A 55,223-nucleotide genomic window follows, 5' to 3' on the forward strand; every position below is an offset into this window, starting at 1 on the left:
CGCTGCTCCAACAACTACGGGCCCCGCCAGTTCCCGGAGAAGCTGATCCCCCGGTTCATCACCCTGCTGATGGACGGGCACCGGGTGCCGCTGTACGGGGACGGGCTGAACGTGCGGGAATGGCTGCACGTCGACGACCACGTGAGGGGGATCGAGGCGGTCCGCACCCGCGGCCGGGCGGGCCGGGTGTACAACATCGGCGGCGGCGCCACGCTGAGCAACAAGGAGTTGGTGGGGCTGCTGCTCGAAGCCGCCGGCGCCGACTGGGGCAGCGTGGAGTACGTCGAGGACCGCAAGGGACACGACCGGCGCTACGCCGTGGACTCCACGCGCATCCAGCGGGAGCTCGGCTTCGCTCCGGCCGTCGACCTGGCCGACGGGCTGGCCGCCACCGTCGCCTGGTACCACAAGCACCGTTCCTGGTGGGAGCCGCTGGTCCCGGCCGGCTCGCTACCCGCCTGAACCGGGCGCCCCCGCCCCGCCCGCCGTCCGGCACGCACCCCCCGGAGACCCACATCATGTCCCCGTACCCTCGCCCGCGTTGGCTCGTCACCGGTGCGTCCGGCATGCTGGGGCGCGAGCTCACCCCCCTGCTGGACCGCCGGGGTGCCGCCGTGACCGCGCTCGGTCGCGGCCACCTGGACATCACGGACGGCGCCGCCGTGCGTTCCGCCGTGGCGGAGCACCGGCCGGCGGTGGTGGTCAACTGCGCGGCGTGGACCGCGGTCGACGAGGCCGAGTCGGAGCCGGCCCTGGCCATGGCGGTGAACGGGGAGGGCCCGCGCCATCTCGCGCAGGCGTGCCGCGCCGTGGGGGCCGTGCTGCTCCAGCTGTCCACCGACTACGTGTTCCCCGGCTCGGGCGGACGGCCCTACCGGGAGGACCACCCGACCGGTCCGCGCACGGTGTACGGCTGCACCAAGCGGGCCGGGGAGCGCGCGGTGCTGGAGGTCCTCCCGGACACCGGCTACATCGTCCGTACGGCTTGGCTGTACGGAGCGGGCGGCCCCAACTTCGTGGCGAAGATGATCCGGCTGGAGGCGGAGCAGGACACCGTGCTGGTCGTGGACGACCAGCACGGCCAGCCGACCTGGACCGCCGACCTCGCGGACCGGCTGGCGGCCCTGGGGGCGGCGGCGCTGGCGGGAACGGCCCCGGCCGGGATCTACCACGCGACCAACACGGGCGGGACCACCTGGAACGCGCTGGCGCGGGAGACCTTCCGCCTGCTCGGCGCCGACCCGGCACGGGTCCGGCCCACCACCAGTCTGGCGCTGGCCCGGCCTGCCGTACGGCCCCGGTACAGCGTGCTGGACCAGTCCCGCTGGAAGGCGGCCGGACTCGAACCGCTGCGGCACTGGCGGGCCGCGCTGACGGAGTCGTTCCCCGCACTCTGCGGAGCGGCCGGCCGGCCGGTGCCCGGGCCGCGCTGAGCGCGCCCGGCCGCTCCGCGCCCCCGCGCGCTCAGCCCGTGCCCCGCTCGCACAGCGAGCGGCGGAAGGCCAGGCACTCCTCGTAGTCCGGCAGCAGGCCGCGCCGCTCCATCTCCGCGATGCCCGGCGCCTGCCGGTCCTTCTCGGAGAGCACCGGTTCGATGCCGTCGGGCCAGGCGATGCCGAGGTCCGGGTCGAGGGGGTGCACCCCGTGCTCCCGGCCGGCGGCATACCCCTGCGAGGTGAGGTAGACGACGACGGCGTCGTCGGTGAGGGCCATGAAGGAGTGACCGAGCCCGGCCTCGACGTAGAGACTGCGGTGCGGGTCGTCCAGCCGGACGGCCTCCCAGGCCCGGTAGGTGGGCGAGCCCGTCCGGATGTCCACCACCACGTCCAGCACCGCCCCGCTGAGGCACGTGACGTACTTGGCCTGGCTGGGCGGGAGCTGCGCGAAGTGCACCCCGCGCAGCACCCCGCGCCGCGAGACGGACCGGTTGACCTGGGCGACCCCGGGGTCGTAGCCGAGCGCACCGCGCAGCGACCGGGCGCTGTACAGCTCCTGGAACTCGCCTCGGTCGTCGGCGAACGCACGGGTTTCCGACAGCCAGGCCCCTTGCACACTGAGCGGGCGCACGGACGCCCCCTTTCTTCTCCGGGAATCGTGCGTACGGACGGATCAGAACCGGTACGTCTCCAGGGCCCCGGTTCTCCGGATGTCGAGCGTGACGCCGTGGAAACCGCCGCCGAGCATCCGGGCATGGGTGAGCTTCAGCGGCAGCACGTCCACGCCGTGCCGCTCCAGTACCCGCATCAGCTCCCGGTGGCGGCTGTCCACGACGACCAGCCCCGGCCTGACCACCAGCAGGCTCATCCCGATCCAGGTCGAGCAGTGCGGCACGTCCCCCGCGTAGCCGAGGCCGGCCAGGGCGGGGCACTCGATCCGCTGCCAGGTGCGCAGCACGCCGGGAAGGTTGTCGTCGGTCACCCTGGCCGGGTTCACCAGGACCAGGCCGGGCCGCAGCGGGACGAGGGTGGAGTCGATGTGGGTGGAGGAGTACAGACCGCGGCACGGGTGGACGGTATAGGCCGCCCCCAGGGCCGATTGGAGCCACCGGGCCCCGAGTTCATTGCCGCTGTCGGACACCAGATACAGGAGATCGGTGCCCAGCCGCAGCACGTTGGCCGCGTCGAACACCGGCTCCAGGTCGCGCAGTCGCTCGCCGGACGGCGCGGACGGATCGTACATCCCCTCCGCCAGCCGGGGTTTGGGCGCCGAGATCCACCGGCTGCCGGCGGCGAGGTACTCCACCAGCAGTTCCTTGTACGCCAGCGACTCCAGGAACCGTGCGCGCAGGGCCATGGGGGCCTCGATGACGGTGTCGCCCACGACGAGCAGTCCGTCCCGGGGGCAGAGGTCGCCGTAGCCGTCGCTCTCCCAGTCGGGGGTGCGCACCGGGGCGGCGCTGTCGCGGGCCCCGGGTCTGCGGACCGTCACCCCCAGGCCGCGCAACTCCTCGCACAGCTCCTCCAGTTCGTCCTCGGTCTCCTTGAGCGCCCGGTCGGGGTAGGGGCCCGTGGGAACCTCCTGCCAACGCCCCGGCCCGGCGTACTCGGCGTACTCGACCGCCAGCAGGCTCCGGTCGGGGACCGGCACACGGGCGCCGAGCGCGGTGCCGACGACGACCTCCTCCAACGGGTCCCACTCGTTGTGGACCCCGACGAGGCTCATGACGCGCCTCTCGGCTCCGGCAGATACCGCGTCAGTCGCTCCCACATGGCGTCGTCGTCGGCGTCCCCCGTGTGGGGTCCGGTGAACCGCGTCGCGTACTCGGCGATCTCGGCCAGGTGCCAGCGGAGTTCGTAGAACCGCAGGAACTCGGGGCGGCTCCTCGGGGCAGTGCCGAAGACGCGCTGGAGGGCGGCCCAGTCCCGCTCCGGCGGAGCCCACATCGCCCCGCCCCAGTCGATGATGTCGACGCCCTTCGTGAACAGGACGTTGGCGAGGCTGGGGTCGCCGTGCGTCAGCGCCGGACGTTCACCGCGCCAGCGGGCAGCGCACTCGCCGGCGACACGGGTGGCCTCCTCCCGCAGCTCGGCCAGGAACCCCTGGCAGCGGTCCACCCGCTCGGCCAGCAGGCCGGCGTAGGGTCCGCCCGCCGCGGCATCGCCGTTCAGTGCGGCCTGCACCGCCTTGTCGAGATCGTTCTCGAAGGGGAACCGGAAGTCCTCGGTGGGCACGTCGACGGGCCGGGAGGCGGGCGGCTCGAACGCGTGCACCTCGCCCAACCGGGCGATGAGCAGGTCGATTTGTTCCTGGGTCGGAGGGGCGGGCGGGGTGGTGGCGCTCTCCACGTAGGGGAAGACGACGACGGGGAAGTCCGCTATCCGGTGCACCACCCGGCCGTTCCGCCCGGGGAGGGGGGCGAGCACGTAGCCCTTCCCGCTCTCGCTCAGCAGCAGCGACACTTCGTAGGCCCCGGGAAAGTGGCCGTCCAGATCGCGCCGGACGCTGATCCACAGCGGTCCGCAACGGTACGACCAACTGTCCTCGCCGAGCGGGAAGAACTCCAGACCAGGTAATTCCTGGTCGCTCGGAAAATGATCCCGGAAGTTTTCTTCAACGAGCCGGATGATGCTCCGGCGTTCCACGAGCCTATTCTCCAAGAGCATGCCAGAGGCTAACACCTTGAGCCTTCGAAGGGATTATCCGGAAGTCGCTCGGTTCCCGGCCGGACACGCGTGGAGAACCCTCGGACAACAGCCCGCGGATATGGTGGAGCGATGACGGACAATGACAGTGATGTGCGCCTTGCGCACCGACTGGCGGAAATAGCCGACACGTTGGCGTGGGAGTTCTTCGGAGGCGCTCCGGCCGTACGGCACAAGAGCGACGGCAGCCCGGTCAGCGAAGCCGACCTCGCCGTGGAGAAGGCCCTGTTGGCCGTGCTGGCGGCGGAGCGCCCCGGCGACGCGGTGCTGACCGAGGAGAGCGGCTCGCTCGGGACGCGGTCCTCCCGGCGCCGTTGGATCCTGGACCCCATCGACGGCACGATCCCCTTTCTGGCCGGGGAGCGCGGCTGGGGCACCCATGTGGCGCTGGAGGTCGACGAGGAGCTGCGTACGGCCGTGCTGAGCCGGCCCACCGAGCGGTCCAGGTGGTGGGCGGTGCGGGGGCGGGGCGCGTTCACCTCCGTGCGGGGCGAGCCGCTGTCGGCGGCCCGCCCGCTCCGCATCCCGTCGGCCCCCCTGCCGTTGGAGGCGGCGCGGGTGGGCGGGTTCCTGATGCCGGACTCCCCCGTCGAGCCGGTGCGCGACCGGATGCGCTGGGTCGAGTCGTCGGTGTGTCTGGTCGGGGATCTGCTGGAGGGCCGGGTCGATGCGGTGATCGACGAGGGCGGCCATGTGTGGGACCGGGCTCCGGCCGCCCTGCTGGTGCACGAGGCCGGCGGGCGCGTCGACGACCTGCGCGGGGGCGGCAGGCTGGACGAGCGCTGGCTGGTGTACGCGGCGGACGGTGTCGCGGACGGACTGGCCGGGTTGCTGCGCGACGTGGGTGCCTGACGCCCTCCGGAGCCGTGGCCGCGGAGGCCCGGGGTCGGCTCTCAGGACACCGCCTCGCCCTTGACCGCCCGGCGGAAGGCGTCGGCCGCGCGGTCGATCTCGGCGGCGGAGGAGTCGGCGTGCACGCCGAACCCGGGGCCGAGGTAGTCGTCGGACACCCCGGTGGCGAGGGCGATGGAACGGCCGAGGACATCGTCGGTGCGAGGCAGCGTTCCGGGTTCGAAGGAAGCGGAGGGACGGCCGCCGGGGGCCCGGAACGGCACCGTGGAGCGGTCGCCCCGGCCGAACGCGGCCAGTGCCGGAAGCCCCCCGTAGTAGTGCGTCGGCGAGTCCAGGAGTACGCGTGTCCCGAGCCGGCGGGCGACGTCGAGGGCGTGGGCGGCGTCCTCGAAGACGTACACCGCGACCGTGCCGCACTCCCCCTCGGCGTCGTGCAGGGTCCTGCGGCGCACGCCGGGCAGTTCGCCGATCGCTGCGACCAGCCGGTGTTTGACGCCGCGGATGCGGTCGAGGATCAGGTCGAGCTTGCCGAGCTGCGCGAGCGCCACGGCGGCGTTCAGTTCGCCGAGCCCCAGGTTCATGCCGAGCAGCGGGTCGCCCTCGCCCCGGTCCTGGCGGTAGGGGAACCAGCCCTGGTCGTGGAAGGAGTAGGCCCGCTGGAAGACCAGCGGGTCGTCGCAGAGCACGAACCCGCCCTGCAGCGAGGTGATCATCTTGTAGTGGTTGAGGGAGAAGGTCCCCGCGCTGCCCAGGGTGCCCAGGGGCCGGCCCCGGTAGCTGCCGCCGGCGCTCTGCGCGCAGTCCTCCAGCAGATGGAGCCCGTGCTCGTCGGCGACGGCGCGCAGCGCGGTCATGTCGGCGGGCGCGCCCAGCATGTGCACGGGCATGACCGCCCGGGTCCGGGGGGTGATCCTGGCCCGTACGTCGGCCGGGTCCAGGGTGAGGGAGTCGTCGACCTCCGCGAGGACCACGTCCGCCCCGCAGTGCAGGACCGCCGCGATGGAGGCGACGAACATGTATCCGGGCACGATGACCTCGTCACCGGGTCCTATGCCGAGGCCCACGAGCGCCGCGACCAGGGCCGACGTCCCGCTGTTGACGCCGAGGCAGTGGGCGGCGCCGAAGCGGTCGGCCGCGGCCTGCTCGAAGCGGCGCACCCACTCCCCCTCGCCGGGGTCGTCGAACGCCTCGCGGCTCTCGGCCCAGCGGTCGAGCACGGCCATGACGTTGGCGCGCTCCTCGTCACCGAAGAAGCGGTATCCCGGTCCCGGCACGGTGGTTCCTCCATAGGTCGTGGGGCGGCCCGCGAGGGCCGGGGCGCCGGCCGCCGTCAGGCGCCGGGAAGCAGTCCGGCCAGGCGGCGGGAGAGCGCGATGGTGGTCAGGGAGGGGTTGGCCGCGCCGAGGCGGGGGAAGACAGCCGGGCCCGCGGCGTGAAGACCGGGCAGCGCGGTGAAGGCGTGCCGGGTGTCGAGCAGCCGCCCGAGCGGCAGGCTGCCCCCTTCGTGGTCCTCGGTCCCCAGCAGGCTCGACCAGGTCTCGGGCCGGCCGGCGGACTGGCTCCGGGTGCGGTCGGGCAGCACCCGGGTGTTGTCGCGTTCGGTGTCGCCGTATCCGGTGAACTCCAGCGGCGCGGAGGGCTCCCCCAGCTCACGGGCGGTCGCGGCCCAGAAGTCCCGCAGCAGATCGCGCTGCCCGCTGATCATCTTGTGGTCCTCGGGCAGCAGTCCGGTACGGACGGAGGCCCGCGGGAACGGCTCGTCGGACGGCTCGCACTCCACCACGCTCCCCTCGTTGGGGAGCTGCTCGCCGGTGACCCTGACGTCCAGCAGCGCCCGGCCCGGACCGTCGTCGTGCACGTCCACGCGCAGGTAGGAACGGAGCACCGGATCGGTCGGCAGGTGGTAGGAGCCGGGCGGGGGCAAGCGGTCCGCCGGCAGCCGGACCACGAAGCCCTGCACGATGTGGTCGGCGAGGCCGCCGAGCCGGGGGCTGGGCAGGGCGCCGGCGTCGGTGAGGGCGAGCGCGGCCAGCCGGGTGCTCTCCACGGTGCCCGCGCTCAGCACGACCGTGTGGGCCGCGATCCTGGACACGTCGCCGTCGCCGAGGCGCACCAGGACGCCGCGGGCCCGGCCGCCGCGTACGTCGACGGCGAGCACCTCGGTGTCGCAGTGGACCCGGACCCCGGCGGGCGGGGTGACGTCGCCGTCGGGGCCGCGCCAGGCGTCCAGCGCGGTGTACGCCTCCCAGCGGTCGGTGCCGGGCCGCCGCCGGCAGGCACGGGGCAGCGCGCGGAACTCCTGGCCCCCGATGGAGGTCCGGGCCGGCTGCGCCGGGTCCCAGAGCCCGCCGCCGCTCCAGTCGGTCAACTGCTCGGTGACCCGGTCGTACCACGAGGGCGCGCCGCCGACGCCGGTCGTGAGCTCGGCGACGATCTCGGCGGGCCACCCGGGGGGATGCAGCGCCCAGTCCTCCAACGGCAGCACCACCCCGTGCCAGTACAGGGAGCGGCCGCCCAGTCTGCGTCGCAGCCCGGAGATTCCGGTGTAGTGCGGGGGCGCCCCGGACCGCCAGGGCCGGTGGAAGTACGGGTCCCGCTCCGGCGCGAACACGATCTCGGTCGCGGCCGCCTGCGGGTGCGCCAGGTGAATGTGCGCCAGGTCGCCGCCGGGACCCGCCTCCAGCAGCACCACGTCCTCGGCTCCCTGTTCGGCCAGCGCGGTGGCGAGTTCCACGCCCGCGAGCCCACCGCCGACGATCACGGTCCCGGCCTCCCTCGGGAGGGGTCCGGAAGGCCCGGAGGCGGCTGCCCGGGACCGTGCCGTGCCGTGCTGCGCTTGGGGACTGCCGGGCATCGCTGACTCCCTCGCCTGACGCCATCATCCGCTGCCGGCCGCGAGGAGACGGCCGACAGAACCCGGTCGGCTGGTTTTTCGCAGCGTACTCATCCGTTCGACTGTGTGTGTTCCTCGGTCGAACACCTTCGGCATCCCGGCAGCCGTGCGCGACGGCCGTGCGCGACTGTGGCGTACGGCTGGCGAAAGCGCGTAAATTCCGCTCCCATCCGTCGCATTCTCGAAATCGAGGGAAATCATGGATAGTTCACTGGCAATCTCTGGTGGGCCACGTCTGTCCAACCGCGAGTGGCCACGTTGGCCACAGCCGGGTGACCGCGCGCTGAAAAGCCTCGAAGACGTCCTGACAAGCGGGCGTTGGACCATTAGCTGCGCCTATCAGGGCCGGGATTCGTATGAGCGTCAATTCGCGTCCGCATTCGCGGACTACTGCGGCTCGGCGATGTGCGTGCCGATATCGACGGGAACCGCTTCGCTGGCCATCGCCCTGGAGGCCTGCGGGGTCGGCGCCGGCGACGAGGTGATCGTCCCCGGACTGAGCTGGGTGGCCTCCGCCTCGGCCGTTCTCGGCATCAACGCCGTCCCCGTGCTGGTGGACGTCGACCCGGCCACGTACTGCCTGGACCCGGCGGCCACCGAGGCGGCGATCACGGAGCGGACCCGGGCCATCACCGTGGTGCACGCCTACTCGGCCGTCGCGGACCTGGACGCGCTCCTGGACATCGCCCGGCGGCACGGCCTGCCGCTGATCGAGGACTGCGCACACGCGCACGGCGCCGGGTTCCGCGGCCGTCCGGTGGGGGCGCACGGTGCCGCGGGAGTCTTCAGCATGCAGGGCAGCAAGCTGCTGACCTGCGGCGAGGGCGGTGCGCTGGTGACCGACGACGCGGACGTCGCGCTCCGTGCGGAGCACCTGCGCGCGGACGGACGGGTGGTGCGGCGCGAGCCGGTGGGCGTGGGCGAGATGGAGCTGGAGGAGACCGGCCGGATGATGGGCAGCAACGCCTGCCTGTCGGAGTTCCACGCGGCGGTACTGCTGGACCAGCTCGAACTGCTCGACGGGCAGAACGCCCGCCGGACCCGGGCGGCCGACCACCTCACCGACCGGTTGAGCGAGCTGGGGATGACGGCCCAGGCGACGGCCCCGGGGACGACCGCCCGCGCCTACTACCGCTATCTGGTGAGGCTGCCCGACGAAGTGCTGGCCGTGGCGCCGGTGGAACGGTTCGCGCACGCGCTCACGGCCGAACTGGGCTTCGCGGTGACCCAGACCCACCGTCCGCTGAACGACAACCCGCTGAACCGCCCCTCGTCGCGCAGGCGGTTCGCCACCGACGCCCGCTACCTGGAGCGGGTGGACCCGTCCCGGTTCGACCTTCCGGCCGCCAAGCGCGCCCACGAGAGCGTTGTGAGCTTCAGCCACGAAGTGCTCCTGGCTCCGCTCGACGCCATCGACGACATCGCCCGGGCGTTCCGGAAGGTCCTGGACAACGTCCGGGAGGTTTCCCGCTGAGGTGGGTCACCGCACGTAGGGCAGCGCGTAGTCGCGCAGCGTCCGCGCGAGCCGGTCGCCGAGGACCTCCGGGGCCGGCACGTGCAGGGTGAGCATCCCCAGCCCGGCCCCCACCCGCAGGACCGGAACACGGTCGTCGATGAGCAGGGTCTCGGCGGCCGTCGCACGGCACCGGCGCAGGGCCTCGGTGAAGAACGACAGCGCCGGTTTCACCCGGCCCGTGCGCCAGGACGAGCACACCGTGTCGAACAGCGCGAAGTGGCCGTGCGCCTCGTCCTTCAGCCGGTCCCACTGCTCGGCCTCGTTGTTGGTGAGCACCAGCTCCATCTCCGGTCGCTCCGCGCGCAGTTCGCGCAGGACGCGGAAGCTCTCCCCGTACGCTCGGACGCTGTCCAGGTAGGCGCCGTCCAGCCAGCGCGCCTCCGCCGGGGTGAGGACGGGCGGTCTCCGCCCGTTCGCACCGAGCCCGGCGAGCACCTGGTGCACATGGCGCTCGCCGCTCTCGTAGCCGGGCGCCGCCGCCTGGACGCTCCGGGCGAACGCCGCCCGGTCCACGCCGTAGCGGTCGGCGACCCGGTCGAGGAAGTCCGTCTCCTCGTTGATGTTGTTGTAGAGCACCCCGCCGGCGTCCACGAACAGCGTTCGGATCACGGCACGTCCCTCTTCCCGCGCGACTCGGTGGCGATTCATCTGAACCGGTGTTCCAGGAGCGGCGCGTAGCAACCGCCGTCCGTGTGCGCCCAGGAGACGAGCATCCGGTACGGCTCCCAGTCCGGGTACGCCTCCCGGCCCGGCTTGGCCAGCTCGCGTTCCAGGCCCCAGGTCTCCAGCTGGATCGAGTAGCCGGTCAGCAGGTCCACCTCGGCGTCGGTCCGCAGGTGCGGACGGGCCAGTTCGTCCACCGCCTCCCGCAGCCGTTCCCGGTCCTCCCGTTCCCGGGTGGCGGGTTCCCCGTCCAGCGGTGCGTAGGCCGTCTTGACCAGTTCGTTGACGTCCAGTTGTACGGGCGCGAGCACCGCGAACTCGAAGTCCAGCAGGGCCACCACGTCCGTGCCGTCCCACAGGGCGTTGACCGGGGAGAGGTCACCGTGGTTGAGCACCCGGGGGGCGTCGGGCAGCGCCTCCCAGAACCGGTCGAGCGCCGCGCTCAGCCGGGTGTGTTCGGCTGCCGTGAGCACGCCCGAGGCCCGCAGCCGTCGCAGGCCGCCTTCGGCCTCGGCCGGTTCCCGCGCGTAGAAGGGGTTACGGGGGCGGGCGACGGCCTCGACCGCGGCCGGGGCCACGCGGTGCGCCGCCTCGGCCCGGTCCCACAGCCGGCGGATCGCGGCGACGCGTTGCGCTCCGTCGAGGTCGGGCCACGCCTCGTCCAGGCTGACCGCGGCGATCTCCCGGGTGACCACCCACTCGAAGCCGTTGGTCTCGCCCGAGTCCAGGACCGCCGGATAGCCCACTTCGGCGGGCAGCAGCCGCGCCAGCCGGGTCTCCCGCACCAGGTCCTGGGCGGCGGCGGAACCAGCGACCCGGACGGCCAGCCCGCCGCCCAGCCAGGTGGCGTTGGTCCATCCGGCCGCGCGGCGGGCGATCGCGAAGTCCACGTCGTGCCGGCGGAAGACCTCGGCGGCCACGGCGGTCCGCGCGGCCCGGGCCGCGCGGGCCGTACCGGTGGTGGCGCCGGTCATCCGTGTGCCATCAGCCGCAGCGAGACGACCAGGCGCAGCGGGTCGGGCGCGCCGGGCAGGCGCAACAGCGGCGGCACCTCGTGCCACATGCGGGGTCCGAGCAGCCGGGCGTCACCGTCACGGTCGTACAGCGGCTCCAGGTATCCCTGGCGCAGGATGCGCATGGAGCCGACGGAGTTGTAACAGAGCGGGAACTGGAGGTTGAAGCGGTCGAGGTCGGTGTCCTCCTCGGCGCCGTGCGGCCCGATGTAGTCGCCCTCGCGGTAGGCGAGCAGGAAGACCCGCTCGTAGTGGAGCTTCCGGCCGGTGATCTCGTCGACCACGGGCACCAGTTGGGAGGCGGCGTGTTCGGCCCAGTCGAGCAGGCCGTGGTCGCGGAAGACGGTGGTGACGCGCTCCGTGTGGGCCGGCGAGTCGGACTTGGCGTCGATGCGCAGCATGCGGAAGCCGTAACCGAGCGACCCGCCGCCGGAGTCGTGCTCCTGGGCGTCGAGCACGGGCTCCTCGCTCAGCTGCCGGTAGGCGGACAGGGCCGCGGCGCGGAGCGCGGTGACGTCGACCACCTGCGGAATCTGGGCACACCGGTGGGCGGCGTAGTGGGCGCGGAGGCCGTCGATGCCGAGTTCGGCGCCGGAGGTGCGGAACTCGTCGGTGGAGAGCTTGGGGCGGACTGCGTCGGTTTCCACGGGGACCCTCTCTTTCACAGATGGTGGTCGCGATGGGGTACGGGTGCGGCCGGGCCGGGCTGCTCAGGCGGTGCCGAGCACCATGAGGCGGCGACTGCTGACGGTGAAGGTGCCGCCGGTCTCGTCCATGACCCGAGCGTGGGAGAAACCTGCGCTCCTGAACCACTCGAGGATCTCGGGGGCCGTGAACATGCGGACGCTGTAGCGGGCCCGCACCACCTTGTCGTCCCGGATGGTGAGCTTCTCGGCGTAGTAGCGGCTGGCCTCGGCGTCCAGTTCCTGGATGTCGACGGCCATGTCCTGCCCCCGGCGCAGGATGTCGACGTGCATCTCGTGATTGGCCAGCACGCTCGGGATGTGCCGGTACGGGGAATGCATATCGAGCAGGAAACGGCCGCCGGGGCGCAGTGCGCGACGATAGCGCCGCAGAATATCCCGGTCGGTTTCGTCGTCGAAGTATCCGAAGGAACTGTACCAGGAGACGGCCGCGTCGAATTCGGCGGAGAAGGACATCTCACGCAGGTCGACGTGGCGGTAATCGACCTGGACCCCCATGCTTTCGGCTTCTTTCCGGGCCATCGAGAGGAATCTCTCATCGCGGTCGACGCCGACGACCCGATAGCCCCGCGAGGCAAGCACGTTGGCGTGCCGGCCGTGCCCGCAGGGAGCATCCAGCAGATCCATTCCCGCGTCGAATCCGCCGAGCTCGACCATGTTCGACGCTTCCTTCTCACTCAGCTCAGGGGTGAGGTCGGGAAGGTCGAAGTAATCGTAGTCGTCACCGAAAAGGTGATCCCAATCCACATGCGGCTTCCTTGGATTCATATGGCTCAGGCTAGGACCGCAGCCGCGTCGGCCGCAATGGCTTCATGAGCCGTCCCGGGTACGCCTTATTTCATTCGCCGTGCCAGGCCCGCCACAATGCGGCGTAGGCGCCGTTCGCTGCCAGGAGTTCGTGGTGGCTGCCCAGTTCGGTGACATGGCCCTTTTCGACGACCGCGATCCGGTCGGCGTCCTCGGCGGTGTGCAGCCGGTGCGCGATGGCGATGACCGTGCGGTCCCCCAGGACGGCGGCCATGGCCCGCTCGGCGTGCCGAGCCGTGGCGGGGTCGAGCAGCGCGGTGGCCTCGTCGAGTACGAGGGTGTGCGGATTGGCGAGCACGAGCCGGGCCAGCGCCACCTGTTGGGCCTGGGCGGCCGTGAGATCGTGCCCGGTGGAGCCGACGAGGGTCTCCAGGCCGTCCGGCAGCGCCGCCGCCCAGCCGGCCGCGCCGACCACCTCCAGGGCCCGGCCCGCCTCCGCGCTGTCGGCTTCCGGCCGGGCGAGGGTGAGGTTCTCGCGGAGGGTGCCGCGGAAGATGTGGTGCTCCTGGGTGACCAGGGCGATGCGGCTGCGGAGCCCTCCCGTGCTCAACTCGACCAGCGGGACCCCGCCGACGCGGACCGCGCCGGACCCCGGGTGGTAGATGCCCGCGAGCAGCTTGCCGAGCGTGGACTTGCCGGAGCCCGAGGGGCCGACGACCGCCAGCCGTTCGCCCGGCGCGAGGTCCAGGTCGATGCCGTGCAGGACGTCGAGTCCGGGCTCGTAGGAGTAGGTGACGGCGCTGGCGGTGAGGTCCTGGCCCGTGGGCCGGGCGCCGGTGGGCTCGCGGTCGGCGGGCAGCTTGCTCACGCCGAGCACGCGGGCCAGGGAGGCCGAGCCGATCTGCAGTTCGTCCGTCCAGCTCAGTATGTCGTCCAGCGGGAAGATCAGCTGGCGGACGTAGAGCGTCGCGGCGACCACCTGGCCGAGCGAGGCCAGGCCGTGGGTGTGGAGGAGTCCGCCGATCGCCAGGGTGGCCACCAGCGGCACGGCGTAGCTGAGCTCCACCGTCAGGTACCAGGAGCTGCGCAGCCACATGGTGTGGCGCTCGGCCCGGTAGGCCTCCGCGAGGTCGCGGTCGAGCGCCTGCCGGCGCCGGCGCTGGAGTCCGAACGCTTCCGCGGTGCGGGCCCCGGGCACCGTCTCGGCCAGGCTGTCGCCGAGCGCCACGTAGCTCGCTCCCCGACGGCGGTAGGCGGCCCCGGAGCGGCGCAGGTACCAGCGCGTGCCGACCCACAGCAGCGGGACGACGAGCAGGCTCGGGAGGGCGGTGAGGGGGCCGACCAGGAGCAGGGCTCCGAAGGTGAAGAGGCAGGTCAGCGCCGCGATCAGGGTTTCCGGCGCGGCGTAGCGGACGGTGTTGGTGAGGGCCTCGGTGTCGCGTGAGGCCCGGGTGAGCAGATCGCCGGGTTCGGCGTCCTCCACGGTGGACAGGGGCAGGGCCACCACCCGGTCGACGAAGTCCTCACGCACCTCGGCGGTGACCTTCTCGCCGAAGCGGCAGGAGCGCTGGACGGCCCAGAAGGTGAGCGCGGCCTGGGAGACCAGGGCGATCAGGAGGCCGAGGCCGAGCAGGTTGACGGTGGCGACGGTGGTGCCCCCGGTCACGGCGTCGATGAGCCGCCCGATCAGCCAGGGGGCGAGCAGCGCGCACACCGCGGCGAGTCCGTGCAGCGTCAGCATCCAGCCGAGGTCGCCGCGGTGACGGCGGGCCAGCTCGCGCGCGTGGGAACGTACTTCCGCCGCGTCGGCGACGGGAAGCGCCGCTCTGCTCATGTCGCGGGCTCCTGGGTGCCGGTGTGGAGTGTGGGGGCGGCGGGCTCCTCGCCCGTCTCCCGCTGGATGACCGCGCGGTACGGCGCGCTGGCGCGCAGCAGTTCACGGTGGCCGCCGGTGGCGGCCACCAGGCCCTCGTGGACGAAGGCGACCTCTCGGGCGTGGTCGAGCAGCAGCGGGCTGGCGCTGACCAGGACGGTGGTGCGGCCCTCGCGGGCGGCGCGCAGGCTGCGGCCGATCCGGTCCTCGGTGTGGGCGTCGACGGCCGATGTGGGATCGACCACGACGAGGACGTCGGGGTCGGCGAGCACGGCGCGGGCGAGCACCAGCCGTTGGCGCTGGCCGCCGGAGAAGCGGCTCCCGACCGCGGTGATCTCGGTGTCCAGCCCCTCGGGCAGCACATCGACGATGTCCTCGGCCGCCGCCACCCGCAGTGCGGCGTGCACCTCGTCGTCGGATCTGGTGCCGTGCGGGTCGAGGCTGTCGCGCAGGGAGCCCCGCAGCAGCCGGTAGCGGTTGTCGACGACGAGGATGCGTTCGCGCAGCTCCGCGGTGCGCAGCTCGGCCAGCGGCAGCCCGGCGTAGCTGACGGGCCCCGCGGTGTAGCCGCCGAGCCGGTCGGCGAGGTGTACGCCTTCGCCCGACGGCGCGACCACGGCGAGGAAGGAGCCGGGCGTGACCACCAGCCCGGTGCGCTCGTCGATCAGGTCGTGCTCACCGGGCGGGACCGGGGTGCGCCCCAGGGCGGGGTCCTCGGGGCCGACGGGCAGGGCGAGCACGGTGACCACGCGGCGGGCGGAGACATGGGCGCGGGCGAACCGGTCGGCGGTGTCGACGAAGATGGCGAGCGGCTCGATGAGGAAGGCCGCGTAGGCGTAGAAGGCCACGAGTTCACCCGGTGAGACCGAGCCGCTCAGTGCCGCGCGGGCGCCGATCCAGGTCACGGTGGCGACCAGGAGTCCGGGCAACAGCACCTGGGCGGCCCGGATCAGGGCCTCGGCCCCGGCGACCTGGACGCCCGCGGCGCGTACCCGCTGGGAGCGTTCACGGTAGGAGCGGGCGAAGGAGGTCTCGCCCCCGACTCCGCGCAGCACCCTGAGTCCGGCCACCACATCCGTGAGCCGGGAGGTCAACTCGCCCTGGAGTTCCCGGTAGGCGCCCTGTCTTTGGTGCAGTGGGCGCAGGGTGTAGCCCATGGTGAGGATGATCGCGGGCAGGGCGACGATCAGGAGGAAGCCGAGCGAGGGTGACTGGTTCATCAGGACGACGGCGACCAGCAGGGTGGAGACGAGGGCTCCGAAGGCCCGGCCGACGATGTCGAAGGCGTTGCCGATGGTCGTCATGTCCGAGGTGCCGACGCTGACGATCTCGCCGTCGTTCACCCGGCGTTCCAGCCCGGCGCCGAGGCTGCCGGCGTGACCGACCACCAGTTGCACCGTGCGGAAACCGGCGGCCAGTGCGTTGTGCATGCTCAGCCGGCGGCGGATCGTACCGGACACCGCCTGGACCACGCCGAGGCCGAGGAGCACGGCGGACCACCGCAGGACGGTGTCCATGTCCCCGGGGACGAGCCCGTCGTCGATGGCCTCGCGGATCACCACCGGGATGAGCGCCTGCGAGCCGAGCCAGAGCACGCCGAGGAGGGATGCCGCGATGAGCGGCCAGGCGATGCGGCCCGCAAGCCACAGCAAGTACCGGGAGGCGGAGCGAATTTCTGGCTTTCCTGCATCTGCGACGGGGAGCGGGCGCATTGCGCGAAGGTACCCGGGTGCCGGCGAAGCGGCCAACCCGGCCGTCCGCCACTCAGCGCATTTTCTGTTCGACTGCGTCCGGTAAGCAGTCGAAAGGCCTTCCCGATGAGGTCCGCGCGTGCTCACCCGAGGGCGTTACGGCGTACGGCGCCGGGTCAGCTCGACGGCCGGCCGCCGTGCGCCTTCCTCGCGCCCTCGGCCGCCCAGGACTTGTTGCCCACCTTCGTGTGACCGACCTAGCCTCGCGCTTCCATGAGATACTTCGACAGGTATCGGAGATTCGCCATGCAGTTTCACGCCACCCCGCCGAGGGACGTGCCGTTCCTCGAGCGGCAAGGGCCGGATATCGACCAGGGCCCGGATATCTGCCGCGGATCGCCCGGCCTCTCCTTACGCTCGTTCGGGTTCTCGAAGTGCCGGGCCCCGCTGCGACGGGTCGCATTCGGGCCCCGGCCGACCGGACTGGCGGGCCGCCGATGATGATCGTCGACACCGCGCTGCGCAGGCGGGCGGAGGAAGGCCGGCCGATCAGGGTCGGCATGGTGGGCGCGGGCTACATGGGCCGGGGCCTGGTGCGGCACATTTCCACCTCGGTCGCCGGAATGCGCGTGGCCGCGATATCCAACCGGAATCCGGCCCATGCGGAACGGGCCTACACGGAAGCCGGTTTGAGCCCGACGCGGGCCGATACCGCGGACGGGATCTCCGCGGCGGTGGCCCTGGGCAGGCCGGTGGTCACCGAGGACGCCTTCGCGCTGATCGCCGCGGAGGGCATCGACTGCCTGGTGGACGTCACCGGCGCGGTGGAGTTCGGTGCGCAGATCACGGTCGCCGCCATCGACCGCGGCCTGACCGTGGTGACCATGAACGCGGAACTGGACTGCACGGTGGGCCCGTTGCTCGCCCATCGCGCCCGGTCGGCCGGGGTGATCCTCACCGGGGCGGACGGCGACCAGCCCGCGGTGCAGGCCAATCTGCTGCGCTTCGTGCGCGGTCTGGGCGTGACTCCCCTGGTGGCCGGAAACGTCAAGGGTTTCCAGGACGAGTACCGCACCCCCACCACCCAGCAGCCGTTCGCCGAGCGGTGGGGCCAGAACGTCCACATGATCACCAGCTTCACCGACGGGACGAAGGTCTCCTTCGAGCAGGCGATCGTGGCGAACGCCTTCGGCTTCACCGTGCCCCGGCGGGGCATGTACGGCCGCGATCACAGCGGCCACATCGACGAGTTGACGCAGATGTACGACATCGACGAGCTTCGCGCGTACGGCGGCATCGTGGACTACGTCGTGGGCGCCAAACCCGCGCCCGGCGTCTACGTCCTCGGCACCCACGACGACCCGGCCCAGCACCCCTATCTGGAGCTGTACAAGCTCGGCCCCGGTCCGCTGTACAGCTTCTACACGCCCTACCATCTGTGCCACTTCGAAGTGCCCAACACGGTGGTGCGCGCCGTGGACTTCGGCGACGCGGCGCTGACCCCGCCCGCCGGTCCGCACGTCGACGTGGTGGCCACGGCCAAGCGCGACCTCCCCGCCGGTACGACCCTGGACGGAATCGGCGGCTACGACAGCTACGGGGTGGCCGAGTCGCACGCCGTGACGCGCGCCGACAACCTGCTGCCGATGGGCATCTCCGAGGGCTGCGTGCTGCGCCGTGCCGTCGCGAAGGACTCGGTGCTCGGTTACGCGGACGTGACCCTGCCACCGGGCAGGCTCGTCGACGTCCTCCGCGCCGAGCAGGACAAACAGTTCCCCGTCTGACCGGGTGGCCGGAGCACCACCGGGCGCGGTGCTCCGGCCGCCCGTTCGGCGCCGCCAGGAGCCGGTCCCGGTCGCCCGGGGGCCGGCTCCTGGCGCGTGCGGGGCGCTCGGAGGCGGCCGGGTCAGCCCAGCCGCAGGTGGTGCAGCATCAGCAGGGCAGCCGCCATGTTCGCGGCGGGGACCTCGCCCCGGGCGATCATGTCCGGGACCACCTTGAGCGGTATCCACTCGCGGCGTGAGGATTCGAAGGCGTCCTGCGGGGGCCCGGTCCAGTGCGCCTCGTCGGACCAGTAGAGGTGGTGGCGGGCGTCGGTGAGGCCGTTCGCGGGCTCGACGGTGAGCAGCGGACGCAGTTCGCCGGGGCGCCAGCCGGTCTCCTCCTCCATCTCACGTGCCGCGGCCCGCGCGATGTCCTCGCCGTCCTCGACGACGCCCGCGGCCAGTTCCCATCCCCAGCTGTCGGTGATGAAGCGGTGCCGCCAGAGCAGCAGCACCTCGTTCGCCTCGTTGACGACGGTGGCGGCCGCGACGGGGCGCAGCCGGATGACGAAGTGGTCGAGGTGGCTGCCGTCGGGGAGCCGGACGTCCGCCAGATTCACCCGGAACCAGGGATTCCGATACACATTCTGTTCGCTTAAGTTCGTCCACTGCACGGTTCTGCCGCCTTTCGACATGTTGGGGTCAACATGTCAGCAGGCTCGGCTGTCAGCGGGAGCGGACGACGGGGCGTCGGCAGAGCTCACAGAGGCACACGGAGCGCCTCGTCGATGAGGTCGGTGGTCCTCACGGCGTCGGAGCAGCCGCTCGCGGCCAGTTCGCCCCGGACCTGCCGGAGCCGGTCGCGCAGCCGCTGGGACTCCATTCCCCGGGCCCTCATCGCCATTTCGGCAGCCGTACCGGCCGCGCGATCGGCCTCGCCCTGGAGCAGCTCGATATGGCTGAGCATCGCGAGCCGGTGTACGCGCCCCCGATCGTGCGCCGGGGCGCGCACGGCGGAGGCCGCGTGCTCCCGGGCGGCGGGCAGGTCCCCGAGACCGAGCAGCGCCTCCGCCACCTGGACGTCGACCAGGCCCGGCTGGACGTACCCGGTCTCGTCCGGCTCCCGCCCGGTGTGGATCCGGCCCGCCTGCGCCTCGGCCCGCCCGATGCAGGCCCGGGCGCTCGCCGCGTCGCCGAGCCGGGCGTACGCCTTGGCCTGCATGGCGTGCAGATCGGCGGCGAGCGCGGGGGTGATGTGATCACCGGCGGCCCGCAGCGCCGCCTCGGCGAAGGCGATGGAACGGCGGTAGTCGCCGAGGAACAGTGACTGGGTCACCAGCAGGGCGATCACATAGCCGCCGAGCCCCCGGTCCCCGCTGGACTTGGCGAGCCGCAGCGCCTGGTGGAAGTAGCGCTGGGCGAGGCCGTGGGCGTCGGAGTCGTAGGCGCAGATGCCCGCCACCGCCACGAGTCCCGCCGTCGCCCGGTGCAGGCTCCGGCCCAGGGCGTCGCTGTGGCCGCCGCGCAGCAGCGGCGCGGCCTCGGCGTTGAGGAAGCGGACGATCCGGGACCTGGTCGCGATCCCGCCCGTCTTGCGGTACATCTGCTCGTAGTGGTCGCGGGCCGCCTTGAGCATCGCTATGTCGGCCGCGCTGACCCGGCCCGGCCCCGGCCGCGACACATCGGTGTCCTCCGGGGGGTTCTCCCACTCCCAGACCGGCATCACCGCCGATGTGCCGGTGACGGCGGGCACGGTGGCCAGGTGCGGGCGCTGCTGTTCGTCGGAGCGCCACAGGGCGGTGGCCCGCTCGACGAATCCGGAGAGGGAGGCGCCCTCGCCGCCGCCGTCCGCCCCCGGCCCGGCGCACGCGCCCATCCCGACGTCGTCGAGCCCGACGGACCGCCCCAGCCGGCCGGCCAGCACCTCGCAGATGAGATCGGGCACCTGCCCCCGCGGGCGCTGGCCCTTGAGCCAGCGGGAGACCGCCGTGTGTTCGTACCGCAGGCTCAGGCCGCGGATCAGGCCCGCCCGGTTGACGTGGCCGGCGAGGCCCGCACGGGACACACCGGCCTCCTCGATCAGTGCTTCGAGCAGGACATTGGGCTCCATCGTCCCCCCAGGTGCGTGTCGCGACGAGCCTAGTGGAGCACGATTCACACGGGGTGTGAACCAAATGCCCGAACCCTCCTGCTGTGCGCTCTGCCGCGCGGTTCCCGGGGTCGGTTGAATGAGTTCCTCGCAAGAGGCGGCCGGGTCGTCGGCTCCCCCTCGTATCGGCCCACGACCCGCACCCGCGCCGTCCGCGCTGCTGACCTGCCCGACACTCCGAGGCAGCGCGGACGGCGCCCGGACCGCACGGCCCACTGACCGACGACGAAGGAGGGTGGCTGCGGAACGGACCCGGAACCGCGTTCCTCCCGGTTCCGGTTCCGGCTCCGGCGTGTGGTCCCACCGCCGCCCGGCGGGACGGAGAAGGGGCGTATCCGGTGGCCGGATACGCCCCTTCTCAACGCCGCGGCGCAGGCTACGCGCCGCGCAGCACCGCGCCCGTGCGCTCGGCGGCCAGGGCCACCGCGCTGTCGCGGGCGGCCGAGGCCTCCTCGACGGTCAGCGTGCGGTCGGCGGCGCGGAAGCGCAGCGCGTACGCCAGGGACTTGTTGCCCCCGCCGATCTGCTCGCCGGTGAAGACGTCGAACAGCCGCAGCGATTCGAGGAGTTCACCCGCGCCCTCGCGCAGCGCCCGCTCCACGTCGGCGGCCGGTACGTCCCCGGCGACGACGAGCGCGACGTCCTGGGTCGCCACCGGGAAGGTGGAGATCCGGGGCGCCTGGAGCGCTCCGTCGACGGCCCGCTCCAGGACGTCCAGCTCGACCTCGGCGGCGCAGGTCCGCTCGGGCAGGTGGAGCGCCTTGATGACGCGCGGGTGCAGTTCGCCCGCGTGTCCGAAGAGGGTCTCCTCACCGTTCACGCTGACGTACAGCGCGGCGCAGCGGCCCGGGTGCCACGGCGCGTGCTGGTCGGCGCGGACGGTGACCTCCACCCCGGCCTCGGCGGCGATGGAGCGAGCGGCCTCGACGGCGTCCGCCCAGGTCGCCGGGGTGCCCTTGCCCCACCAGCCGGACTGCTCGCGGGCGCCCGCGAGGACGACGGCGGCGCGGCGCGGCTGGCGCGGCAGGGCCGCGTTCAGTCCGGCGATCTCCTCGTCGGTGGGGCGGCGGTCGACGGGCAGCCGGACGGCGGGCGTCTCCTCGCCGGTGGGCCGGAAGACCAGGCCCGTCTCGAAGAGCGCCAGGTCGTGGCTGCCCCGGCCGTCGTTGCGGCGCAGCGCTCCAAGGAGCCCCGGCAGCAGCGTGGTGCGCAGCGCCGGCTCCTCGTCGGAGATCGGGTTGACGAGCTTGACCGTGCGGCGGCGGGCGTCGTCCGCCGCCAGGCCGAGCTGGTCGAGGACCGCGTCGCCGATGAACGGGTAGCTCAGCGCCTCGACGTAACCGGCTCCGGCCAGCGCCCGGCCGATGCGGCGGTGCAGCCGCTGGCGGTCGGTGAGACCGCGGCCGGAGGGGGGTGTCGGCAGGGTGGAGGGGAGGTTCTCGTAGCCCTCCAGCCGGATGACCTCTTCGGCCAGGTCGTTCGGCTCGTTGAGGTCGGGCCGCCAGGACGGGACGGTGACGATCAGCTCGTCCTGCCCGTACACGTCGCAGCCGACCTCCTGGAGGCGGCGGACGACGGTCTCGCGGCCGTACTCCACACCGGCCACCCGGTCCGGGTGGTTCGCCGGCATGGCGATGGTGCGGGGCGCGGAGGGGGCGGTGATCTCGGTGACCCCGGCCTCGGCGGTGCCGCCCGCGAGGAGGACCAGCAGGTCCACCGTGCGCTGCGCGGCAGCGGCGGCGGCCTGCGGGTCGACGCCGCGCTCGAACCGCTTGGACGCCTCGGAGGACAGCTTGTGGCGGCGCGCGGTGCGGGCGATCGAGATCGCGTCGAAGTGCGCGGCCTCGATGACGACCTCGGTGGTGAGCGCGTGCTCGCCGTCCGCGTCGGCGATCTCGGTGTTCGCCCCGCCCATGACGCCCGCGAGGCCGATCGGCCCGCGGTCGTCGGTGATGACCAGGTCCTCGGCGTCCAGCACGCGCACGGTGCCGTCCAGGGTGGTGAGCTTCTCGCCCTGGGTGGCGCGGCGTACGCCGATGGTGCCCTGGACCCGGTTGCGGTCGTAGGCGTGCAGCGGCTGGCCGAGCTCCAGCATCACGTAGTTCGTGATGTCGACGGCCAGCGAGATCGGCCGCATCCCGGCCTTCTGCAGACGGCGCTGCATCCAGATCGGGGAGCGGGCCTCGGGCTGGAGACCGGTGACGGTGCGGGCGGTGAAGCGGTCGCAGCCGATCGGGTCGCTGATCTGGACCGGGTAGCCGTACGCGTTGGGCGCGGGCACGTCCAGGAGCGCCGGGTCGCGCAACGGCAGCCCGTAGGCGGTCGCCGTCTCGCGGGCGACACCGCGCAGGGACAGGCAGTAGCCCCGGTCCGGGGTGACGGCGATGTCGAGGACCTCGTCGACGAGCTGGAGCAGCTCGATCGCGTCGGTGCCGACCTCGTGCTCCGGCGGCAGCACGATGATGCCGTGCGTGCCGTCGTCGCCCATGCCGAGCTCGTCGGTGGAGCAGATCATGCCGTGCGAGGTCTTGCCGTACGTCTTGCGGGCGGCGATCGCGAAGTCACCGGGCAGGACCGCGCCCGGGAGGACCACGACGACCTTGTCGCCGACCGAGAAGTTGCGGGCGCCGCAGACGATCTCCTGCGGTTCGCCGGTGCCGTTGGCCGTGCCGACGTCGACCGTGCAGAAGCGGATGGGCTTCTTGAACCCCTCCAGCTCCTCGATGGTCAGGACCTTGCCGACGACCAGGGGGCCCTTGAGGCCCGCGCCGATCTGCTCGACGGTCTCGACCTCCAGGCCGACGGAGACGAGCTTGGCCTGTACGTCACGGCCGGTCTCCGTCTCCGGCAGGTCGACGTACTCCCGCAGCCAGGAAAGCGGGACGCGCATCAGATCTCCATCCCGAACGGCCGGGTGAACCGGACGTCACCCTCGACCATGTCTCGCATGTCTTCGACGTTGTGGCGGAACATCAGCATCCGTTCGATGCCGAACCCGAAGGCGAATCCGCTGTACTTCCGGGGGTCGACGCCGCAGGCGGTGAGCACCTTGGGGTTGACCATGCCGCAGCCGCCGAGCTCGATCCAGCCCTCGCTGCCGCAGGTCCGGCAGGGGCGGTCCGGGTTGCCGACGGACTCGCCGCGGCAGACGTAGCAGACCATGTCCATCTCGGCGGACGGCTCGGTGAAGGGGAAGAAGTTCGGCCGCAGCCGGGTCTTCATGTCCGGCCCGAACAGTGCCTGGACCATGTGGTCGAGGGTGCCCTTGAGGTCGGCCATGGTGAGGCCCTCGTCGACGGCGAGCAGCTCGATCTGGTGGAAGACCGGGGTGTGCGTGGCGTCGAGCTCGTCGGTGCGGTAGACCCGGCCGGGGCAGACCACGTAGACGGGGGGCTTGCGCTCCAGGAGCGAGCGGGCCTGGACCGGGGAGGTGTGCGTACGCAGGACGACGCCGGACTCGTCGCCCTCGGTGACCTTGCCGTCGGGCGTGGTGCCCTGGACGAAGAAGGTGTCCTGCATCTGGCGGGCCGGGTGGTCGGGCACGAAGTTCAGGGCGTCGAAGTTGAACCACTCCGCCTCGACCTCGGGGCCCTCGGCGATCTCGTAGCCCATGGCCACGAAGACGTCCGCGACGCGCTCCATGATGGTCGTCAGGGGGTGGCGGGCGCCGGCCGGGACGCGGTCGTAGGGCAGCGTGACGTCCACGGCCTCCTCGACGAGCACCCGGGCGTCCCGCTCGGCCTCCAGCTCCGCCTGGCGGGCGGCGAGCGCCTTGGAGACGGCTCCGCGGGCCTGGCCCACGCGCTTGCCCGCCTCGGCCTTGGCCTGCGGGGGCAGGGCGCCGATCTCGCGGTTGGCGAGGGACAGCGGCGAGGTACCTCCGGTGTGCGCGGTCTTCGCCTGGGCGAGCGCGTCGAGGTCGCCGGCGGCGGCGAAGGCGGCGAACGCCTCGTCCCGCAGGCGCTCGATCTCTTCCGGTTTCAGTGCCTCGACCTCGACTGGGTCGTACGACTTGTTCGGTGCCGACATCTCTTCCCGTGCTTCCGATTGGCTGGTGGCGCGACCCGGCTGGAGACCGCTGGACGCAAAGGTGCCAAAGGTCGAGTCTAAAGGCCGCAGGACGGTCGGGGCGCCCGCGGGCCGCTCACGCCAGGTAGGCGGGCGTACTCACGGGCAGAATAAATCGGAACTCGGCGCCGCCGCCGGGCCCCCGGTCGACGGTGATGGTCCCGCCGTGGGCCTCGACGATGCCCTTGACGATGTAGAGGCCCAGGCCCGTGCCGCCGCGCTTGCTCCCCCGCCAGAAGCGGGTGAAGACGCGGCTCATCGACTCCTCGGGGATGCCGGGGCCTTCGTCGCTCACGGTGACAGCCGTTCCCGTCTCGTCGTCCGCTCCCGGCGCGGGTGCCGGGGCGATCTCAATCGTGACGGTTCCCTCGCCGTGGCGCACCGCGTTTTCCAGGAGGTTGCCGAGGACCTGGTCGACCTTGTCGGGATCGGCCCACAGGGCGGGCAGGGGCCCCCGGGCCCGGACCCGGAAGCGGTCGGGTGCCTGGCCGCCCGTGATCAGCGCCTGGATGTGGCGGGCCACGGCGGCGGAGACGTCGACGGGCTGGCGGCGCAGCTCCAGCCGGCCGGAGTCGATGCGGGAGATGTCGAGCAGCTCGGCGATGAGCCGGGTGACCCGGCCGGCGTCCGCGTCGACGGTCTCCAGCATGAGCCGCTTCTGGTCGTCGGTGAAACGTTCCCACTTGGCGAGCAGCGTGGCGGTGAACCCCTTGACGGAGGTCAGCGGGGAGCGCAGTTCGTGGGCGACGGTGGCGATCAGTTCGGCGTGGCTGCGTTCGGTGCGCCGGCGGGCCTCGGTGCCCCGCAGCGAGACCACGACCCGGCGGACCGGGCCGAGCGGGTGCTCGCGTACGTAACGGGCGGAGACCAGCACCTCGCGGCCGCCGGGCAGCAGCAGGTTGCGCTCGGGCTGGGCCTTGCGGGTGGCGAGACCGCCGTAGGGGTCGGTCAGCTCCCACCAGCGCTTGCCCTTGAGGTCCTCCAGCGGGAGGGCGACGTCCAGGGGGCGTCCGATGGCGTCGGTGCGGGGGGTGGCGGTGATGCGGGCGGCGGCGGCGTTGAAGCAGACGACGCGGCCGCTCTCGTCGGCGACGACGAGGCCGTCGGGAAGGTCGTCCGGGTCGATGCCGGGGGCGTCCTGGCCGAGGCCGTCGGGACCGGCCGCCGACCCGTCCCGCTCCTCTTCCGCGGGCGGTGCCGCGGTGGTGTGCGCCGGTCGCGGCGAGCTCATGCCGACAGCCATCTTCCCGTATCCCCACCTCTCGAACCGGTGCAGTGGGCCCCCGAGTTCGTCACCCTACTAGGCGCTGGTGAACCCGCGACACCCTGTGGGGGCGCGGAGAGGAGTGCGCCGGTGGCAGGGGCGCGGGAATGGCTGGGATCGTGTGCTGACGGGCCGTCCGAGCGGTGCTCGGTTACGCGTCGGGGGCGCGCCGGGGACGCTGCGCGCGGGCGGAGGCGTAAAGGCAGACGGCGGCCGCGGTGGCGAGGTTGAGGCTCTCCGCCTTGCCGTGGATGGGGACGCGGACGACGGCGTCGGCGAGCGCGCGGGTCTCCTCGGGGAGCCCCCAGGCCTCGTTGCCGAAGACCCAGGCGGTGGGGGTGCCCATGGTGCCCGCGTCCAGTTCGTCGTCCAGGTCGGCGGCCCCGGCCCCGTCGGCCGCGAGGATGCGCACCCCGGCGTCCCGCAGGCCCTGCACGGCCTGTTCCACGGGGACGCCGACGGCGACGGGCAGATGGTAGAGCGAGCCGACCGAGGCGCGTACGGACTTGGGGTTGTAGAGGTCGACCGAGGCGTCGGTCAGGATCACCGCGTCCGCGCCCGCCGCGTCCGCGCAGCGCAGCACCGTCCCGGCGTTCCCGGGGTCCCGCACGTTGGCCAGAACGGCCACCAGGGTGGGCCTCGCGGCGAGGATCTCCGGGAACGGGGTGTCCAGGAAGCGGCAGACGCCGATGAGGCCCTGCGGGGTGACGGTCTGCGAGACGTCGGCGAGGACGTCGGCGTCGGCCAGGTGCACCCGGGCGCCCGCGGTGTGGGCGGCCTCGACGATGTCGGCGTACCGGTCGGCGGCCTCGGGGGTGGCGAACAGCTCGATGAGGGTCGGCTCGCCGTCGCCGCCCCGGTGTGCGGCGGCCTCGCGTACGGCCTGGGGCCCCTCGGCGATGAACCTGCGCTCCTTGCCGCGGAAGTTGCGGCGGGCCAGCCGGCGGGCGGCGGCGACACGGGGGGAACGCGGGGAGATCAGTTCGGGGGTGCCCATGGTCGGCGGCGAGCCTCTCTGCGTACGGCTGTTGCGGTGGGGGTGCCGTCGGCGGAGTGCGCCGACGGCGGGGCAACGCACCGGACCCGCAGGCGGCGTGCGCCTGCGGGTCCGGTTCGCTTACCAGGAAGGGGTGCCTCGGATCAGGCGGCCTTCGGGGCGTTGACGTCGCTCGGGAGGGCCTTCTGAGCGACCTCGACGAGGGCGGCGAACGCGTTGGCGTCGTTGACCGCGAGCTCGGCGAGGATCTTGCGGTCCACCTCGATGTTGGCGGCCTTCAGACCCTGGATGAGGCGGTTGTACGTCATGCCGTTCTGGCGGGCAGCGGCGTTGATGCGCTGGATCCACAGCTGACGGAAGTCGCCCTTGCGCTTCTTGCGGTCGTTGTAGTTGTAGACCAGGGAGTGGGTGACCTGCTCCTTGGCCTTGCGGTACAGACGCGAGCGCTGACCGCGGTAGCCGCTGGCGGCCTCGAGGATTGCCCGGCGCTTCTTGTGGGCGTTGACTGCCCGCTTGACGCGTGCCACTTGTTAACTCCTTGTAGCGGGGCCGTGGGTGTCCTCACACGGCCCGGAAACGAATTGGTCCCGGTGTGATCGAGGTCGTGCCTCCGGGGCGAGCCGGAGGCCGGACCTCACTTGCCGAGAAGCTTCTTGATCTTCTTGGCGTCGGCCGGAGCCACGACGACCGTGCCGGTCAGCGAGCGGGTCTTCTTGGACGACTTGTGCTCGAGCAGGTGGCGCTTGCCGGCCCTCTCGCGGAGCACCTTGCCGGAGCCGGTGATCTTGAAGCGCTTGCTGGCACCGCTGTGCGTCTTGTTCTTCGGCATCGCGCCGTTCTCTCCTCGTCAGTGGCGCCCCTCACGGTGCGGGGCACCGGACTGCAGGGGCGTCAGATCTCTATGGGGTTCCGGGGGGACCCGGGGGCCGCCTGGATGGCAGCCCCTGAGGTCACGCCTCGGAAGGTGTCTCGGCCGGAGCCTCGGCCGCTTCGGCCGGAGCCTCGGCGGTGCCGCCCTCGGACGGAGCGTCGGTCGTGCCCTGACGTCCGGCCTTGCGCGCGGCCTGGGCCTCACGGGCCTCGGCCATGGCTTCGGTCTTCTTCTTGTGCGGGCCCAGAACCATGATCATGTTCCGGCCGTCCTGCTTCGGGTTGGACTCGATGAAGCCCAGGTCCTCCACGTCCGAAGCGAGACGCTGGAGCAGTCGGAAGCCCAGCTCGGGGCGGGACTGCTCACGACCACGGAACATGATCGTGATCTTGACCTTGTCGCCCTGCTTGAGGAACCGGACGACGTGACCCTTCTTGGTGTCATAGTCGTGCGGGTCGATCTTCGGCCGGAGCTTCATCTCCTTGATGACCGTGTGCGCCTGGTTCTTGCGCGCCTCACGGGCCTTCATGGCCGACTCGTACTTGAACTTCCCGTAGTCCATGAGCTTGCACACGGGCGGACGGGCTGTCGCCGCCACCTCGACCAGGTCGAGGTCGTACTCCTGTGCGAGTTCCAGGGCCTTGGCAAGCGGAACAATCCCGACCTGCTCGCCACTGGGACCGACAAGTCGGACCTCGGGAACGCGAATCCGGTCGTTGATGCGGGGCTCGGCGCTGATGGATCCTCCTCGGTAGCACCACGCGACCGCCTGGCGGACAGCCGCGTAACGTCTCATAACGTCAAGACCAACCGAGCCGGAAGCACAAAAAAGCCCCGGGACGGGACACAGGCGAGGCTCCAGGAACTACCGGAGCACCGCCGCGGTCAGCCGCGGGGCGCATCGGACGGTTCCATCGTCCGTACGGAACGATGGGGACCGTCTGACCGGTGACCCGCCGTCCGGTGAGGATAGCCAGGTGGGAGATCGGAGCCTCCACTTGTGGGCCGGGCACACAGGTGTCCGGCCGGTCGTTCCTCCAGACTACCGCACGATCCCCGGGGCCCGCACCACGGAGGCCGGAGGGACGCCCGCGGACGGGAGGGCGGTGGCCTGGCCTTATCGTGTGGGCATGAGCGACGCGACCCCCAGCAGTGAGAACCCCGGCTTCGACGCCATGGCCCGCGACATCGCGGAGGTCCCCGCGGTCGAGGTGATCGTGACGGTCGCCGTCAACCTGATGAGCGCGGCCGCGGTGAAGCTCGGCCTCACCGAGGAGGGCGAGGAGCACAAGGACCTCGACGAGGCCCGCAAGCTGGTCCAGGCGCTGGCCGGACTGCTGGACGCGAGCGCCACGGAGATCAGCACCTTCCACGCCTCGCCGCTGCGCGACGGCCTGAAGTCCCTCCAGCTCGCCTTCCGCGAAGCCTCCGTGGTGCCGGACGAGCCCGGCCACGGCCCCGGCGAGAAGTACACCGGCCCGGTCTACGGCTGACCGCCGCCCCTCCCCCGCACGCCGGGAAGCCCGCCGTCCCCCCGTGGGGCGGCGGGCTTCCGCGTGCGCGGCCGACCCGGGGGCGGTGCCTCAGACCGCGTCCTCGGTCTCCGCGGGCAGGACGTTGGGATAGGGGTGGGTGAGCCGGTGGGCGTAGGCGGCGATCGCTCCGCCGACCAGGGGCGCGACGATGAACAGCCAGAGCTGGGAGAGGGCCGCGCCGCCGGCGAAGAGGGCCGGGCCGAAGCTGCGCGCGGGGTTGACCGAGGTCCCGGTCAGCGGGATGCCCACCAGGTGGATCGCGGCGAGCGCCAGGCCGATGGGCAGTCCGTCGAAGCCGGTGACCGCCACCTTGTGGGTCACCGCGAGGACCACGTAGACGAGCAGGAACGTCAGGACCACCTCGGCGAGGAACGCGCCGCCGATGTTGATGCCGACGGCCGACCGGTCGTCGTAGCCGTTGGTGCCGAACTCGCCGCTGGTCTCCAGCCCCGGGATCTGCTTCGCCAGCAGGAACAGCAGGGCCGCGCCGACGATCGCGCCGAGGAACTGGGACACCCAGCGTTCGACCGCCGACCGGATGTCGATCCGGCCCGCCATATACATGCCCAGCGTCACCGCGGGGTTGACGTGGCAGCCGGAGATCGGGCCGAGCGCGTAGGCCAGCGCGAGGAGGGTGAAGCCGAAGGTGAGGGCGATGCCCACCGTGCCGAGGTATTCGACGGCGACCACCGCGGACCCCACGGCGAAGAACACCAGCAACAGGGTGCCGAGGAACTCTGACGCCACGATCCGCTTCTGCATGGAACCACCTCGCGATGTCGTCCGGTAGGTCGGATTCATCCGATTTTCCCGACAAGTCTCGCGGTGGTGGGCGCTTCGCGCTCGTTGGACCGGGGCGGCCCCCCTGGGTCAGCGGACGAAGAGGGGGTCTCCCGGCATGGCCGTACCGGCGGGGAGGAGGGCCAGGTCCAGGCCGCTGACCAGCCGGGCCCGCAGCACCTCGCTGACCGACAGGGCGCGGGCGACACGGCGGGCCGCCTCGGCGGGTACGGCGTCCGGGGCGAGGACGAGCGCGAGCGTGCCGTCCGCGCTGCCGGGGCCGAGGTGGGCGCGGACCACGGCGGGGTCGGCGGCGACGGCCTCCCGTACGGCCTCGATGACGGCGGGGTCCTGGAGCGGGTCGGTGCTGGTGCGGTTCTCGGCCAGGGCCAGGAGGGCCTGCCCGCTCAGCTCGAAGGCGACGGGCCCGGCGAGGTCCAGCACGACGGTGTCGGCCTTCTCGTGGGCGGCGGCCTGAAGCGCCTGGTGCAGCGGTACGGCGACGGGGCGCGCCTCGGGGTCCCAGAGCGCCAGTGACGCGGTCGAGGTGAAGGCGGGGAGCGCACGGCGGTCGCCGGCCCGGAGGGTGGGCACGGCCATGTCGCTGGTCTTCTCGCGCCGCAGCCCGTCCCCCCGTCTCCCGCCACCGCCCTCCTGGAGTGCTTCGTGCCCCTCTTGACCGCCCTCCTCGACCTCGCCGAGGACGGCGACGACGGGGACCAGGAGCCGGGCGTCGCGCAGGGCCGCGAGGACCGGGCCGACCGCGTCCCGGTCACGGGACCAGGCGTCCAGGGCCCTGGCCAGGGCGGGGGACGCCGAGCCGTCGTCGTCGGAGAAACCGGGGTCCGGGATGTTCTTGAGCTCCACGGGACGAGGGTAGTGCCTGGGGTCCGGCCGGCCGCTCGCAGGTGGGGCCGCGGGGCCAACCGGCGCGCCGGGGGGCTCAGCTCCCGCCCGCCACCGCGGCCAGCAGGGCGTCGACCTCCTCGCGGGCGTGGGCGAGAGGGTCCGGAAAGACCTTCAGGCCGTGGGCGGCCAGGGCCCCTTCGTGCAACAGCATGAGCGTCCGCCCCAGCCGGTCGGCGGCGTCGGGACCGAGCCCTTCGACCTCGCGGGCGAGCCGGGCGAACAGGTCCAGCATCCACCGCTTCTGGCCGGTGATGACGGCGTGGGCCGGGTGGGAGGGGTCGCTGATCTCCGCGTGGGCGTTGACCATGCTGCAGCCCTTGGACCCGTTCTCCGCCATCCAGGTGCGCGAGGCGTCGAGGACGGCCAGGATCCGGGCGCGCGGCGCGGGCGGTGCGGCGTCGAGACGCTCGGCGAGGAAGGCGCGCCAGCGTTCGTCGCGGTCGGCGAGGTACTCCACGACGATCTGCTCCTTGGAGCCGAAGCGGTCGTAGAGGGTCTTCTTGGTCACCCCGGCCTCGGCGGCGATCAGGTCCACCCCGACGGCGTGGATGCCCCGGTCGTAGAAGAGGCGCCCGGCGGCCCCGAGGGCCCGTCGCGCGGCGGGCGTCATGGTGATCCGTCGCAGCTCCTGGGAAGTGCTCATGGCCACGAGTATACCGATCTGTATAGTCGGCGGCAGGTAAACCGATCTGTATAGCGAGGTGCGTCATGAACGTCCTGCTCCCGGTCGCCTTCGTGCTGTGCTGGAGCTCCGGTTTCATCGGGGCCAAGCTCGGCGCCGGCAGCGCGTCCGCCCTCACGGTCCTGATGTGGCGGTTCCTGCCGCTGACGGCCGTCCTGGCCGTGGTCGCGGTGACCGTCGCGCGCGCCTCCTGGCGGGGCCTCGGCGCCCGGGACGTGGTCCGGCAGGCCGTGATCGGCGCGTTGTCGCAGAGCGGCTATCTGCTGACCGTCTACTCCGCGATCCGGCTCGGGGTCTCCACCGGCACCACGGCCCTGATCGACGGGGTCCAGCCCCTGGTGGCGGGGGCGCTGGCCGGACCGCTGCTGCGGCAGTACGTGACCGCCCGGCAGTGGCTCGGCCTGTGCCTGGGGCTGAGCGGGGTGGTCGTGGTCACGACGGCCGACGCCTCGGCCGCCACCGGGGTGGCGGGGTGGGCCTACGCCCTGCCGTTCCTCGGGATGCTGTCGCTGGTGGCGGCCACCTTCCTGGAGAGCCGTTCCGCCACCCGGGTGGCCCCTTCGGTCTCGCTCACCGTCCACTGCGCCGCCAGCACGGTGGTCTTCACCGCGCTCGCCCTGGGCACGGGGACCGCGGTGCCGCCCGCCGAGCCCGCGTTCTGGGGTGCGGTGGGCTGGCTGGTGGTGCTGCCCACCTTCGGCGGGTACGGGCTGTACTGGCTGATCCTGAGGCGCTCGGGCGTCACGGCGGTCAACACGCTCATGTTCCTGATCGCCCCGGTCACGGCGGTGTGGGGCGCCCTGATGTTCGGGGAGCACTTCGGCCCCCGGACGGCGCTCGGTCTGGCGCTGGGTCTGGTGGCGGTCGTCGTGGTGCACCGGGGGGCCGCCCCGCGCGGCGACGGGCGCACCGCAGACCGGGCTCGGGAGCCGGCCGCGCGTGACCGGTCGGACGCGGTGTCCGGGGCGGCCCGGTGAGACGGCGCGGGCCCGACCCGGGCCCGGAGCGGACGGCGGGTGCTGCCACGATGCGGTCGGCGGCGGGGCCGGGGGTGCGGAAGCGGTGCGGTCGGCGGCGGGCCGGGCGTGACGGCCGCTGCGCGGCTGGCGGCGGGCCGGGGGGTGCCGACGCGGCGCGGCCGGCGAGCCGGGCGTGACGGCCGCGGTGCGGCTGGCGGCGGGCCGGGGGATCACCGCCCCGGTGCGCTCAGCGGCGGCCGGGCGCGTTGCGGCCGCGCCACAGGACCACCGCCGCGGCCAGCAGCGCAGCGCCGAGGCCGCCGGCGAGCGGGGCGGCCCAGTTGGCCGTCGCGTCGCCGGTACGGGCCGGGGCCGGGCCGTCGCCGAAGTACCGCCCCCGGTGTCCCGCCGGGGCGGCCTTGGCGTCGAGGTCGGCCGGACGCAGCCGGGAGCCCGCCTCGATGGCCTCCGCCGGGTCGACGATCCCGTAGCCGCGGGCGTCGTCGCGGCCCTGGGCGGGGGCGTCGCGCGCGGTGTCGGCGAGGAGCTTCTTGATCTGGGCCGGGTCCAGGCCGGGGTGGGCTGCCCGGACCAGGGCGACCGCGCCGGAGACGAAGGCCGCGGCGGCCGAGGTGCCCCACTCGATGTAGTAGTGGCCGTCCGGGTTGGCGACCACGATGTCGACACCGGGGGCGCTGACGGTGGCGTACCAGCGGCGGGTGGAGAACGAGGCGTGCGTGCCGTACTCGTCGACGGCGGCGACCGCGATCACTCCGGGGTAGGCGGCGGGGTAGGAGATCCGGTCGCCCTTCTCGCCGCCGTTGCCCGCCGACGCGACCACGGGGACTCCCTTGGACAGGGCGTACTGGATGGCCGCGTCCTCCCCGGGGTCGGGGTGGGCGGACTTGCTGTCGTCGCCCAGGGAGAGGTTGATGACGTCGGCCCCGTTGTCCGCGGCCCAGCGGATGCCGTCGGCCAGCGCGGCCCCGCGGGACTTGCGGGCCTTCGCCCGGGCGGGGTCCTTGGACTCCAGGATGACCCGCACCGGCAGGATCCGGGCCTCCGGGGCTATGCCCAGGATGCCGTCGGAGCGCCCGGGGCCGTTCCCGCGCCCGGCGATGATGCCGGCCATCGCGGTGCCGTGCAGGGCCCAGGAGGAGTCCCCGCGGGCGGCGCCGAAGCCGACGAGGTCCTTGCCGGGGAGCACCTGGCCCGTCAGGTCGGGGTGGGCGTCGTCGACCCCGGTGTCCAGGACGGCGACGGTGACGCCCTGCCCCCGGGTGGTCTCCCAGGCCCGGTCGGTGTGCAGGGCGTCCAGGGCCCACTGCTGGTCGCGGATGGCGTCCGCGTGGGCGGGCGCGGCGGGGGTGAGCGCGAGGACGGCGGCGGCGCAGACCGCGGCGAGGACGCGGCGGGGTCGTCGGGTCATCCGGGCCGCTCCGTGAGTTCGGTGACGCTCGTGCGCAGTCCGCGCTCCACCCGGTCCGCGATGCCCTTCGCCTCGTGGCCGAGCCCGGCCTGGGCGATGTCCGTCGTGGCGCCCGGGGCCATGGCATCGGGCGCGGGCTGCGGGTCGGCGACGGTGCGGCCGTCGGCGAAACCGGAGACGGCGACCACGACGACCGGGATCTCGGTGAGCGGGTTGACGGTCCAGCTGGCGCGCTGCCCGTCACCGAAAAAGGCCGCTGGGGTGCCTTCAGGAGCGTACGTACGGGGCATCAGGTCCTTGCGCGCGCCGAGCCTCTGCTCGGTGAACCGGGTGTGCAGGGCCCTCATGCCCGGGGCGTCGGCCTCGGTGAAGACCAGGCCGACCGTGGTGACGGCGGAGCGGGTGGCGTCGGTGTAGGTGGCGCGCACCAGCCGTTCGCAGCCCACCGAGCGGAGGGTGGTCAGGAGCAGCGGGTCGAGCCCGTCCTCGCACGTGCTGTCGGCGGCGACGGCGATGCGCGTCCAGGTGCGGTGGGTGCCGCCGGGACCCGCACCCCTGCCCTGGAGGGCACGCGGGAACAGCGTGTCGACAGGGACGCTGTGCCAGGCGTCGCGGGCGGCGGTGTAAGGGTTCCCGGTGGTCTCGGCCGAGGAGTCGCCGGTCAGCCAGGCCCCGGTGACCGCCCCGCCGATCAGCCCGAGGCCGAGCACGACGCAGGCGGCGGCGGTCGCGGTACGCCACCGCTGCCGGGGGCGGACGGGCCGCAGCCGGGTGGTGGTCTCGGCGGGGGTCTCCGGGTAACCGTAGCGGACCGGCGCCCGGTAGCCGCCGGGCGGTGGCGGAACGGCTCCCGGCGCGGGCGTCAGATCGACGGCCCCCACGGGCCTGCGCCGGGTGACGGGCGGCGGACCGGCGGGAGGCCCCGGAGGCGTCGGGCTCGCCGGACCCGCGGGGGGCGGGCCGGGGTACGTGGGACCGGCGGAGGGCGCGGAGGGCGGCGCGGGTGCGGACGCCCCGCCGGGCGTGGGCGCGGGTGCCGCGGCGGGCATGGGCGGCTGGGACCGGGGGGCCGGGGGCGTCTGCCGGGTCTGGGGGGTCTGCGGGACGGAGGGGGCAGGTGGGGCGGGTGGGGCCGACTGGGGAGCCCGTGGAGCCTGCTGCGGGGTGCGGCGAGCTGCCGGTGGGGCCTGCGGGGCCACCCGGGCCGGCGGTGCCGGTGTGGTGGAAGAAACCGGTGCCGCCTGCGGGGTCTGCGGAGCGGAAGGGGCAGGTGGGGCAGAAGGGGTCCGCTGAACGGTAGGTGCCTGCGGGGCGGAAGGGGTCCGCTGAACGGTACGGGCCTGTCCGGCCCGTGGAGTCCGCTGAACGGTAGGTGCCTGCGGGGCGGAAGGGGTCCGCTGAACGGTACGGGCCTGTCCGGCCCGTGGAGTCCGCTGAACGGTAGGGGCCTGTGGGGCGGAAGGGGTCCGCTGAACGGTAGGGGCCTGTCCGGCCCGTGGAGTCCGCTGAACGGTAGGGGCCTGTGGGGCTCGTGGAGTCTGTGGGGCGGCAGGGGCAGGTGCCTCCTGCGGGGTGCGAGCTGCCGGTGGGGCCGACGGGGCGGCACCGGCAGCCAGGGTGAAGCGGACCGGCGGGGCCTTCGGGTCCCGGGAGGCGGGCGGCGTAGGTGCGGCAGGCCCCCCAGACCCCGCAGACCCCACAGGCGCCCCGGGCCCGGCCGACCGCGTCGGCGGAGTCTGTGGGGCCGGTGCGACCGGGCGGGGCGGGGCGGGCCGCTGGGCCGGGCCCGGGGACGCCCCCGGCCGGCGGGCCGGTGCGGCCTGCGGGGCGGAAGAAGGCGGCGGGGCGGAAGAGTCCGGCGGCGCCTGCGAAACGGAAGGCGCCTGTGGAACCCGGGAGGCCCCCGGGCCGGGCGATGCCCGTGGGGTCTCCGTCGGCGGAACCTGCTGGGCCGGTGCGGCCTGCGGGGCGGACGGGGGCGTGGACGCGGAAGCGGGGGGCGTGGGAGCCGGAGCCGTGGGAGGGGTGGCCGGGCGGGGCGGCACGGGGGCGCGCTGCGCTTCGGTACTCATCCGGCCCCCCGCATACACGTCCTCGTACCGACCACGGATCACCGCCGCTGACAGGCCCGTTGGTGCTCGCGTGCACGTCACTCTACGGGCTGCGGACGGGCGGCGGGGAACGGGACGCCCCGGTCGGCGGGCGATCTGCCCCGATCGTCCCCCTACCCAGCCGTAGCGGCTCTCTGGCAAGCTGCGGCCATGACTGCCCGCACCGCTGACCGGACCCGCTACAACCGGGCCACCGCCCATCTCGACGCCCCGATCGCGATCGTCGATCTCGACGCGTTCGACGCCAACGCCGACGATCTGGTGCGGCGGGCGGCCGGGAAACCGATCCGGGTGGCGAGCAAGTCGGTGCGGTGCCGGGCCCTGCTGGAGCGGGTGCTCGCGCGCCCCGGGTTCGCCGGGATCATGTCGTACACGCTGGCGGAGTCGCTGTGGCTGGCGCGGGCCGGGTTCGACGACGTCCTGCTGGCCTATCCGTCGGCCGACCGGTCCGCGTTCGCCGAGCTGGCGGCCGATCCCAAGCTCGCCGGGGCCGTGACCGTGATGGTCGACGACCACGCCCAGCTGGAGCTGATCGACGCCTCGCGGGCGGGCGGCCGGGAGGAGATCCGGGTCTGCCTGGAGCTGGACACCTCGCTGCGGATGCTGGGCGGCCGGGTCCGGATCGGGGCGCTCCGCTCACCCCTGCGCTCCCCGGCGCAACTCGCCGAGCTGGCCCGCTCGGTGGCCCGCAGGCCGGGCTTCCGGCTGGTGGGGCTGATGGCGTACGAGGGCCATGTCGCCGGTGTCGGCGACGCGCTGGCCGGGCGTCCGCTGCGGTCCCGGGCGATCCGGCTGATGCAGTCGGCCGCCCGCAAGGAGCTGGCGGTGCGCCGGGCCGAGGTGGTGCGGGCGGTCCGGGCCGTCGCGCCGGAGCTGGAGTTCGTCAACGGCGGTGGAACCGGCAGCGTGCAGCACACGGCCGCCGAGGCCGCGGTGACGGAGATCGCGGCCGGTTCGGGGCTGTACGTGCCCCGGCTGTTCGACAACTACACGTCGTTCACCGGCCGGCCCGCGGCCCTGTTCGCGCAGCCCGTGGTGCGCCGCCCCGGCGTGGGCGTGGTGACGGTGCTCGGAGGCGGCTATCCGGCCTCCGGCGCGGCCGGCGCCGACCGCTCGCCGGTGCCGTATCTGCCCGAGGGGCTGCGCTACGACGCCCAGGAGGGCGCCGGCGAGGTGCAGACACCGCTGCTCGGCTCCCCCGCCGACGACCTGCTGATCGGCGACAAGGTGTGGTTCCGGCATGCCAAGGCCGGGGAACTGTGCGAGCGTTTCGACGCGTTGCACCTGATCGAGGGCGACCGGGTCACGGCGACCGTTCCGACGTACCGGGGCGAGGGGCAGACCTTCCTCTGACCGCGCTCCGGCGGACGCTCTCCGCCCGCGGGCCGGCGGGCGGCCTCTGCCCCCGGCCGGGCGGTCCCGGCTTCAGGGACCGATGGACGCGCCCACGCCACCGCTCGTCGCGCTGTCGCCGAGCGGGCGGATGCCCCGGGTGATGGTGTCCATCAGGGACAGCGGCAGGCCGGGCGTCCCGGCGTCGAAGGCGAACCGGACGATCACCGGCGTCCCGGCCCCCACCGAGGAGGGGAAGACCAGGGACTGCACGTACCCGCCGGGCCCCTTGCCGGTGGTGACCTTCCAGCGCACCAGGTAGCCGGTGCGGCCGGCGACGGTCAGCTCCTGGGCCTTGAGCACCCGGTGGGAGGTGATGCCGCCGTGGGTGCGCCGGCCGAGGCCGTCCTCCTCGTAGGCCTTGTCGGCGGCGGTGGCGATGTCGGCCTCGGCCAGGGTCCTGACATCGCTCTCGCCGCCCCGGGCGGTGCGGGTGGTGACCGTGCCGTGGTAGCAGAACGCCGCGGCGGAGGGGCAGTCGTAGGACTGCTCGGTGCGGATGGTGGCGGCGTCGTCGGAGGTGCTCTCCGGCTTCTCCCAGCCCTGGGGCACCGGCAGGGTGACCCCGTTGAGCTGGTCGACGAGGACGGTGGGGTCCTCGTCCGGGCCCGGCCCGGCGGAGGAGGAGGCGGTGGCCGTGGGGGCGGTGACGGGGGCGGGGGACGAGGTGGCCGTCGCCGGTGCGGCCGGCGTACCGCCCTCGTCGCGGCCGAGGAGCACGGCTCCGGCGACGGCCGCGCCCACGACCAGCACCCCGGAGAGCGTGAACGCCAGGATCCTCGTGCGGTTGCCGCCGCCGGATCCGCCGCCGGGGCCGCGCTGGTGCGGGAGCGACGGCGGGCCGAACGCGGCCGGCGCGGGCGGCTGTTCCGGGGCGGCGTGGGCGGCCCCGGGCCGGCGGGTGTGGGCGGTCCAGGCCGTGCCGTCCCACCAGCGCTCCAGGCCGGGTGCGCCCGCGTCCGGATACCAACCGGGCGGCGTCGCGTGGCTCATGCCCCCACTCTAGGGTCCGGTTCCGACACGGTCACCGGGGTTCCGGGTCCCGACGGGTCAGGCGTCCCGGCCGGTCAGGGAGAGCAGATCGCGGGCGGGGCCGGTGGGACGGTGGCCCCCGGGCCAGACGGCGCGCAGTTGGCGCCGCAGCCGTACGCCCGCGACGGGCACCTTGACGAGGCGGCGGGAGGACAGCTCCTCGCCGAGGGCCAGTTCGCTCAGGACGCAGGGGCCCGCGCCGCTCTCCGCCGCGCCCTTGACCGCCGTGGTCGAGGAGAGCTCCAGCAGGGGCTGGGCCAGTCCGCCGTGCACGGCGAGCGCCGCGTCCAGGACCTGGCGGGTACCGGAGCCGTGTTCGCGCAGGATGAGCGGGGTGGCGGCGAGTTCGCCGGGCAGCAACGGGGTGCGGCGGCGGGCCCAGGGGTGGCTGGGGGCGACCACGACGACGAGACGGTCGTGGGCGATGACGGTGCCGTCGAGGCCCTCCGGTATCGACAGCCCCTCGACGAACCCGAGGTCGGCCTCGCCGGTGACCAGGCGGCGGGCGACGGCCGCGGAGTTGCCGACGAGGAGCGAGACGGCGGTGTCCGGCCGCTCACCGCGCAGGGCGATCAGCCAGCCCGGCAGCAGGTACTCGGCGATCGTCATGCTGGCGGCGACCCGCAGCCGGGAGTCACGGCGGTCGCGCAGCGCCTGGGCGCCGGCGTCGAAGGCCTCCGCGGCTTCGACGACCCGGCGCGCCCAGTCGGTGACCAGGGCGCCCGCGTCGGTGAGCCGGGAGCCTCGCGGGGAGCGGTCCAGGAGGGCGACGCCGAGCTGTCGCTCCATCGACCGGACGCGGCTGGAGGCGGCGGGCTGGGTGATGCCGACGTCCCGGGCGGCCCGGCCGAGGCTGCCGTGCCGGGCGACGGCGAGCAGCAGTTCCAGCGCCCCGAGGTCCGGGACCCGGTGGGAGAGGGAAACGTGGGGTGCGTGTGCGTCGTCGCCGGCCATAAAGCCAGCTTATGACCTCATAGGAACGGGGTCCCTGGTGGGCGGGGACCCGGCCGCGAAGAATCGTGGCATGGCCATCTTTCCGCAGACCCGGACCGCCGTTCCGTCGCCCCCCGCCACGTCTTCGACCCGCCCGGCGGAGGCGTCCGGCGGCCCTGCGCGGCTGCCGTCCCTGCGGCACATCGGCCCCAACTGGTACGCGAGCGTGATGGGCACGGCGATCGTCGCGGGCGCCGGCGCGGTGCTTCCGGTGGACGTCCCCGGGCTGCGGGCCGCGTGCACCGCGGTGTGGGCGCTGTCGGCCCTGCTGCTCCTGGCCGTCCTCACCGCGCGGGCCGGGCACTGGCTCTGCCACCGCGACCAGGCCCGTGCCCATCTGCTGGACCCGGCCGTCGCCCCGTTCTACGGCTGTCTGTCGATGGCGTTGCTGGCCGTCGGCGGGGCCACGCTGACGGTCGGCCAGGACGTGGTGGGCGCGCGGGCGGCGCTGGCCGTGGACGTGGTGCTGTTCGTGGCGGGGACGGCGATCGGTCTGGTGGCCGCGGTCGTGGTGCCGTATCTGATGGTCGTACGCCACCGGCCGGCGCCCGGGACGGCGTCTCCGGTGTGGCTGCTGCCGCTGGTCGCCCCGATGGTGTCGGCCTCGCAGGGCGCGCTGCTGGTGCCCCGCGTCGCCGCCGGACAGGGGCGCGAGGCGCTGCTGCTGGCCTGCTACGCGATGTTCGGCCTGTCGCTGCTGGCGACGCTGGTGGTGCTCCCGCTGGTCTTCTCCCGGTTGGTCCACCACGGCCCGCTGCCGCTCGCGCTGACCCCGACGCTCTTTCTGGTGCTGGGCCCGCTCGGGCAGTCGACGACCGCCGTCAACCAGCTGGCCGACGTCGCCCCGGGGGCGGTCGGAGCCCCCTACGCCTCCGCGTTCGGCGCGTTCGCCGTGCTGTACGGCATTCCGGTGATGGGCTTCGCGCTGCTGTGGCTGGCGCTGGCGATCGCGATGGTGGTGCGGGCCGCCCGGAACGGCATGGGCTTCGCCATGACGTGGTGGGCGTTCACCTTCCCCGTCGGTACGTGTGTGACCGGTGCGGCGGGTCTGGCCCGGCACACCGGCCTGGACGCGCTGACCTGGCTCGCGGTGGCGCTGTACGTCCTCCTGGTGGCGGCCTGGGCGGCGGCCGGGGCGCGGACGGTGCTCGGGGTGCTCAGCGGAGCGCTGACGGCAGCGCCCGTGCCGCCTCGGCCAGCGACGGCCCGTACCACGTGAGGAGCCGCCCGTCGACGAGTGCGGCGGGCAGGGCGGGGAAGGCCTCGGGCCCGTCGTCGGCGGTGAAGCGGTAGGGCTCGTCGGGCAGCACGACCAGCTCGGCCCCGGAGGCGTTCAGCTCGTCGACCGGGACGCGCGGGTAGCGCTCGGGGTGGTCGGCGTACACGTTGCGGATGCCGAGGCGGGCGAGGAGGTCCCCGGCGAAGGTGTCGTGGCCCAGCACCATCCAGGGCCTGCGCCAGATCGGTACGACGGCGGGGCGCGGGTCCCCGGTGGGGGCGGGCAGCGCGGCCCAGGCGGCCTCGGCCGCGTCGAGCCATGGGGGCCGGGCCAGCCCGCAGCCGTCGACGAGGACGCGGTGCAGTTCGGCGAGGGCCTGGTCCAGGGTGCGGACCTCGGTGACCAGGACGTCGAGCCCGGCCGCCCGGAGCGCGTCGAGGTCGGGGGCGCGGTTCTCCTCCTCGTTGGCGATCACGAGGTCGGGGGCGAGGGCGGTGATCGCGGCCACATCCGGGTTCTTGGTGCCGCCGATCCGGGCGGCGGCGAGGTCCGCGGGGTGGCTGCACCAGTCGGTGACGCCGGCGAGCAGCCCGGGCGCGGTGCGGGCGACGGCCTCGGTGAGCGAGGGGACCAGGGAGACGACGCGCACGGACGGGCCTTTCGCGGGCGGAGGGGCGGGATCGCCCCCGTACGGACTCGCCCCGGCTCCGTCGTCACGGACCCGGCGCCGCACGTACGGCGTACAGGTCGGCGGCGGACAGGGTCGGTGGGTACGGGGCCGGTGGGGGTAAGGGGTCAGCGGCGCGGGTCGAAGGTGGCGTCGATGTGTTCGGCCACCGCGACGACCAGGAGCCGGGTGCCGGGCACGGTGGCGCGCCAGCGGTGGCGGACCCCGCCGGAGAGGAACAGGGTGTCGCCGCGCTCCAGGCGGTGCACCTGCCCCTCGGCCTCGACGTCGACGGCGCCCTCGACGACGTACATCAGTTCGTCGTTGCGGTGCTGGAACTCGCGCCCGAGGTCCGGTTCGCCGGTGAACTCCAGGGCGCTGAGCTGGTGCCGGCCGCGCACCAGCCGGCGCACGCCCTCGCCGTCCCCGGCCCGGACGACGTCCACGGCGCGCGCCGAGTCGGCGGCGGCGTACAGCTTCTTGGTGGTGGTCTCCAGCGCTTCGGCGACCCGGTCGAGGGAACGGGCGCTGGGGCGGGCGCGCTCGTTCTCGATCTGGCTGAGGAAGGGCACGGAGAGGCCGCTGCGCGAGGCGACCGCGGCCAGCGTGAGCCCCAGGGTTCTGCGCCGTCGGCGGACGGCGGCGCCCACCCGCGGTGTGTCCTTGTCGTCCATGTCCGGCTCCCTCCCGCCTCCGCCATCCTCCCGGTTGCCAGCACCTTACGCACATGGTTGCGCACGACGTCCGGTAAACGCCCCAGGGCAGCCGGAAGGGGTGGCCCCGCCCCGAGGCGGGGGCCACCCCTTCCGACCTGCTGCTTTGCTACCCGTGGGCCCCTACTGGGGCGCCATGGTGTCCGCGATGCCCGGGTTTTCGTCCATCCAGGCCTTCACGGCTTCCTCCTCGTGGCCCGCGCCGCGCTTCTGGATCTCGTTCTCCAGGCCGCCGAGCTGCTCCTCGGTGAGCTTGAAGTCCTTGAACCACTTCGTCAGCTGCGGGTACTGCTTCGGGAACTCCTTGGAGGCGATGGTGTGCAGCCGGTCGCCCTCGCCGAACGCCTTCTTCGGGTCCTTCAGCTTGGTCATCCCGTACTCGTTGTACGCCCAGTGCGGGGTCCACAGCAGAACCGCGATGGGCTCCTTCTTGGCGTACGCGCGCTTCAGCTCGGCCAGCATGCCGGGCGTGGAGGAGTCGAGGACCTTGTACTCCTCGTCCAGGCCGTAGCTCGGCAGGACGTTCTTCTTGAGGTTCTCCATGGTGGCGGTGCCGGGCTCGATGCCGACGATCCGGCCCTTGAAGTCGGAGCCCTTGCCCTTGAGGTCGTCGAGGGTCTTGACGTCCTTGACGTAGTCGGGGACGGCGACCTCGATGGAGGTCGGCCCGTACCAGGAGCCGATGTCGGTCAGCTTGTCCCCGTACTTGTCCCAGTAGTTCTTCTGGGTGTAGGGCAGCCAGCCGTCGAACTGGACGTCGATCTGGCCGCGTGACATCGCGGCGTACATCGGGCCGACCTCGAACTGCTTGAGGTTGATCTTGTAGCCGCGCTCCTCCAGGACCGCCTTCCACAGGTAGGTGGCGGCGATGTCCTCCTCCCAGGGGAACCAGGCGACCTCGACGGCACGGTCGCGCTCGTCCTTGCCGCCGTCGGCCTTGGCGTCCTTCGGGACCGGGGTCCACTTGTCGGCGACGCCCGGGTTGTCCTTCAGCCAGGTGCGGACGGCTTCCTGCTCCTTGCCGGAGCCGGCCTTCTGGATCTCGGCCTCAAGACTGGTGAGCTGCTTCTCGCTCATCCTGAAGTCCTTGACCCACTGGGCGACCTCGGGGTTCTCCGCGGAGAAGCCCTTGCGGGCCAGGCTGTGGACGCCGTCGCCCTTGCCCCAGAGGCCCTTGGGGTCCTTCAGCTTGGTGAGGTCGTACTCGTTGTACGCCCAGTGCGGCGACCAGAGCGGAACCACGATCGGCTCCTTCTTGGCGTACGCGCGCTTCAGCTCGGCCAGCATGGACGGCGTGGAGCCGTCGATGAGCTTGTACTCCTTGTCCAGGCCGTAGCCCGGCAGCAGCTTGTCCTTGAGCAGGCCCATCTCGCCGGCGCTCGGCTCGATGCCGACGATGCGGCCCTTGAACTCGGACGCCCGGCCCTTCAGGTCGTCCATCGTCTGGACGTCCTTCATGTACGCGGGGACGGCGAGCTCCAGCGAGGTCGGCGAGTACCAGGCGCCGAGGTCCTCCAGGCGGTCCTTGTACTTCGCCCAGTAGCTGGCGTGGGTGACCGGCAGCCAGGAGTCGGTCTGGAAGTCGATCTGCCCGTTGGCCATACCGGTGTACAGCGCGCCGGCCTCGTACTGCTTGACGTCGACCTCGAAGCCGCGCTGCTCCAGCATCTCCTTCCAGAGGAAGGTGGAGGCGATGCCCTCGTCCCACGGGATGTAGCCGATGCTGACCTTCTTGCCGTCGCCGATCCGCGCGGCCTCGCCGGCGGTGTCGTCCTTCGAGCCGCCGAACATGCTCATGCTTCCCGCGACGAGGGCGAGGACGACGATGCCGACGGCCGCGACGCGGGGCTGCGGGCGGTAGGTCCAGATCTTCCAGCCCTCGGCCATGGCCTGGGCCTTGGCGACCGCGCGGCGGCCCAGCGGGGAGACCTCGGTGCCGAGCGCGCCGGTCATCCGGTCCAGGTACATGGCGAGGATGACGATGGAGATGCCCGCCTCGAAGCCGAGGCCGACGTCGACGTTGCCGATGGCGCGGTAGACGGAGCCGCCGAGGCCGCCGCCGCCGACCATGCCCGCGATGACGACCATGGACAGGCCGAGCATGATGACCTGGTTGATACCGGCCATGATCGTGGGCAGGGCGAGCGGCAGCTGGACGCGCAGCAGGATGTTGCGCGAGGTGGTGCCGAAGGCCTCGGCCGCCTCGACGAGTTCGCCGTCGACCTGGCGGATGCCGAGCTCGGTCATCCGGACGCCCGGGGGCAGCGCGAAGATGATGGTGGCGATGATGCCGGGGACCACGCCGACGCCGAAGAAGATGACGCCGGGGATCAGGTAGACCATGGCGGGCATGGTCTGCATGAAGTCCAGGACCGGCCGGGTGATCGCGCTGACCGTCCTGGACCGGGAGGCCCAGATGCCCAGCGGCACGGCGATGACCAGGGTGACCAGGGTCGCGACGAGCACGAGGGTGAGGGTGTCCATCGCCTCGTCCCACAGTTCGACGGAGTCGATGAGGGCGAATCCGACGAAGGTGAGCAGGGCCGCGGGCAGACCGCGCAGCCACCAGGCGATGACGGCGACGATGCCCGCGAAGATCAGCGGCGCGGGGGCGGAGAGCACGGCGGCTATGCCGTCGAACATGCCGCTGACGACGGAGCTGATGGCGTCGAAGAGCCAGGCGAGGTGGGTCTGCAGCCAGTCGACCGCGGAGTCGACCCATTCGCCGAGGGGGAGCCTAAACACTGGCCACCTTCTTCACGCCGTCGGCCGCCGCGGGTTCGGTGTCGCGGGGCGCCTCGCTCGGGGCCATCGGCTCACCGAGGACCGCGAGCAGACGGGAGCTGGGGACGACGCCGACGAGCTTGCCCTTGGCGTCGGTCACGGCGACCGGGTTCGCGCTCTGCGAGCAGGGCGTGAACAGGTCGATGATCGGGGTGGACTCCGGGACCGTGGCGGGGGCCGCGGCCAGCACGTCCTGCGGGGTGCGCAGCTCGGTGCCGTCCGCCGCCCTGCTGCCCATCACGGTGTGCGCCTCGGCCATGATCGCGCCCGCGGTGAGCACCCGGGAGCGGTCGACGTCCTGGGTGAAGGAGGCGACGTAGTCGTTGGCCGGGGTGACAAGGATGTCCTCGGCGGTACCGAGCTGGACGATCCGCCCGTCGCGCATGACGGCGATCCGGTCGCCCAGGCGCATGGCCTCGTTGAGGTCGTGGGTGATGAAGACGATGGTCTTCTTCAGCCGCTTCTGGAGCTCCAGGAGCTGGTCCTGCATGTCACGGCGGATCAGCGGGTCGAGCGCGCTGAAGGACTCGTCCATGAGCAGCAGGTCGGCGTCGGTGGCCAGGGCGCGGGCGAGACCCACGCGCTGCTGCATGCCGCCGGACAGCTCGTCGGGCCAGGACTTCTCCCAGCCTTCGAGGCCGGTCAGCCGCAGCGCCTCCGTCGCGCGCGCCTCGCGCTCCGCACGCGCGACGCCCTGCACCTCCAGGCCGTACGCGGCGTTCTCCAGGACGCTCCGGTGGGGAAAGAGCGCGAAGTGCTGGAACACCATGCTGATCTTGGTGGAGCGGACGTGCCGCAGCTCGCGGGGGCTCAGGGCGGTCAGGTCCTGGCCGTCGAACAGCACCCGGCCCGCGGTGGGGTCGAGCAGACCGTTGAGCATCCGCAGCAGGGTGGACTTGCCCGAGCCGGACAACCCCATGACGACGAAGATCTGACCCGGCTCCACGGTGAACGAGGCGTCGATCACCGCTGCGGTCGTTCCCTCGGCGCGCAACTCGTCGCGGTCGGAGCCGCTTTCGAGCTTCCGCACGGCTTCATCGGGTCGTCTGCCGAAGACTTTGTACAAGTGCTCGGCTTGCAGCCTGGACACATACACCTCACGCGTTGAACCGAAAAACGGTCTGCCACCCCCTCCGGCAGACCGTGGAGCGGTGCGGGTTCTTTCCGCGTGGCACATGCACTAGTTGAAAATGCGACGTGGTTCGCTCCGATGGCGCGCCTGCCCGCGCTTACACAACTCAAACAAGACAGTGACCCACGTCACTGACCTGCGACGGAGCGGCAGTAAGCGGTTACTCGGAGCGACTGTGGGCGCGGTGGGGCATCATCGGGTCTGTGACGCGACGCCTGATGCTCCTCGACACCGCCTCCCTCTACTTCCGCGCCTACTTCGGCGTGCCCGACTCGGTGCGCGCCCCGGACGGCACCCCGGTGAACGCCGTGCGCGGCCTCCTCGACTTCATCGGCCGCCTGGTGCAGGACCACCGGCCGGACGACCTGGTCGCCTGCTGGGACAACGACTGGCGTCCGCAGTGGCGGGTCGACCTGATCCCGACGTACAAGGCGCACCGGGTCGCCGAGGAGACGCCCGCCGGGCAGACGGACGAGGAGGAGGTCCCCGACACGCTGTCCCCGCAGGTCCCGATCATCGAGGACGTGCTGGCGGCGCTCGGCATCGCCCGGGTCGGCGTCACGCCCTACGAGGCGGACGACGTCATCGGCACCCTCGCGGGGCGGGCGACCGGACCGGTGGACATCGTCACCGGCGACCGCGACCTCTACCAGCTGGTCGACGACGCCCGCCAGGTCCGCGTGCTCTACCCGCTCAAGGGCGTCGGCACGCTCCAGGTGACCGACGAGGCGTGGCTGCGCGGGAAGTACGGCGTGGACGGCGCGGGCTACGTGGACCTGGCGCTGCTCCGCGGCGATCCGAGCGACGGGCTCCCGGGCGTCCCCGGCATCGGCGAGAAGACGGCGGCGAAGCTGCTGGACGCGTACGGCGATCTCGACGGGATCATGGCGGCGGTGGACGACCCGAAGGCGAAGCTGACGCCCTCGCAGCGCAAGCGGCTGGACGAGGCGCGCGCCTATGTGGCGGTCGCGCCGAAGGTGGTCCGGGTGGCCGGGGACGTCCCCCTGCCCGACTTCGACCCGGCGCTGCCGCGCGAACCGCGCGACCCGGCCGCCCTGGAGGCGCTGGCCGAGCGGTGGGGGCTGGGCGGAGCACTTCAGCGGCTCCTGACCGCCCTTCAGCACTGAGGTGTTAACTTAGGTATACCTAAGCTCACGTTTTCGAACCAGGGAGTACCTCGTGGCAGAGCGGCCGGCCCGGCAGGGACCCACGGCTCAGGGGGCGCAGGTCGTGCGCACCGAGCAGATCACCCCGCACATGGTCCGGGTGGTCCTCGGCGGCGAAGGACTCGCGGACTTCGCCCTCTCCGGCTTCACCGACCACTACATCAAGCTGTGCTTCGCGCCCGAGGGCGCGGACTACGCGCACCCGTTCGACATGGCCGCGATCCGGGAGAGCCACCCGCGTGAGCTGTGGCCCACCACGCGTACGTACACGGTGCGCTCGTGGGATCCGGTCGCCCGGGAGATGGCCGTCGACTTCGTCGTGCACGGCGATTCGGGCCTCGCGGGACCGTGGGCGCAGCGGGCCCGGGTGGGCGAGCAGGTGACCTTCCTCGGCCCCGGCGGCGGTTACGGCCCCGAGGCGTCGGCGGACTGGCATCTGCTGGCCGGCGACGAGAGCGCGCTGCCGGCGATCGCGGCGGCGCTGGAGCAGATGCCGTCGGGTGCGGTGGTGCACGCCTTCGTGGAGGTGGCGGACGCCTCCGAGGAGCAGAAGATCGTGACGCCCGACGGGGTGTCCGTGACCTGGCTGCACCGCGGCGACCGGCCCGTCGGCGAGCTGCTGACCGCCGCCGTGAAGGGGCTGGACTTCCCCGAGGGCGAGATCCAGGCCTTCGTGCACGGGGAGGCGGGCTTCGTGAAGGAGATCCGCCGTTATCTGCGCGTGGAGCGGCAGATCCCGCTGTCGCGGCTCTCGATCTCGGGTTACTGGCGTCTCGGCAAGGACGACGACGCCTGGCGCGCCGTGAAGCGCGAGTGGAACGAGCAGGTGGAGCGCGAGCAGGAGAGCGGCACGACCGCTCCGTAGCGCCCGCCCCGACGCCGGCCGCCCCCGGGCGGCCCCGCCGGACCGGCCACCGGGCCCCGTCCGCCGCACCCGCGGCGGGCGGGGTCCGCGCGTCGGGGCGCGGCGGACGGGGCCCGGTCGCGCCTCGCGCGGGGGCCGCCACGGCACGCACCCCCCACGCACATCCGCCCGGCCGCGCACACGGCCCCGCACCGGTCGCCCCACGGGGCGGACGCCGCCGGGCCCGGGGCGGTCACCCCACGGGCTCCGGCTCCGCACCGCCGGCAGCGGCCCCGGCGCCCCGCCCCCCGCCGTCTCCCGCGGCGCGGGAGCCCTCCGGATCGACCGGCCCCGAGAGGTTCCGCGGGGACTCGAAGCGCCGGAAGGAGACGTCGATGTGCGCCAGCCTCCGCAGCGCGCCGAACATCGCCTCGCCGAGGACGGTGCCCACGACGACGCTCTCGACCAGGTCCTCGCGGGCCACCCGCCGCTGCACGTAGTCCAGGTCGGCGCGGGCCACCGGCTCGGCGGCATCCGCGTAGGCGTCCAGCAGGCCGATGTACCCGCCGTGTCCGGCCCTGCGCAGCGCGGCCAGGACGCCCGCCAGCGATTCGGCGGCAGGGCCCCACTCGTCGGCATGCCAGCCCCGCCGCAGCAGGAGCTCGGCGACCTCGCGCCGCGCCTCCTCCAGATCCGGTCCCGCCTCTTCCTCGCGGCCCGCCGGGGTGACGCCGTCGGCCGCGATGCCGAGCACCTTGTGCACCGGCTGCTCGGGGTCGTCCATGACCTCCAGGACCTCGCCGATGCCGGCCAGCGAGAGGCCGCCGACGTCCAGCAGCGCCCGGATCAGGCGCAGCCGGCGTTCGTGCCGGGGGCCGTAGTGGGCCTGATTCGGGCTGGTCAGCTCGCCTGCGGGCAGCAGTCCCTCCCGTAGGTAGTACTTGATCGTCGGCACCGGGACCCCGGAACTGCGACTCAACTCACCGATACGCACCGCGTGTTCGCCCTTTCACCCTTGCCAGAAACCGCCCTCATCATAGATAGTCCCTCTATCGGATAGCGGACAGCGCAGCTATCCATATTAATCGCATCATCACAGGGGGTCCCTCATGTCGTCATGGCGTTCCTGGCATCGCCCATTAGTGATCTTCTCCGCCGCGATGGCCGTCATGGCCCTCGTGTCCGCCGTGGGCCTCGTCGTCGACGACCGGGTCCTGGTCGGCGCGCCGATCTGGGCGAAGCCGTTCAAGTTCGCCGTGTCCTTCGTCGCGTACTGCATGACCCTGGCCTGGATGCTGACCCGGCTCACCCGGGGGCAGCGCACCGGCCGATGGGCCGGCCACGTCGTCGTGCTGACGAGCCTCACCGAGATGGTCCTGATCACGGTGCAGGTCGTCCGGGGCCGGCGCAGCCACTTCAACACCGCGACCCCCTTCGACACCGCGCTGTGGAGTGCGATGGGGCAGACCGTCGCCGTCCTGTGGGCGGCCACCCTGGTGATCGCCGTCCTGCTGCTGCGCAGCCGCATCGCCGACCGGGCGACCGCCCTGGCCGTCCGGGGCGGTCTGCTGATCGCCCTGGCCGGTGCGGGCCTCGGCTTCCTGATGGGTGGGCCGAGCGAGGGCCAGCGGGCGGCGAGGAACCTCGACACCGCCGACGTCATCGGCGCGCACTCCGTGGGCGTACCGGACGGCGGCCCGGCCATGCCGCTGACCGGCTGGTCGACGACCGGCGGCGATCTGCGGGCCCCGCACTTCGTGGGCATGCACGCCCTCCAGCTCCTCCCGCTCCTCCTGATCGCCCTGCCGCTGCTCGCGCCCCGTTTCGCGCCGCTGCGCGACGCCGGAGTGCGGCTGCGTCTGGTGCGGGTCGCCGTGGGGGGCTACGCGGCGCTCCTGGCGCTCATCACCTGGCAGGCGCTCCGGGGGCAGCCACTGGTCCACCCGGACGGGCTCACGCTGGCCGCCGCCGGCGCCGTCCTCGCGGCGGTGGTGTGCGCAACGTGGAGCGCGCTGCGCACGGCCGTCCCCGACCGCCCGTCCCCCCGCACCGCCGACGACAAGGAGCCCGCGGTATGACCGACGCCCTGTTCGAGATCACGTTCTACCTGGCCGCGCCGTTCTGGCTGCTGATGGTCTTCGCCCCCACCTGGTCCGGCACCGCCCGCGTCGCCGCCTCGCCGCTGACCGTGCTGCCGGTGCTCGTCGTCTACGTGGTCATGGCCGTCCCGGTGTTCCCGGAGCTCTGGTCGGCGGTGAGCAGGCCGGACATCGACACCTTCCGGGATCTGATGGCGCTGGCCGGCGGCGCGGGGGCCCTGTGGGCGCAGGTGATCGCCTGGGACCTGCTGCTCGGGCAGTGGATGTACCTCCAGGGCCGGAAGCTGGGGCTGTCGCCGCTGCTGATGGGACCGCTGCTGGTCCTGACGATCCTGCTGTCGCCGTTCGGGCTGCTGATCTTCCTCGCCGTCCGCGCCGTCCGCTCGCCGCGGCGCGAAACGCCCACCGGCTGAGTCGCGTCCTCCCGGGGTCCGGTCTGGAAAGATCGCGGCCGTCCGACCAATCCGCACGGTCCTCGGCTCCGAATCACTCCCGGAAGCGACGATCGCCCCGGGAGGAAAGCCGCGTGAAGGAAGCCGTACACATCAGTGGGGTGGCCTCGGCCGGTCCCGATCTCCAGGAGCTCCTGGTGCGGGTCGCGCGGGGTGACCAGGACGCGTTCGCCGCGGTGTACGACGCGGTGAGCGGGCCCGTGCTCGGCCTGGTGCGCAGCGTGCTCCGCGATCCGGCCCAGTCGGAGGAGGTCGCGCAGGAGGTGCTGGTGGAGGTGTGGCGCACCGCGCCCCGTTTCCGGGCCTCCCGGGGCAGCGCGATGAACTGGGTGCTGACCCTGGCCCACCACCGGGCCGTCGACCGGGTCCGCTCGGCCGAGGCCGCCGCCGCCCGGGAGCACAAGGCGGCGCTGCTGGACCGGACGCCCGCCTTCGACGAGGTGTCCGAACAGGTCGAGACCCGGCTGGAGAGAGAACAGGTACGGCGCTGTATGCGCACCCTGTCCGAGCTGCAACGGGAGTCGGTGACCCTGGCCTACTACCGGGGCCTGACCTACCGTGAGGTCTCGGAGCTGCTCGCCGTGCCGCTGGGCACCATCAAGACACGACTCCGCGACGGCCTCATCCGCCTGCGCGACTGCCTGGGGGTGAGCGCATGAGCACGGCCGAACTGCACACGCTGACCGGTGCCTATGCCCTGCACGCACTGCCGGACTCCGAACGGCACGAGTTCGAGCGCCACCTGGAGGACTGCGAGGCCTGCGCCCAGGAGGTGCGGGAGCTGTCGGCCACCGCCGCCCGGCTCGGCCTCGCCGTCGCCGAGACCCCGCCGCGCGAGCTGCGCGACCGGGTGCTGCGGGAGATCACGACCGTACGCCAGGAGGCTCCGACGCCCGGCAGACGGGCACGGACCGGCGGGGGCGGACGGACGGGCCGGTGGTACGCCTACGCGCTCGCCGCCTGCGTCGCCGCGGCCGCCGCGTTCGGCGGGGTCGCGGTCTGGCAGAACCAGGTGGCCCAGGACGCCCGGCAGGAGGCGAACCAGGCGCAGCGGCAGAACGAGCGGCTGGCCCAGGTGCTCTCGGCCCCGGACGCGAAGACCGCGTCGAGCGAGCTGACCGGTGGGGCGCACGGCACCGTCGTCGTCTCGCAGAGCCAGAACCGCGCGGTGTTCCTGGCCTCGGGGATGGCTCCGCCGCCGAGCGGCAAGGTCTACCAGATCTGGTTCAACGACGAGGGCACGATGCGCTCGGCCGGACTGATGGACCCGAAGGCGAGCGACGACGCGGTCCTGCTGAACGGTCCGGTGGACCGGGCGTCCGGCATGGGCATCACGGTCGAACCCGCCGGCGGATCGGCCGAACCGACCTCGGATCCGGTGGCCCTGATGAACTTCCCGACCGCCTGACCCCACACCCACGAACCATGCGAGGAGCGCCCGTTCCATGAGTGTCGCGGTGGTGCTGTTCACCTCCGATCTGCGTCTGCACGACAACCCGGTGCTGCGTGCCGCCCTGCGGGACGCCGACGAGGTCGTCCCGTTGTTCGTCCGGGACGACGCCGTCCACCGCGCCGGGTTCGACGCGCCCAACCGGTTGGCCTTCCTCGCCGACTGTCTGGCCGCCCTGGACGCCGGACTCCGCCACCGGGGCGGCCGGCTGATCGTCCGCCGGGGCGAGGCGGCCACCGAGGTGAGGCGGGTGGCCGAGGAGACCGGGGCGGCCCGGGTGCACATCGCCGCCGGGGTCAGCCGGTACGCGGCGCGGCGCGAGCAGCGGATCCGCGAGGCGCTGGCGGACACCGGCCGCGAGCTGCACGTCCATGACGCGGTGGTCACCGCGCTCGCCCCGGGCCGGGTGGTCCCGACGGGCGGCAAGGACCACTTCGCGGTGTTCACCCCGTACTTCCGCCGTTGGGAGGCGGAGGGAGTACGGGGCACACTGACCGCTCCCCGCACGGTGCGGGTGCCGGACGGCGTGGCGAGCGACCCGCTCCCGGACCGGGACTCCGTCGAGAACCTCTCCCCCGGCCTCGCCCGGGGCGGCGAGGAGGCGGGCCGCAAACTGGTGACGTCCTGGCTGAACGGGCCGATGGCCGACTACGAGGACGGCCACGACGACCTGGCCGGCGACGCGACGTCCCGGCTCTCCCCGCATCTGCACTTCGGTACGGTCTCCGCCGCCGAACTGGTCCACCGCGCCCGGGAGAAGGGCGGGTTGGGGGGTGAGGCGTTCGTGCGCCAGCTGGCCTGGCGCGACTTCCACCACCAGGTCCTCGCGGACCGGCCGGACGCCTCCTGGTCCGACTACCGGCCGCGCCACGACCGCTGGCGCTCCGACGCGGACGAGATCGACGCCTGGAAGTCCGGGCTCACCGGCTATCCGCTGGTCGACGCGGCGATGCGGCAGCTCGCGCACGAGGGCTGGATGCACAACCGGGCCCGGATGCTGGCCGCGAGCTTCCTCACCAAGACGCTGTACGTGGACTGGCGGGTGGGCGCCCGGCACTTCCTGGACCTGCTGGTCGACGGCGACGTGGCCAACAACCAGCTCAACTGGCAGTGGGTGGCGGGCACCGGCACGGACACCCGGCCCAACCGGGTCCTCAACCCGGTCATCCAGGGCAAGCGCTTCGACGCGCGCGGCGACTACGTACGGCGCTGGGTGCCGGAGCTGGCGGAGGTGGAGGGCTCCGCGATCCACGAGCCCTGGAAGCTCCAGGGCCTGGACCGGGCGGCCCTGGACTATCCGGACCCGGTGGTGGACCTGGCCGAGGCCCGGGCCCGCTTCGAACGCGCCCGGGGCCTGGACTGACCGGACCACGGCCACCGGACGAGGGGCCCGTCCCGCGCAGCCGCGGGGCGGGCCCCCTTCGCTGTCACACCCGGCGCGGCGGCCGGGGGAAGAAGCCGCTCGTCCGCGCCACGTACGCGTCGAACCCGGGCCGGTCGGCCATGTGGCGCTCCAGCAGGGCCGCTCCGCTGCCCCTGGTCAGCAGGAAGCTCATCACCAGCGGGGCGACGACCGTGGCGGCAGCGGCGGCCGGTGCCTGGCAGACGAAGAGGAAGAGGCCCCACCAGACGCAGAAGTCGCCGAAGTAGTTCGGGTGGCGGGTCCAGGACCACAGCCCCCGGTCCATGATCTTCCCCTTGTTGGCGGGGTCGGCCTTGAACCGGGCGAGCTGCGCGTCACCGATCGCCTCGAAGGCCAGCCCGACGGCCCACAGCAGCACCCCCGCCCAGGCCCACGGGGCGAGCGGCGCGGTGAGGTACTGCGCGGCCTGGACCGGGAGCGAGACGAGCCAGACGAGGGCGCCCTGGAGGAGGTACACCTTGCGCAGGGCGTACAGCTGGGGGTTGCCGGGGGCCTTGGCCAGCATCTTCTCGTAACGCGGGTCCTCCCCGTGCCCCTTCCCGCGCCGGCCGATGTGGATCGCGAGGCGCAGCCCCCAGATCACGGTCAGGGCGGTGACGAGCAGCCGGCGGACGTCGTCGCCCTCGCCCGCCGACAGACTGTAGGAGACCAGGGCGACGGCGGCGAACCCGATGCCCCAGGCCACGTCGACGATCCGGTGCACGCCCTTCCTCAGGGCGACGGCGAAGGTGACGAGCATGACGGCGAGGGCGGCGACGGCCGCGCCCGCGAGCCCGCTCGCGAACGCGCCCCAGGCGAAGCCGCTCACCGCTCCTCCTCGGGCCCGGCCGGTGCGTACCAGTCGCGCCGGGTGGCGGGCATCGCGGCGGAGCCGACCGGGTCGGGCCGTACGCAGAGGATCTGGTCGACGCCCATCCGCCGTTCCTCGAACGCGAGCGCGCCGCCGACGAGGTAGAGCCGCCACACCCGCGCGGTCTCCTCCCCCACCAGGGCGACGAACTCCGCCCAGCGCTCCTCCAGGGTGCGCCGCCAGGCCTCCACCGTCCACACGTAGTGCTCGCGCAGCGATTCGACGTCACGCACCTCCAGGCCGGCGCCCTCCAGCAGGGCGACGGTCTCGCCGAGCGGACGCATGTGCATGTCGGGGGCGATGTAGGACTCGATGAACGCGCCGCCGCCGGGCGCGATGGCCCCCCGGGACATCTGCTGGACCAGGGCCCGCCCCCGCGGCCGGAGCACGTCGTGCAGGATCGCGGTGAACGCCGGGTACTCGGCGTCCCCGACGTGCTCGCCCATCTCGACCGTGGACACGGCGTCGTACGCCCCCCGGGTCTCCGGCCGCCCCGCGATGTCCCGGTAGTCGATGTGTCGCACCTCGACGAGCTCGCCGAGGCCGCGTGCGGCGACCTGCTCGCGTACGTACGCGGCCTGTTCGGCGGCGAGGGTGACGGCGGTGACGCGGACGCCGTGGCGCTCGGCCGCGTACAGGGTCAGCGACCCCCAGCCGCAGCCGATGTCCAGCAGCCGCGCGCCGGGCCGCAGTCCGAGCTTGCGGCAGATCAGCTCCAGCTTGTCGCGCTGGGCGTCGGCCGCGCCGTAGCCCGGCGCGTCGCTGGTCCAGTAGCCGCAGGAGTACGCCATCGTCTCGTCGAGGAGCAGCGCGTAGAAGGCGTTGGACAGGTCGTAGTGGTGGCTGATCGCCGCCCGGTCGCGGGCCTTGCTGTGCAGGGTCCCGCGCAGTCCGGCGCGGGCGGCGGGGGCCGGCGGCCGGGGGCCGACCGCGCCGAGGCGCAGGGCGAGGCCCGCCGCCCTGATCCGGTCCGCGAGGGCGGGCGAGGGCGGGGTGAGGCCGCGGTCGCGCGCGGCCCGGCGCATGGCGCGCAGCCCGTCGCCGAGATCGGTGTCGAGGTCGATGTCACCGGTGATGTAGGCCTCGGCGAGGCCGAGTTCGCCCGGCTCCCACAGCAGGCGGCGCAGCGCTCTGCGGGTCCGCACATGGACGGTGGGGGCGTCCCTGGGCCCGGTCTCGCTGCCGTCCCACATCCGGACCCGGACCGGCGGCGGGCCGCCGAGGAACCGCTCGATCAGCGGTTCGACGCGCTGGGCGGCCCCGGTCGGGGTGCGCCGGGCGGGGGGCTTGGGTGCGGTCGTGGTCACGCGGTCTCCTCGCGGGTCAGAACCAGTTGCTGCACATCGAGATAGCCGGAGCGGAAGCCCGCTTCGGAGTAGGCGAGGTAGAAGGTCCA

Annotated in this window: 50 protein-coding genes and 1 pseudogene (1 of these 51 running past the window's edge); 16 read left to right on the forward strand and 35 right to left on the reverse strand. The window is 73.1% G+C overall.

Translation table 11 applies throughout. The annotated features are described in order from the left end of the window. Together rfbB and rfbD are read left to right on the forward strand one after the other, a co-directional pair. On the forward strand, positions 1-462 hold the 3' portion of the coding sequence (gene rfbB / locus DTB53_RS06020; RefSeq protein WP_003970236.1) for a dTDP-glucose 4,6-dehydratase. The gene continues 528 nt to the left of window position 1, outside the view; 462 of the gene's 990 nt are visible here — the last part of the coding sequence; its start codon lies off the left edge, out of view; it ends in the stop codon at positions 460-462. Between the two features lie 56 nt (positions 463-518). Further along, positions 519-1,433: a dTDP-4-dehydrorhamnose reductase gene (rfbD, locus tag DTB53_RS06025; protein ID WP_012381617.1), complete on the forward strand. Its 915-nt coding sequence runs from the start codon at positions 519-521 to the stop codon at positions 1,431-1,433. A 31-nt stretch (positions 1,434-1,464) separates the two neighbouring features. Here rfbD and DTB53_RS06030 read toward each other — a convergent pair whose 3' ends face one another. The 3 genes from DTB53_RS06030 to DTB53_RS06040 are packed head-to-tail and all read right to left on the reverse strand — an operon-like array spanning position 1,465 to position 4,082. Beyond that, positions 1,465-2,067: a dTDP-4-dehydrorhamnose 3,5-epimerase family protein gene (locus DTB53_RS06030; protein WP_003970234.1), complete on the reverse strand. Its 603-nt coding sequence runs from the start codon at positions 2,065-2,067 to the stop codon at positions 1,465-1,467. 42 nt (positions 2,068-2,109) lie between these two features. Further along, a complete protein-coding gene (locus DTB53_RS06035) occupies positions 2,110-3,162 on the reverse strand; it encodes a hypothetical protein (RefSeq protein ID WP_003970233.1) in 1,053 nt (350 codons plus the stop codon). Then, on the reverse strand, positions 3,159-4,082 hold the full coding sequence (locus DTB53_RS06040) for a phosphotransferase (protein ID WP_012381616.1): 924 nt from the start codon (positions 4,080-4,082) through the stop codon (positions 3,159-3,161). The genes DTB53_RS06035 and DTB53_RS06040 overlap by 4 nt, the downstream gene beginning before the upstream one ends. 132 nt (positions 4,083-4,214) lie before the next feature. Here DTB53_RS06040 and DTB53_RS06045 point away from each other — a divergent pair, with 132 nt between their 5' ends. Beyond that, entirely contained in the window at positions 4,215-4,994 is a 780-nt protein-coding gene (locus DTB53_RS06045; RefSeq protein WP_003970231.1) for an inositol monophosphatase family protein, read from the forward strand. A 41-nt stretch (positions 4,995-5,035) separates the two neighbouring features. On the opposite strand, the gene DTB53_RS06050 is transcribed toward DTB53_RS06045, so the two are convergent. Then, entirely contained in the window at positions 5,036-6,268 is a 1,233-nt protein-coding gene (locus DTB53_RS06050; RefSeq protein WP_012381615.1) for a DegT/DnrJ/EryC1/StrS aminotransferase family protein, read from the reverse strand. A 56-nt stretch (positions 6,269-6,324) separates the two neighbouring features. Beyond that, the gene (locus DTB53_RS06055) at positions 6,325-7,755 is read right to left on the reverse strand and encodes a GMC family oxidoreductase (protein WP_106431725.1); all 1,431 of its coding nucleotides are present in this window, start codon (positions 7,753-7,755) and stop codon (positions 6,325-6,327) included. 331 nt (positions 7,756-8,086) lie between these two features. On the opposite strand from DTB53_RS06055, the gene DTB53_RS06060 reads away from it, so the two are divergent. Then, a complete protein-coding gene (locus DTB53_RS06060; RefSeq protein WP_003970228.1) occupies positions 8,087-9,361 on the forward strand; it encodes a DegT/DnrJ/EryC1/StrS aminotransferase family protein in 1,275 nt (424 codons plus the stop codon). A 6-nt stretch (positions 9,362-9,367) separates the two neighbouring features. Here DTB53_RS06060 and DTB53_RS06065 read toward each other — a convergent pair whose 3' ends face one another. From DTB53_RS06065 to DTB53_RS06090, 6 genes are all read right to left on the reverse strand, one after another. Beyond that, on the reverse strand, positions 9,368-10,012 hold the full coding sequence (locus DTB53_RS06065; protein ID WP_106431724.1) for an HAD family hydrolase: 645 nt from the start codon (positions 10,010-10,012) through the stop codon (positions 9,368-9,370). Positions 10,013-10,047: 35 nt separating this feature from the next. Beyond that, on the reverse strand, positions 10,048-11,040 hold the full coding sequence (locus DTB53_RS06070) for a phosphotransferase family protein (RefSeq protein WP_012381612.1): 993 nt from the start codon (positions 11,038-11,040) through the stop codon (positions 10,048-10,050). Next, positions 11,037-11,726 (reverse strand): hypothetical protein, encoded by a 690-nt coding sequence (locus DTB53_RS06075; protein ID WP_012381611.1) that lies wholly within the window; start codon positions 11,724-11,726, stop codon positions 11,037-11,039. Before DTB53_RS06075 ends, DTB53_RS06070 begins: the two co-directional genes overlap by 4 nt. A 63-nt stretch (positions 11,727-11,789) precedes the next feature. Next, positions 11,790-12,551, reverse strand: coding sequence for a class I SAM-dependent methyltransferase (locus DTB53_RS06080; protein ID WP_012381610.1), 762 nt, complete (start codon positions 12,549-12,551; stop codon positions 11,790-11,792). Between the two features lie 70 nt (positions 12,552-12,621). Beyond that, positions 12,622-14,364: an ABC transporter ATP-binding protein gene (locus DTB53_RS06085; protein ID WP_012381609.1), complete on the reverse strand. Its 1,743-nt coding sequence runs from the start codon at positions 14,362-14,364 to the stop codon at positions 12,622-12,624. After that, complete coding sequence (locus DTB53_RS06090; protein WP_234345407.1) at positions 14,361-16,055, reverse strand: ABC transporter ATP-binding protein; 1,695 nt, start codon at positions 16,053-16,055, stop codon at positions 14,361-14,363. The genes DTB53_RS06085 and DTB53_RS06090 overlap by 4 nt, the downstream gene beginning before the upstream one ends. A gap of 536 nt (positions 16,056-16,591) precedes the next feature. Between DTB53_RS06090 and DTB53_RS06095 the strand changes: the two genes are divergently transcribed. Further along, the gene (locus tag DTB53_RS06095; protein WP_012381607.1) at positions 16,592-17,878 is read left to right on the forward strand and encodes an NAD(P)H-dependent oxidoreductase; all 1,287 of its coding nucleotides are present in this window, start codon (positions 16,592-16,594) and stop codon (positions 17,876-17,878) included. A 122-nt stretch (positions 17,879-18,000) separates the two neighbouring features. On the opposite strand, the gene DTB53_RS06100 is transcribed toward DTB53_RS06095, so the two are convergent. The 9 genes from DTB53_RS06100 to infC all read right to left on the reverse strand — a co-directional run bounded on the left by DTB53_RS06100 (position 18,001) and on the right by infC (position 28,002). Continuing rightward, a complete protein-coding gene (locus DTB53_RS06100) occupies positions 18,001-18,531 on the reverse strand; it encodes an NUDIX hydrolase (protein ID WP_012381606.1) in 531 nt (176 codons plus the stop codon). A gap of 86 nt (positions 18,532-18,617) precedes the next feature. Then, complete coding sequence (locus DTB53_RS06105) at positions 18,618-19,967, reverse strand: NsdA family TPR-like regulatory protein (protein WP_003970219.1); 1,350 nt, start codon at positions 19,965-19,967, stop codon at positions 18,618-18,620. Positions 19,968-20,382: 415 nt separating this feature from the next. Then, positions 20,383-22,896, reverse strand: a complete 2,514-nt coding sequence (gene pheT, locus DTB53_RS06110) for a phenylalanine--tRNA ligase subunit beta (RefSeq protein WP_012381605.1) — start codon at positions 22,894-22,896, stop codon at positions 20,383-20,385. Further along, positions 22,896-24,035, reverse strand: coding sequence for a phenylalanine--tRNA ligase subunit alpha (pheS, locus tag DTB53_RS06115; protein WP_012381604.1), 1,140 nt, complete (start codon positions 24,033-24,035; stop codon positions 22,896-22,898). The genes pheT and pheS overlap by 1 nt, the downstream gene beginning before the upstream one ends. 115 nt (positions 24,036-24,150) lie before the next feature. Next, positions 24,151-25,317 carry a sensor histidine kinase gene (locus tag DTB53_RS06120; protein WP_012381603.1) on the reverse strand — a complete coding sequence of 389 codons (1,167 nt, stop codon included), beginning with the start codon at positions 25,315-25,317 and terminating at the stop codon, positions 24,151-24,153. Positions 25,318-25,489: 172 nt separating this feature from the next. Next, positions 25,490-26,335, reverse strand: coding sequence for a TrmH family RNA methyltransferase (locus tag DTB53_RS06125; RefSeq protein WP_003970215.1), 846 nt, complete (start codon positions 26,333-26,335; stop codon positions 25,490-25,492). A 143-nt stretch (positions 26,336-26,478) separates the two neighbouring features. Continuing rightward, positions 26,479-26,862 carry a 50S ribosomal protein L20 gene (gene rplT, locus DTB53_RS06130; protein WP_003970214.1) on the reverse strand — a complete coding sequence of 128 codons (384 nt, stop codon included), beginning with the start codon at positions 26,860-26,862 and terminating at the stop codon, positions 26,479-26,481. A gap of 107 nt (positions 26,863-26,969) precedes the next feature. After that, positions 26,970-27,164 (reverse strand): 50S ribosomal protein L35, encoded by a 195-nt coding sequence (rpmI, locus tag DTB53_RS06135; protein ID WP_003970213.1) that lies wholly within the window; start codon positions 27,162-27,164, stop codon positions 26,970-26,972. A gap of 121 nt (positions 27,165-27,285) precedes the next feature. After that, positions 27,286-28,002 (reverse strand): translation initiation factor IF-3, encoded by a 717-nt coding sequence (gene infC, locus DTB53_RS06140; protein WP_003970212.1) that lies wholly within the window; start codon positions 28,000-28,002, stop codon positions 27,286-27,288. A 334-nt stretch (positions 28,003-28,336) separates the two neighbouring features. Here infC and DTB53_RS06150 point away from each other — a divergent pair, with 334 nt between their 5' ends. Beyond that, entirely contained in the window at positions 28,337-28,699 is a 363-nt protein-coding gene (locus DTB53_RS06150) for a DUF1844 domain-containing protein (protein ID WP_012381602.1), read from the forward strand. 90 nt (positions 28,700-28,789) lie between these two features. On the opposite strand, the gene DTB53_RS06155 is transcribed toward DTB53_RS06150, so the two are convergent. The 3 genes from DTB53_RS06155 to DTB53_RS06165 all read right to left on the reverse strand — a co-directional run bounded on the left by DTB53_RS06155 (position 28,790) and on the right by DTB53_RS06165 (position 31,073). Beyond that, complete coding sequence (locus DTB53_RS06155; protein WP_003970210.1) at positions 28,790-29,503, reverse strand: MIP family channel protein; 714 nt, start codon at positions 29,501-29,503, stop codon at positions 28,790-28,792. Between the two features lie 108 nt (positions 29,504-29,611). Continuing rightward, positions 29,612-30,388 carry an SseB family protein gene (locus tag DTB53_RS06160; protein WP_012381600.1) on the reverse strand — a complete coding sequence of 259 codons (777 nt, stop codon included), beginning with the start codon at positions 30,386-30,388 and terminating at the stop codon, positions 29,612-29,614. A 76-nt stretch (positions 30,389-30,464) separates the two neighbouring features. Then, on the reverse strand, positions 30,465-31,073 hold the full coding sequence (locus DTB53_RS06165) for a TetR/AcrR family transcriptional regulator (protein ID WP_012381599.1): 609 nt from the start codon (positions 31,071-31,073) through the stop codon (positions 30,465-30,467). Positions 31,074-31,138: 65 nt separating this feature from the next. Here DTB53_RS06165 and DTB53_RS06170 point away from each other — a divergent pair, with 65 nt between their 5' ends. Beyond that, positions 31,139-32,089 (forward strand): DMT family transporter, encoded by a 951-nt coding sequence (locus DTB53_RS06170; RefSeq protein ID WP_012381598.1) that lies wholly within the window; start codon positions 31,139-31,141, stop codon positions 32,087-32,089. 229 nt (positions 32,090-32,318) lie between these two features. Here DTB53_RS06170 and mycP read toward each other — a convergent pair whose 3' ends face one another. Continuing rightward, entirely contained in the window at positions 32,319-33,500 is a 1,182-nt protein-coding gene (mycP, locus tag DTB53_RS06175; protein WP_012381597.1) for a type VII secretion-associated serine protease mycosin, read from the reverse strand. Beyond that, positions 33,497-34,381, reverse strand: coding sequence for a hypothetical protein (locus tag DTB53_RS06180; RefSeq protein WP_012381596.1), 885 nt, complete (start codon positions 34,379-34,381; stop codon positions 33,497-33,499). Before DTB53_RS06180 ends, mycP begins: the two co-directional genes overlap by 4 nt. A gap of 1,380 nt (positions 34,382-35,761) precedes the next feature. On the opposite strand from DTB53_RS06180, the gene DTB53_RS06185 reads away from it, so the two are divergent. Further along, the gene (locus DTB53_RS06185) at positions 35,762-36,964 is read left to right on the forward strand and encodes an amino acid deaminase/aldolase (protein WP_003970204.1); all 1,203 of its coding nucleotides are present in this window, start codon (positions 35,762-35,764) and stop codon (positions 36,962-36,964) included. A gap of 72 nt (positions 36,965-37,036) precedes the next feature. On the opposite strand, the gene DTB53_RS06190 is transcribed toward DTB53_RS06185, so the two are convergent. Then, positions 37,037-37,996 carry a DUF2510 domain-containing protein gene (locus DTB53_RS06190; RefSeq protein ID WP_012381595.1) on the reverse strand — a complete coding sequence of 320 codons (960 nt, stop codon included), beginning with the start codon at positions 37,994-37,996 and terminating at the stop codon, positions 37,037-37,039. Positions 37,997-38,053: 57 nt separating this feature from the next. After that, a complete protein-coding gene (locus DTB53_RS06195) occupies positions 38,054-38,989 on the reverse strand; it encodes a LysR family transcriptional regulator (protein WP_012381594.1) in 936 nt (311 codons plus the stop codon). A gap of 70 nt (positions 38,990-39,059) precedes the next feature. Between DTB53_RS06195 and DTB53_RS06200 the strand changes: the two genes are divergently transcribed. After that, on the forward strand, positions 39,060-40,247 hold the full coding sequence (locus tag DTB53_RS06200) for a TDT family transporter (RefSeq protein WP_030704562.1): 1,188 nt from the start codon (positions 39,060-39,062) through the stop codon (positions 40,245-40,247). On the opposite strand, the gene DTB53_RS06205 is transcribed toward DTB53_RS06200, so the two are convergent. The 4 genes from DTB53_RS06205 to DTB53_RS06220 all read right to left on the reverse strand — a co-directional run bounded on the left by DTB53_RS06205 (position 40,186) and on the right by DTB53_RS06220 (position 45,501). Further along, positions 40,186-40,896 (reverse strand): helical backbone metal receptor, encoded by a 711-nt coding sequence (locus DTB53_RS06205; RefSeq protein ID WP_012381592.1) that lies wholly within the window; start codon positions 40,894-40,896, stop codon positions 40,186-40,188. The genes DTB53_RS06200 and DTB53_RS06205 overlap by 62 nt on opposite strands. 146 nt (positions 40,897-41,042) lie before the next feature. After that, positions 41,043-41,588 carry a helix-turn-helix domain-containing protein gene (locus tag DTB53_RS06210; RefSeq protein WP_003970199.1) on the reverse strand — a complete coding sequence of 182 codons (546 nt, stop codon included), beginning with the start codon at positions 41,586-41,588 and terminating at the stop codon, positions 41,043-41,045. A 162-nt stretch (positions 41,589-41,750) separates the two neighbouring features. Continuing rightward, on the reverse strand, positions 41,751-44,372 hold the full coding sequence (locus DTB53_RS06215) for an ABC transporter permease/substrate binding protein (protein WP_012381591.1): 2,622 nt from the start codon (positions 44,370-44,372) through the stop codon (positions 41,751-41,753). Further along, on the reverse strand, positions 44,365-45,501 hold the full coding sequence (locus tag DTB53_RS06220) for a quaternary amine ABC transporter ATP-binding protein (protein ID WP_003970197.1): 1,137 nt from the start codon (positions 45,499-45,501) through the stop codon (positions 44,365-44,367). Before DTB53_RS06220 ends, DTB53_RS06215 begins: the two co-directional genes overlap by 8 nt. Before the next feature lie 260 nt (positions 45,502-45,761). Between DTB53_RS06220 and DTB53_RS06225 the strand changes: the two genes are divergently transcribed. Together DTB53_RS06225 and DTB53_RS06230 are read left to right on the forward strand one after the other, a co-directional pair. Beyond that, entirely contained in the window at positions 45,762-46,670 is a 909-nt protein-coding gene (locus tag DTB53_RS06225) for a 5'-3' exonuclease (RefSeq protein WP_042497503.1), read from the forward strand. Between the two features lie 52 nt (positions 46,671-46,722). Continuing rightward, the gene (locus tag DTB53_RS06230; protein WP_003970195.1) at positions 46,723-47,574 is read left to right on the forward strand and encodes a siderophore-interacting protein; all 852 of its coding nucleotides are present in this window, start codon (positions 46,723-46,725) and stop codon (positions 47,572-47,574) included. A 232-nt stretch (positions 47,575-47,806) separates the two neighbouring features. Here DTB53_RS06230 and DTB53_RS06235 read toward each other — a convergent pair whose 3' ends face one another. Then, on the reverse strand, positions 47,807-48,547 hold the full coding sequence (locus DTB53_RS06235; protein ID WP_012381589.1) for a MerR family transcriptional regulator: 741 nt from the start codon (positions 48,545-48,547) through the stop codon (positions 47,807-47,809). Between the two features lie 115 nt (positions 48,548-48,662). On the opposite strand from DTB53_RS06235, the gene DTB53_RS06240 reads away from it, so the two are divergent. The 5 genes from DTB53_RS06240 (at position 48,663) to DTB53_RS06260 (ending at position 52,917) form a co-directional block, all read left to right on the forward strand. Beyond that, entirely contained in the window at positions 48,663-49,631 is a 969-nt protein-coding gene (locus tag DTB53_RS06240; RefSeq protein ID WP_012381588.1) for a hypothetical protein, read from the forward strand. Continuing rightward, on the forward strand, positions 49,628-50,065 hold the full coding sequence (locus tag DTB53_RS06245; RefSeq protein WP_012381587.1) for an ABA4-like family protein: 438 nt from the start codon (positions 49,628-49,630) through the stop codon (positions 50,063-50,065). The genes DTB53_RS06240 and DTB53_RS06245 overlap by 4 nt, the downstream gene beginning before the upstream one ends. A 113-nt stretch (positions 50,066-50,178) precedes the next feature. After that, a complete protein-coding gene (locus DTB53_RS06250) occupies positions 50,179-50,763 on the forward strand; it encodes a sigma-70 family RNA polymerase sigma factor (RefSeq protein WP_012381586.1) in 585 nt (194 codons plus the stop codon). Continuing rightward, entirely contained in the window at positions 50,760-51,512 is a 753-nt protein-coding gene (locus tag DTB53_RS06255; RefSeq protein ID WP_012381585.1) for an anti-sigma factor, read from the forward strand. The genes DTB53_RS06250 and DTB53_RS06255 overlap by 4 nt, the downstream gene beginning before the upstream one ends. Before the next feature lie 37 nt (positions 51,513-51,549). After that, positions 51,550-52,917, forward strand: coding sequence for a cryptochrome/photolyase family protein (locus DTB53_RS06260; protein ID WP_012381584.1), 1,368 nt, complete (start codon positions 51,550-51,552; stop codon positions 52,915-52,917). 64 nt (positions 52,918-52,981) lie between these two features. Here the strand turns inward: DTB53_RS06260 and DTB53_RS06265 are convergent, their stop codons facing one another. From DTB53_RS06265 to DTB53_RS06275, 3 genes and pseudogenes are all read right to left on the reverse strand, one after another. Continuing rightward, positions 52,982-53,785, reverse strand: a complete 804-nt coding sequence (locus tag DTB53_RS06265) for a DUF1295 domain-containing protein (protein ID WP_012381583.1) — start codon at positions 53,783-53,785, stop codon at positions 52,982-52,984. Next, positions 53,782-55,134, reverse strand: a complete 1,353-nt coding sequence (locus DTB53_RS06270; RefSeq protein WP_012381582.1) for a class I SAM-dependent methyltransferase — start codon at positions 55,132-55,134, stop codon at positions 53,782-53,784. Before DTB53_RS06270 ends, DTB53_RS06265 begins: the two co-directional genes overlap by 4 nt. After that, positions 55,131-55,223, reverse strand: a pseudogene (locus DTB53_RS06275) (class I SAM-dependent methyltransferase); the annotation flags it as partial. The gene DTB53_RS06270 and the pseudogene DTB53_RS06275, both read right to left, overlap by 4 nt.

Source organism: Streptomyces griseus (assembly GCF_900460065.1).
GTDB lineage: Bacteria > Actinomycetota > Actinomycetes > Streptomycetales > Streptomycetaceae > Streptomyces > Streptomyces griseus.

Coding starts and splice junctions, on each gene's coding strand:
- DTB53_RS06150 (WP_012381602.1), top strand. CDS start 28,337: ATGAGCGACGCGACCCCCAGCAGTGAGAACCCCGGCTTCGACGCCATG.
- DTB53_RS06170 (WP_012381598.1), top strand. CDS start 31,139: ATGAACGTCCTGCTCCCGGTCGCCTTCGTGCTGTGCTGGAGCTCCGGT.
- DTB53_RS06060 (WP_003970228.1), top strand. CDS start 8,087: ATGGATAGTTCACTGGCAATCTCTGGTGGGCCACGTCTGTCCAACCGC.
- rpmI (WP_003970213.1), bottom strand. CDS start 27,164: ATGCCGAAGAACAAGACGCACAGCGGTGCCAGCAAGCGCTTCAAGATC.
- DTB53_RS06225 (WP_042497503.1), top strand. CDS start 45,762: ATGCTCCTCGACACCGCCTCCCTCTACTTCCGCGCCTACTTCGGCGTG.
- DTB53_RS06045 (WP_003970231.1), top strand. CDS start 4,215: ATGACGGACAATGACAGTGATGTGCGCCTTGCGCACCGACTGGCGGAA.
- rfbD (WP_012381617.1), top strand. CDS start 519: ATGTCCCCGTACCCTCGCCCGCGTTGGCTCGTCACCGGTGCGTCCGGC.
- DTB53_RS06070 (WP_012381612.1), bottom strand. CDS start 11,040: ATGACCGGCGCCACCACCGGTACGGCCCGCGCGGCCCGGGCCGCGCGG.
- DTB53_RS06255 (WP_012381585.1), top strand. CDS start 50,760: ATGAGCACGGCCGAACTGCACACGCTGACCGGTGCCTATGCCCTGCAC.
- DTB53_RS06155 (WP_003970210.1), bottom strand. CDS start 29,503: ATGCAGAAGCGGATCGTGGCGTCAGAGTTCCTCGGCACCCTGTTGCTG.
- DTB53_RS06195 (WP_012381594.1), bottom strand. CDS start 38,989: ATGGCCGGCGACGACGCACACGCACCCCACGTTTCCCTCTCCCACCGG.
- pheT (WP_012381605.1), bottom strand. CDS start 22,896: ATGCGCGTCCCGCTTTCCTGGCTGCGGGAGTACGTCGACCTGCCGGAG.
- pheS (WP_012381604.1), bottom strand. CDS start 24,035: ATGTCGGCACCGAACAAGTCGTACGACCCAGTCGAGGTCGAGGCACTG.
- DTB53_RS06165 (WP_012381599.1), bottom strand. CDS start 31,073: ATGAGCACTTCCCAGGAGCTGCGACGGATCACCATGACGCCCGCCGCG.
- DTB53_RS06035 (WP_003970233.1), bottom strand. CDS start 3,162: ATGAGCCTCGTCGGGGTCCACAACGAGTGGGACCCGTTGGAGGAGGTC.
- DTB53_RS06185 (WP_003970204.1), top strand. CDS start 35,762: ATGACTGCCCGCACCGCTGACCGGACCCGCTACAACCGGGCCACCGCC.
- DTB53_RS06240 (WP_012381588.1), top strand. CDS start 48,663: ATGTCGTCATGGCGTTCCTGGCATCGCCCATTAGTGATCTTCTCCGCC.
- DTB53_RS06245 (WP_012381587.1), top strand. CDS start 49,628: ATGACCGACGCCCTGTTCGAGATCACGTTCTACCTGGCCGCGCCGTTC.
- DTB53_RS06210 (WP_003970199.1), bottom strand. CDS start 41,588: ATGGACGACAAGGACACACCGCGGGTGGGCGCCGCCGTCCGCCGACGG.
- DTB53_RS06190 (WP_012381595.1), bottom strand. CDS start 37,996: ATGAGCCACGCGACGCCGCCCGGTTGGTATCCGGACGCGGGCGCACCC.
- DTB53_RS06095 (WP_012381607.1), top strand. CDS start 16,592: ATGATGATCGTCGACACCGCGCTGCGCAGGCGGGCGGAGGAAGGCCGG.
- DTB53_RS06105 (WP_003970219.1), bottom strand. CDS start 19,967: ATGGAGCCCAATGTCCTGCTCGAAGCACTGATCGAGGAGGCCGGTGTG.
- DTB53_RS06085 (WP_012381609.1), bottom strand. CDS start 14,364: ATGAGCAGAGCGGCGCTTCCCGTCGCCGACGCGGCGGAAGTACGTTCC.
- DTB53_RS06200 (WP_030704562.1), top strand. CDS start 39,060: ATGGCCATCTTTCCGCAGACCCGGACCGCCGTTCCGTCGCCCCCCGCC.
- DTB53_RS06125 (WP_003970215.1), bottom strand. CDS start 26,335: ATGGGCACCCCCGAACTGATCTCCCCGCGTTCCCCCCGTGTCGCCGCC.
- DTB53_RS06080 (WP_012381610.1), bottom strand. CDS start 12,551: ATGAATCCAAGGAAGCCGCATGTGGATTGGGATCACCTTTTCGGTGAC.
- DTB53_RS06260 (WP_012381584.1), top strand. CDS start 51,550: ATGAGTGTCGCGGTGGTGCTGTTCACCTCCGATCTGCGTCTGCACGAC.
- infC (WP_003970212.1), bottom strand. CDS start 28,002: ATGAGACGTTACGCGGCTGTCCGCCAGGCGGTCGCGTGGTGCTACCGA.
- mycP (WP_012381597.1), bottom strand. CDS start 33,500: ATGACCCGACGACCCCGCCGCGTCCTCGCCGCGGTCTGCGCCGCCGCC.
- DTB53_RS06120 (WP_012381603.1), bottom strand. CDS start 25,317: ATGGCTGTCGGCATGAGCTCGCCGCGACCGGCGCACACCACCGCGGCA.